The organism is Gorillibacterium terrae (genome assembly GCF_051594785.1).
Taxonomy (GTDB): Bacteria; Bacillota; Bacilli; order Paenibacillales; family NBRC-103111; genus Gorillibacterium.
Genome location: NZ_JBPPGI010000001.1, coordinates 1,544,179 through 1,600,235 on the forward strand (window position 1 = coordinate 1,544,179; position 56,057 = coordinate 1,600,235).

Annotated in this window: 55 protein-coding genes (2 of these 55 only partly in view); 45 read left to right on the forward strand and 10 right to left on the reverse strand. The window is 60.8% G+C overall.

Annotated elements, in window-relative coordinates; translation table 11 throughout:
* The 5 genes in view from mgsA to ACSEXS_RS06665 are tightly spaced (at most 42 nt apart) and all read left to right on the forward strand, a layout consistent with a single transcriptional unit that may run on beyond the window.
* On the forward strand, positions 1-222 hold the 3' portion of the coding sequence (mgsA, locus tag ACSEXS_RS06645; RefSeq protein ID WP_438432375.1) for a methylglyoxal synthase. 213 nt of this gene lie to the left of the window's left edge; the window shows 222 of its 435 coding nt (coding positions 214-435); the start codon falls outside the window, past its left edge; it ends in the stop codon at positions 220-222.
* Entirely contained in the window at positions 219-920 is a 702-nt protein-coding gene (gene bshB1 / locus ACSEXS_RS06650; protein WP_438432376.1) for a bacillithiol biosynthesis deacetylase BshB1, read from the forward strand. Before mgsA ends, bshB1 begins: the two co-directional genes overlap by 4 nt.
* Before the next feature lie 27 nt (positions 921-947).
* A complete protein-coding gene (gene bshA / locus ACSEXS_RS06655; RefSeq protein WP_438432377.1) occupies positions 948-2,126 on the forward strand; it encodes an N-acetyl-alpha-D-glucosaminyl L-malate synthase BshA in 1,179 nt (392 codons plus the stop codon).
* A complete protein-coding gene (locus ACSEXS_RS06660; RefSeq protein WP_438432378.1) occupies positions 2,123-3,424 on the forward strand; it encodes a CCA tRNA nucleotidyltransferase in 1,302 nt (433 codons plus the stop codon). The genes bshA and ACSEXS_RS06660 overlap by 4 nt, the downstream gene beginning before the upstream one ends.
* A gap of 42 nt (positions 3,425-3,466) precedes the next feature.
* Positions 3,467-4,321 carry a biotin--[acetyl-CoA-carboxylase] ligase gene (locus ACSEXS_RS06665; RefSeq protein WP_438432379.1) on the forward strand — a complete coding sequence of 285 codons (855 nt, stop codon included), beginning with the start codon at positions 3,467-3,469 and terminating at the stop codon, positions 4,319-4,321.
* A gap of 5 nt (positions 4,322-4,326) precedes the next feature.
* On the opposite strand, the gene ACSEXS_RS06670 is transcribed toward ACSEXS_RS06665, so the two are convergent.
* Complete coding sequence (locus ACSEXS_RS06670) at positions 4,327-5,475, reverse strand: MGDG synthase family glycosyltransferase (RefSeq protein ID WP_438432380.1); 1,149 nt, start codon at positions 5,473-5,475, stop codon at positions 4,327-4,329.
* A 330-nt stretch (positions 5,476-5,805) separates the two neighbouring features.
* Between ACSEXS_RS06670 and ACSEXS_RS06675 the strand changes: the two genes are divergently transcribed.
* From ACSEXS_RS06675 to coaD, 3 genes are all read left to right on the forward strand, one after another.
* A complete protein-coding gene (locus ACSEXS_RS06675) occupies positions 5,806-6,141 on the forward strand; it encodes a hypothetical protein (RefSeq protein WP_438432381.1) in 336 nt (111 codons plus the stop codon).
* A 300-nt stretch (positions 6,142-6,441) separates the two neighbouring features.
* The gene (rsmD, locus tag ACSEXS_RS06680) at positions 6,442-7,059 is read left to right on the forward strand and encodes a 16S rRNA (guanine(966)-N(2))-methyltransferase RsmD (protein ID WP_438432382.1); all 618 of its coding nucleotides are present in this window, start codon (positions 6,442-6,444) and stop codon (positions 7,057-7,059) included.
* Positions 7,040-7,549: a pantetheine-phosphate adenylyltransferase gene (gene coaD / locus ACSEXS_RS06685; protein WP_438432383.1), complete on the forward strand. Its 510-nt coding sequence runs from the start codon at positions 7,040-7,042 to the stop codon at positions 7,547-7,549. The genes rsmD and coaD overlap by 20 nt, the downstream gene beginning before the upstream one ends.
* Positions 7,550-7,589: 40 nt before the next feature.
* Here the strand turns inward: coaD and ACSEXS_RS06690 are convergent, their stop codons facing one another.
* A complete protein-coding gene (locus ACSEXS_RS06690) occupies positions 7,590-8,813 on the reverse strand; it encodes a nucleoside recognition domain-containing protein (protein WP_438432384.1) in 1,224 nt (407 codons plus the stop codon).
* A 211-nt stretch (positions 8,814-9,024) separates the two neighbouring features.
* Here ACSEXS_RS06690 and ACSEXS_RS06695 point away from each other — a divergent pair, with 211 nt between their 5' ends.
* Positions 9,025-10,152 (forward strand): SepM family pheromone-processing serine protease, encoded by a 1,128-nt coding sequence (locus ACSEXS_RS06695; RefSeq protein WP_438432385.1) that lies wholly within the window; start codon positions 9,025-9,027, stop codon positions 10,150-10,152.
* Positions 10,153-10,331: 179 nt separating this feature from the next.
* Here ACSEXS_RS06695 and ACSEXS_RS06700 read toward each other — a convergent pair whose 3' ends face one another.
* Positions 10,332-11,621, reverse strand: coding sequence for a nucleotidyltransferase (locus ACSEXS_RS06700; protein WP_438432386.1), 1,290 nt, complete (start codon positions 11,619-11,621; stop codon positions 10,332-10,334).
* A gap of 177 nt (positions 11,622-11,798) precedes the next feature.
* Here ACSEXS_RS06700 and ACSEXS_RS06705 point away from each other — a divergent pair, with 177 nt between their 5' ends.
* From ACSEXS_RS06705 to rnc, 10 genes are all read left to right on the forward strand, one after another.
* Positions 11,799-12,323 carry a YceD family protein gene (locus tag ACSEXS_RS06705; RefSeq protein ID WP_438432387.1) on the forward strand — a complete coding sequence of 175 codons (525 nt, stop codon included), beginning with the start codon at positions 11,799-11,801 and terminating at the stop codon, positions 12,321-12,323.
* A gap of 33 nt (positions 12,324-12,356) precedes the next feature.
* Entirely contained in the window at positions 12,357-12,530 is a 174-nt protein-coding gene (gene rpmF, locus ACSEXS_RS06710) for a 50S ribosomal protein L32 (RefSeq protein ID WP_058303876.1), read from the forward strand.
* A 332-nt stretch (positions 12,531-12,862) separates the two neighbouring features.
* Positions 12,863-13,459 (forward strand): transcription factor FapR, encoded by a 597-nt coding sequence (gene fapR, locus ACSEXS_RS06715; protein ID WP_438432388.1) that lies wholly within the window; start codon positions 12,863-12,865, stop codon positions 13,457-13,459.
* Positions 13,443-14,456 (forward strand): phosphate acyltransferase PlsX, encoded by a 1,014-nt coding sequence (gene plsX, locus ACSEXS_RS06720; protein WP_438432389.1) that lies wholly within the window; start codon positions 13,443-13,445, stop codon positions 14,454-14,456. The genes fapR and plsX overlap by 17 nt, the downstream gene beginning before the upstream one ends.
* Positions 14,453-15,439 carry a beta-ketoacyl-ACP synthase III gene (locus ACSEXS_RS06725; RefSeq protein ID WP_438432390.1) on the forward strand — a complete coding sequence of 329 codons (987 nt, stop codon included), beginning with the start codon at positions 14,453-14,455 and terminating at the stop codon, positions 15,437-15,439. Before plsX ends, ACSEXS_RS06725 begins: the two co-directional genes overlap by 4 nt.
* 30 nt (positions 15,440-15,469) lie before the next feature.
* Positions 15,470-16,396 carry an ACP S-malonyltransferase gene (gene fabD, locus ACSEXS_RS06730; RefSeq protein ID WP_438432391.1) on the forward strand — a complete coding sequence of 309 codons (927 nt, stop codon included), beginning with the start codon at positions 15,470-15,472 and terminating at the stop codon, positions 16,394-16,396.
* A 28-nt stretch (positions 16,397-16,424) separates the two neighbouring features.
* Positions 16,425-17,165, forward strand: coding sequence for a 3-oxoacyl-[acyl-carrier-protein] reductase (fabG, locus tag ACSEXS_RS06735; protein WP_438432392.1), 741 nt, complete (start codon positions 16,425-16,427; stop codon positions 17,163-17,165).
* A 217-nt stretch (positions 17,166-17,382) separates the two neighbouring features.
* Positions 17,383-17,616, forward strand: coding sequence for an acyl carrier protein (acpP, locus tag ACSEXS_RS06740; protein WP_058303882.1), 234 nt, complete (start codon positions 17,383-17,385; stop codon positions 17,614-17,616).
* A 101-nt stretch (positions 17,617-17,717) separates the two neighbouring features.
* Positions 17,718-18,962, forward strand: coding sequence for a beta-ketoacyl-ACP synthase II (gene fabF / locus ACSEXS_RS06745; protein ID WP_438432393.1), 1,245 nt, complete (start codon positions 17,718-17,720; stop codon positions 18,960-18,962).
* A 4-nt stretch (positions 18,963-18,966) separates the two neighbouring features.
* The gene (rnc, locus tag ACSEXS_RS06750) at positions 18,967-19,665 is read left to right on the forward strand and encodes a ribonuclease III (RefSeq protein WP_438432394.1); all 699 of its coding nucleotides are present in this window, start codon (positions 18,967-18,969) and stop codon (positions 19,663-19,665) included.
* Between the two features lie 65 nt (positions 19,666-19,730).
* Here the strand turns inward: rnc and ACSEXS_RS06755 are convergent, their stop codons facing one another.
* On the reverse strand, positions 19,731-20,087 hold the full coding sequence (locus ACSEXS_RS06755; RefSeq protein ID WP_438432395.1) for a hypothetical protein: 357 nt from the start codon (positions 20,085-20,087) through the stop codon (positions 19,731-19,733).
* Positions 20,088-20,543: 456 nt separating this feature from the next.
* Between ACSEXS_RS06755 and ACSEXS_RS06760 the strand changes: the two genes are divergently transcribed.
* From ACSEXS_RS06760 to ftsY, 11 genes are all read left to right on the forward strand, one after another.
* Positions 20,544-21,881 (forward strand): extracellular solute-binding protein, encoded by a 1,338-nt coding sequence (locus ACSEXS_RS06760; protein ID WP_438432396.1) that lies wholly within the window; start codon positions 20,544-20,546, stop codon positions 21,879-21,881.
* A gap of 102 nt (positions 21,882-21,983) precedes the next feature.
* Positions 21,984-22,940: a carbohydrate ABC transporter permease gene (locus tag ACSEXS_RS06765; RefSeq protein ID WP_438432397.1), complete on the forward strand. Its 957-nt coding sequence runs from the start codon at positions 21,984-21,986 to the stop codon at positions 22,938-22,940.
* A gap of 13 nt (positions 22,941-22,953) precedes the next feature.
* A complete protein-coding gene (locus ACSEXS_RS06770; RefSeq protein ID WP_438432398.1) occupies positions 22,954-23,787 on the forward strand; it encodes a carbohydrate ABC transporter permease in 834 nt (277 codons plus the stop codon).
* A 92-nt stretch (positions 23,788-23,879) separates the two neighbouring features.
* Positions 23,880-25,700 carry a glycoside hydrolase family 66 protein gene (locus ACSEXS_RS06775; protein ID WP_438432399.1) on the forward strand — a complete coding sequence of 607 codons (1,821 nt, stop codon included), beginning with the start codon at positions 23,880-23,882 and terminating at the stop codon, positions 25,698-25,700.
* Complete coding sequence (locus tag ACSEXS_RS06780) at positions 25,697-27,412, forward strand: glycoside hydrolase family 66 protein (RefSeq protein ID WP_438432400.1); 1,716 nt, start codon at positions 25,697-25,699, stop codon at positions 27,410-27,412. The genes ACSEXS_RS06775 and ACSEXS_RS06780 overlap by 4 nt, the downstream gene beginning before the upstream one ends.
* A 195-nt stretch (positions 27,413-27,607) precedes the next feature.
* Positions 27,608-29,404: a cache domain-containing sensor histidine kinase gene (locus ACSEXS_RS06785; RefSeq protein WP_438432401.1), complete on the forward strand. Its 1,797-nt coding sequence runs from the start codon at positions 27,608-27,610 to the stop codon at positions 29,402-29,404.
* Complete coding sequence (locus ACSEXS_RS06790; RefSeq protein ID WP_438432402.1) at positions 29,401-30,678, forward strand: extracellular solute-binding protein; 1,278 nt, start codon at positions 29,401-29,403, stop codon at positions 30,676-30,678. The genes ACSEXS_RS06785 and ACSEXS_RS06790 overlap by 4 nt, the downstream gene beginning before the upstream one ends.
* A gap of 205 nt (positions 30,679-30,883) precedes the next feature.
* Positions 30,884-32,419: a response regulator gene (locus ACSEXS_RS06795; protein WP_438432403.1), complete on the forward strand. Its 1,536-nt coding sequence runs from the start codon at positions 30,884-30,886 to the stop codon at positions 32,417-32,419.
* 277 nt (positions 32,420-32,696) lie between these two features.
* Entirely contained in the window at positions 32,697-33,212 is a 516-nt protein-coding gene (locus ACSEXS_RS06800) for a hypothetical protein (protein WP_438432404.1), read from the forward strand.
* Positions 33,213-33,468: 256 nt separating this feature from the next.
* A complete protein-coding gene (smc, locus tag ACSEXS_RS06805; RefSeq protein WP_438432405.1) occupies positions 33,469-37,044 on the forward strand; it encodes a chromosome segregation protein SMC in 3,576 nt (1,191 codons plus the stop codon).
* Positions 37,045-37,102: 58 nt separating this feature from the next.
* Positions 37,103-38,083 (forward strand): signal recognition particle-docking protein FtsY, encoded by a 981-nt coding sequence (gene ftsY, locus ACSEXS_RS06810; RefSeq protein ID WP_438432406.1) that lies wholly within the window; start codon positions 37,103-37,105, stop codon positions 38,081-38,083.
* A 220-nt stretch (positions 38,084-38,303) separates the two neighbouring features.
* Here ftsY and ACSEXS_RS06815 read toward each other — a convergent pair whose 3' ends face one another.
* Positions 38,304-39,458, reverse strand: a complete 1,155-nt coding sequence (locus tag ACSEXS_RS06815) for an S-layer homology domain-containing protein (RefSeq protein ID WP_438432407.1) — start codon at positions 39,456-39,458, stop codon at positions 38,304-38,306.
* 99 nt (positions 39,459-39,557) lie between these two features.
* Positions 39,558-39,911, reverse strand: coding sequence for a winged helix-turn-helix transcriptional regulator (locus ACSEXS_RS06820; RefSeq protein ID WP_438432408.1), 354 nt, complete (start codon positions 39,909-39,911; stop codon positions 39,558-39,560).
* Positions 39,912-40,015: 104 nt separating this feature from the next.
* Between ACSEXS_RS06820 and ACSEXS_RS06825 the strand changes: the two genes are divergently transcribed.
* Positions 40,016-40,804, forward strand: a complete 789-nt coding sequence (locus ACSEXS_RS06825) for an amidohydrolase family protein (protein WP_438432409.1) — start codon at positions 40,016-40,018, stop codon at positions 40,802-40,804.
* A gap of 18 nt (positions 40,805-40,822) precedes the next feature.
* Here the strand turns inward: ACSEXS_RS06825 and ilvA are convergent, their stop codons facing one another.
* Both ilvA and nudC read right to left on the reverse strand, forming a co-directional pair.
* On the reverse strand, positions 40,823-42,088 hold the full coding sequence (ilvA, locus tag ACSEXS_RS06830) for a threonine ammonia-lyase IlvA (protein ID WP_438432410.1): 1,266 nt from the start codon (positions 42,086-42,088) through the stop codon (positions 40,823-40,825).
* Positions 42,089-42,518: 430 nt separating this feature from the next.
* Positions 42,519-43,370 (reverse strand): NAD(+) diphosphatase, encoded by an 852-nt coding sequence (gene nudC / locus ACSEXS_RS06835; protein WP_438432411.1) that lies wholly within the window; start codon positions 43,368-43,370, stop codon positions 42,519-42,521.
* Between the two features lie 358 nt (positions 43,371-43,728).
* Between nudC and ACSEXS_RS06840 the strand changes: the two genes are divergently transcribed.
* The 13 genes from ACSEXS_RS06840 to ACSEXS_RS06900 all read left to right on the forward strand — a co-directional run bounded on the left by ACSEXS_RS06840 (position 43,729) and on the right by ACSEXS_RS06900 (position 53,172).
* Complete coding sequence (locus ACSEXS_RS06840) at positions 43,729-44,097, forward strand: putative DNA-binding protein (RefSeq protein WP_438432412.1); 369 nt, start codon at positions 43,729-43,731, stop codon at positions 44,095-44,097.
* 51 nt (positions 44,098-44,148) lie between these two features.
* A complete protein-coding gene (gene ffh, locus ACSEXS_RS06845; RefSeq protein ID WP_438432413.1) occupies positions 44,149-45,531 on the forward strand; it encodes a signal recognition particle protein in 1,383 nt (460 codons plus the stop codon).
* A 37-nt stretch (positions 45,532-45,568) separates the two neighbouring features.
* Positions 45,569-45,841 carry a 30S ribosomal protein S16 gene (gene rpsP / locus ACSEXS_RS06850; RefSeq protein ID WP_058303902.1) on the forward strand — a complete coding sequence of 91 codons (273 nt, stop codon included), beginning with the start codon at positions 45,569-45,571 and terminating at the stop codon, positions 45,839-45,841.
* Positions 45,842-45,865: 24 nt separating this feature from the next.
* Entirely contained in the window at positions 45,866-46,096 is a 231-nt protein-coding gene (locus ACSEXS_RS06855; RefSeq protein WP_438432414.1) for a KH domain-containing protein, read from the forward strand.
* 130 nt (positions 46,097-46,226) lie between these two features.
* The gene (rimM, locus tag ACSEXS_RS06860) at positions 46,227-46,742 is read left to right on the forward strand and encodes a ribosome maturation factor RimM (RefSeq protein WP_438432415.1); all 516 of its coding nucleotides are present in this window, start codon (positions 46,227-46,229) and stop codon (positions 46,740-46,742) included.
* Between the two features lies 1 nt (position 46,743).
* Positions 46,744-47,619: a tRNA (guanosine(37)-N1)-methyltransferase TrmD gene (gene trmD / locus ACSEXS_RS06865; protein WP_438432416.1), complete on the forward strand. Its 876-nt coding sequence runs from the start codon at positions 46,744-46,746 to the stop codon at positions 47,617-47,619.
* Positions 47,620-47,766: 147 nt separating this feature from the next.
* The gene (rplS, locus tag ACSEXS_RS06870; RefSeq protein WP_438433104.1) at positions 47,767-48,138 is read left to right on the forward strand and encodes a 50S ribosomal protein L19; all 372 of its coding nucleotides are present in this window, start codon (positions 47,767-47,769) and stop codon (positions 48,136-48,138) included.
* Positions 48,139-48,288: 150 nt separating this feature from the next.
* Complete coding sequence (gene lepB / locus ACSEXS_RS06875; protein WP_438432417.1) at positions 48,289-48,876, forward strand: signal peptidase I; 588 nt, start codon at positions 48,289-48,291, stop codon at positions 48,874-48,876.
* Between the two features lie 46 nt (positions 48,877-48,922).
* Positions 48,923-49,801 (forward strand): ribosome biogenesis GTPase YlqF, encoded by an 879-nt coding sequence (gene ylqF / locus ACSEXS_RS06880; RefSeq protein ID WP_438432418.1) that lies wholly within the window; start codon positions 48,923-48,925, stop codon positions 49,799-49,801.
* A gap of 244 nt (positions 49,802-50,045) precedes the next feature.
* Entirely contained in the window at positions 50,046-50,693 is a 648-nt protein-coding gene (gene rnhB, locus ACSEXS_RS06885; RefSeq protein WP_438432419.1) for a ribonuclease HII, read from the forward strand.
* 60 nt (positions 50,694-50,753) lie between these two features.
* Positions 50,754-52,487 carry a TP0910 N-terminal domain-containing protein gene (locus ACSEXS_RS06890; RefSeq protein ID WP_438432420.1) on the forward strand — a complete coding sequence of 578 codons (1,734 nt, stop codon included), beginning with the start codon at positions 50,754-50,756 and terminating at the stop codon, positions 52,485-52,487.
* Positions 52,484-52,771, forward strand: coding sequence for an EscU/YscU/HrcU family type III secretion system export apparatus switch protein (locus ACSEXS_RS06895; RefSeq protein WP_438432421.1), 288 nt, complete (start codon positions 52,484-52,486; stop codon positions 52,769-52,771). The genes ACSEXS_RS06890 and ACSEXS_RS06895 overlap by 4 nt, the downstream gene beginning before the upstream one ends.
* A complete protein-coding gene (locus ACSEXS_RS06900; RefSeq protein ID WP_438432422.1) occupies positions 52,768-53,172 on the forward strand; it encodes a YraN family protein in 405 nt (134 codons plus the stop codon). The genes ACSEXS_RS06895 and ACSEXS_RS06900 overlap by 4 nt, the downstream gene beginning before the upstream one ends.
* A gap of 271 nt (positions 53,173-53,443) precedes the next feature.
* Here ACSEXS_RS06900 and ACSEXS_RS06905 read toward each other — a convergent pair whose 3' ends face one another.
* Both ACSEXS_RS06905 and ACSEXS_RS06910 read right to left on the reverse strand, forming a co-directional pair.
* Entirely contained in the window at positions 53,444-53,725 is a 282-nt protein-coding gene (locus tag ACSEXS_RS06905; protein WP_438432423.1) for a hypothetical protein, read from the reverse strand.
* A 104-nt stretch (positions 53,726-53,829) separates the two neighbouring features.
* Positions 53,830-55,404, reverse strand: a complete 1,575-nt coding sequence (locus ACSEXS_RS06910; RefSeq protein WP_438432424.1) for a YifB family Mg chelatase-like AAA ATPase — start codon at positions 55,402-55,404, stop codon at positions 53,830-53,832.
* 311 nt (positions 55,405-55,715) lie between these two features.
* On the opposite strand from ACSEXS_RS06910, the gene ACSEXS_RS06915 reads away from it, so the two are divergent.
* Positions 55,716-56,057, forward strand: the 5' portion of a protein-coding gene (locus tag ACSEXS_RS06915; protein ID WP_438432425.1) for a hypothetical protein. The gene runs 87 nt beyond the window's last position; the window shows 342 of its 429 coding nt (coding positions 1-342); the start codon lies at positions 55,716-55,718; the stop codon falls past the right edge of the window.

Genomic DNA, 56,057 nt, shown 5'->3' on the forward strand with positions numbered 1-56,057 from the left:
GAGAATGTCATGGACCTGGTCATCTTCCTGCGCGACCCGCTGACGGCCCAGCCGCACGAGCCGGACATCAGCGCACTGCTGCGTCTGTGCGACGTGCAGGGCATCCCGCTTGCGACCAATGTCGCAACGGCCGAGCTGTTGGTCCGCGCCTTGGAGCGCGGCGAGTTCGGCTGGCGCGAGGTGGTTCACAAGTACAAGCCGGAGGCGGGAAGCGGATCATGACGGACGGAATCGACCTGTTGGTCTTCGGCGCCCATGCGGATGACGCGGAGATCGGAATGGGCGGGACGATCGCCAAGCATGTCCAAGCCGGCTATCGGGTAGCGGTCTGCGACCTGACCCGTTCGGAGATGTCGTCGAACGGAACCGTCGAACGCCGCCAAGGCGAGGCCGAAGCGGCTTCCCGGGTGCTCGGGCTGACCGAACGCAGCAACCTCGGGTTGCCCGACAGGGGCCTGTTCGTCTCGGCGGAGCAGATCGAGGCGGTCGCCATGGAAATCCGCCGTCTGCGGCCGCGCGCCGTGTTCGCCCCGTATCACATCGACCGCCATCCGGATCATGTGCGGTGCGGTCAGATTGTGACGGAGGCCGTCTTCAATGCCAAGCTGCGCCGGTATCGTCCGGACCGCGAAGCGGTGAACGTGGAATCGGTTTATTACTATTACATCAACGATGTGGCAGAGCCGGATTTGATGGTGGATGTCAGCGAATGCTACGACATCAAGCGGAAGGCCCTGCTCGCTTACGAAAGCCAATTCGAAAGCCCGGTCGGGCGGGAGGACGCCGTGTGGACCCCGCTCAATCAAGGGTATCTGGAGCGCGTCGAGGCGCGGGATCGAGTGCTCGGCATGCGGCGTCAGGTGGCCTTTGCCGAGGGCTTCGCCGCCAAGCTCCCCCCGATGCCGGCCCTCTTGCTCTAGCCTATCGCTTTATAAGGAGGAACCCGCATGCAAAAACGCCTGAAAATCGGCATCACCTGCTACCCGACCCTCGGCGGGTCCGGGGTCGTGGCCACCGAGCTCGGCAAGCTGCTCGCCGAACGCGGCCATGAGATTCATTTTATCACCCACAGCATCCCGTTTCGGCTCGGCCGCTTTCACCGGAATATCTATTTCCACGAGGTGGAAGTCAGCGACTATTATGTCTTCAAGTATCCGCCCTATGATCTGGCGCTCGCCAACAAGCTGGCCCAGGTCGCCCGAATCGAACAGCTCGATCTCCTGCATGTCCACTATGCCATTCCGCATGCCGTCTGCGCCCTCTTGGCCAAGCAGATGGTCGGCGACCAGCTCAAGGTGGTGACCACCCTGCATGGAACGGACATCACCGTTCTCGGCGAAGATCCGTCCATCCGCGGGCTGATTCAATATGCCATCAACCAGAGCGATGCGGTCACGGCCGTATCCGATGATCTGATTCAAGAGACGCGGCGGCTGCTGGACATCACGCGCCCGATCGAGCTGGTCTACAATTTTGTGGACAAGCGGGTCTTCTATCCCCGCGACATGAGCAAGCTGCGGAGCGAATTCGCTTCTCCGGAGGAGAAGCTCCTGCTGCACATGTCCAATTTCCGGCCCGTCAAGCGCGTCATGGACGTAGTCGATATCTTCGCCAAGGTGAATGAGCGGGTTCCCTCGCGTCTGCTGATGGTCGGGGACGGACCGGACATCTCCGGCGTGATGAACCGGGTCGAGAGTCTCGGCCTGAAGGACCGCGTGATCTTCTGCGGCAAGCAGGACGCCGTGGCGGAAATCCTCTCGCTGTCGGACTTGATGCTGCTCCCCTCGGAGAAGGAGAGCTTCGGGCTCGTGGCGCTCGAAGCGATGGCCTGCGGCGTGCCTACGGTAGGAAGTCTTGCCGGCGGTATTCCCGAGCTGGTGGAGGACGGCGTGTCGGGCTTTCTGTCCCCCATCGGGGACACGGCCTCCATGGCGGAGAACGCCATCCGGCTCTTGACCGATCAAGAGCTCTATGAACGCGTCTCCGCCGCCTGTCTGCAGCGGGCCCGGCATACCTTTTGCAACGACCGGATCTCCATGGAATACGAGGACATCTACTATCAAGTGCTGAGCGAGCGGGAGCCCCGTCGGGCCGAAAACTCGGCGGGAGCGACGTGCCGGGAATGACACGCGAATCGGATATGATGGAAGAGGCGGCACGGGTGCTGGAGCGTCTGGAAAAAGCGGGCTATGCCGCATTTTTTGTCGGCGGCTTCGTCCGTGACCGCGTGGGCGGCCGGGAGGTCCATGACATCGATCTCGCCTCGTCGGCTCCGCCGGAGGAAGCGCTCGCGCTGTTCCCCGGCGCCCTGCCGACCGGGCTGAAGCACGGGACCATCACCGTCCGTCAGGGCGGGCACTCGTTCGAGCTGACGACCTTTCGCAAGGAAAGCGAGTACGAGGATTACCGCCGTCCGTCCGGCGTGGAATACGTCTCCGAGGTGGAAGAGGATTTGCGGCGGCGGGATTTCACAATCAACGCGATGGCGATGACCCGGCAAGGGGAGCTGATCGACCCGTTCGACGGGGCGGGCGACCTGCGCCGGGGCATCCTGCGTGCGGTCGGCGACCCCGACCTGCGCTTTCGCGAAGACGCGCTGCGCATGATGCGCTGCGTCCGTTTTGCCGCCAACTACGGGCTGAGCATCGACCGGGACACTTGGCTGGCCTTGCTCGCCAACGCCCGCTTGCTGCGGCATATCGCCATGGAGCGCGTGCGCTCGGAGCTGGAGCGCATCGTCGAGGGACCGCATCCCGCGGAGGGCTTGCGGCTGCTTGCGGACAGCCGGCTGCTCCGGTACACCAAGGAGCGGCTCGGCTCGCCGTTTGCGGACTGGACAGCGGCCGATCTGGCCGAGCCGCTCGGGCGGCTCGGCTCCCTGCAGCCGGCCATCCGTTGGACCGTGCTGGCGCTGGCTCTTCGCCTGTCGCCGCAGGAGACGGAGCGGCTGTGGCGCGTGCTGACCTTTCCGGTGAAAGAAGGAAAGCGGGTCTCTTCCGTATTGGCCCTGGACGCGTACCTGCTTCGCGAATGGGAGGGCGGACTTGCGTCCGATGCGGAGGAACAAGCCTGCGCTTTCCGCAAAGGGGCGCTGCTCTTCGGAACGGACGCCGCGTCGGAATGGCTGGCGGCCGCCCGGCATTGGACAGCCGGAGGACTTCGCCTCTGGCAGGAGCCGGAGCTTGCCTCGGCGGAGAGGCGATTGATCGAGGAAGGGGAGCGGCTTCTCCGCGAAATGCCGGTTAAACGGATCGACGAGCTGGCCGTCGGCGGCGAAGACCTGCTTGCGGCGCTCGACCAAAAGGGAGGGCCCTGGCTCGGAAGGACAATGCGGCGGCTGGCGGAGGAAGCGGCCTGCGGCCGGTTACCGAACGAACGGACCGCTCTCATTGCCCGCGCTGTGGAACTGGCGGCTCGGGATTAAGAGAAATCGGAATACGAGGTAGAGAAACGGAGGAGAACCGGGATGGACGAAGAAGGAAACCGCCGGCCCGACGAGGACCGGCTGGACGAAACAAGACTGAGGGCCGCTTTTGCCGGACGCGCCCTCGGACGATCGCTTCGGCTGTACGAATCCGTAGGCTCCACTCAGAATGAGGCCCGGTCCTGGGCCGTGGCCGGGGCGCCTCACGGCGCCCTCGTCATCGCGGAGGAACAGCGGTCCGGCCGCGGCCGGATGGGCCGGGCTTGGCATTCGCCAAAAGGCAAAGGGCTCTGGCTCAGCATGGTCTTGCGTACCGGGCTGACGCTGGAGCAAGCCCCGCATCTGACCTTCGTGACCGCGGTGGCGGTCTGCCGGGCGATCCGGCAGGCCACCGGAACGGATGCGCGGCTGAAATGGCCGAACGACGTGCTCATCGGGGGCCGGAAGGTCGCCGGGATCCTGGTCGAGCTACAGACGGACGGGCCCCGGGTCCAGTCCATGATCGTCGGAATCGGCATCAGCGTCAACCTGGAGGCGTCGGACTTCCCCGAAGAGCTGAATCCGAAAGCGACCTCTCTCCTGGAAGCGGCCGGCGAACGGTTCGACCGCACCGAGCTTGCCGCCAAGGTCGTGCAGAGTGTAGAGGAGATGGTCGGTTTTTACTTGAAAGAAGGCTTCCCGCCCGTCGCCAGCCTCTGGGAAGCACTCAGCGATACGCTTGGGAACCCGGTGAGCGTGGCGACCGCCCTCGGCAATGTTGCGGGTACAGCCCTGCGGTTGGATGAATCCGGAGCGCTTGTGGTCCGGACAGACGACGGTCAGGAACGGCGGCTCTACAGCGGGGATCTGTCGACACTCCCGAAGGACGAAGCGGAAGGGCTGCTTCCCCGTTCGTAAGCCCGTCAGGTTTGAGCCAGCAGCGGAGAGGAAGCTTCTACCGCTTTACCCGTCCAGCGGCCGCTGGCCAGATGCTCGGCGATATCGGCGGCGACCGTCTCCGCAGACCGCGGCTGGCGAAGCCGGGCGATGGAATCTCGCATGTGCCGCTGAAGGGGCTCGTCGCGGAGCAGCCGCAGGATGTGGTGACTGAGCTCGCTTCCGTTCATGGCGATCATCGCCGCCCCTTTGGAAGCCAGGTAATGGGCATTGGCCCGCTCCTGTCCCGGGACCGGCCGAAACAAGATGGCGGGCAGATTAGCCGTCAGCGCTTCGGACAAGGTGACGCCGCCCGCTTTGGTGACGAGGGCGAAGGAGACTGCCATGAGCATGGAGATGTCCTCTACATAGCCGAACACCCGAACCTGGGCTGCATGGCGGTAGGCGGCTTCCAGCTTGAGGCGCAGCGGGCGATTGTGCCCGCAGACGAAGACCGTTTGCAGCTCCGGCGAGGCCAGCACCCCGTCGCTCATCTGCTCCCATTCCGCCGGGATTCCGGCAGCTCCCGCCATGACCAGCAGCGTTTTTTTGCGGGCGGAGAGGCCGAAGCGGGCATGGATGCGATCGCACCCGACCGGCCGCCGAAACCGCTCCAGCGTCGGAATGCCGCTCACCCTCGTCCGCTCTGCCGGGACGCCCTTGCTATGAAGCTCCTTGGCCAAATCTTCCGTTGCCACGTAATAAACGTCCGCTTGTTTGGACAGCCATCGGGAATGGGCGGTAAAATCCGTCAGGACTGTGCATACCGGAATTCCGGCGTTTACGGGCAGAGCGGGCATCGGGAATGTGTTGACTATGAGGTCGGGCTTTTCCCGGTCGACGAGAGCGCGCAAGGCGGAACGGCCGAGGCTGTTGAGCCGGTTCAGGAGGGCATGTTCCGGGCTGAGCCGGTTGGTCGCTCCGTACATCCAGCCGTAGACATGGGGAAACCACGTGTAGCTGCTGCGGTAAAAACGCCGGCAGAACGCGTCCAGACAAGGATGCGAAAGCGCGATCAAATCAACCAGCACCGAATCGATTCCGCGGTCGCGGAGCCCTTCCCGGAGCGCGCGGGATACCTGGAGATGCCCGTCGCCGTATCCGGCATAGAGCAGGAGCACCTTGCGGTTCGCCATATGCTTTCACCTGCTTTGGATTAAAATTCGCGAGAAGCGGGAATTCCGGTTGAAGATGATTACCCGCTGAGGGTCAAGCGGAAGCAGCCGACCGCCGTCGCAAGCGGGAGATTTGCCAAAAAAATACCGAGGTTAGTTTTCGATTTTCAGCGGATTCTTATCCTGGCTTAAGGTTCCTTTAAGCTTGAGCCGGTATCCTTTAGATACTCTCTTTTTCACGATAGATGATTCATCCTTGGCCCCGGATGGCTCCGGGGTCTTTTTTTTGGTTTCGGGGATTTCCTAAACGTGGTATACTTGTGAAAAATCAGGTAAACGGAGTGAACAGGCATGGATATCAAGCTGCTCAAAGGGTGGACGGGCAAACGCGGTACGATTCGGGCGATCTGGTTTGCGGCAGCTGCGGGCCTCTATCTGCTCGGCGAGGCGTTCGGACTGCAGTTGACCCGGCCCTATGCCTATACCGGTCTTTTGCTGATCCTGCTTGCTATGATCGCGGAGAGGACGCTCGTCGGAGGAACCCGAACCCGGAGCGAATTTTTCCTCGACCGGAGCTTATTCGGCGATAAGCCGAGGCAGGACCGGATGCGCTTCGCATCCGCTGCTTTGTTCTATGCGCTTCCGCTGCTCGCTATGCCGCTCCTTGATTATTTCCTCATCCGATAAAATGCCTGCTTCTTCCGACATGCCAAAAAGCCCGCCGTTCTCCTGGAGACGGCGGGCTGTCATTTGTGTACCGGTGTCCGCCGGGTAAGCGGACACCTACATGGGAGAGGAGAAACCGGACGAAGCCTTATGGGGAATTAAGTCTTCTCCGCGGTTGTCTTCGGCATCTCGGATGCCGATATTGACAGTTTGTACACCGCGTGGGAAATTTATACACGCAGGCGGCAAAACATTTTGGAGCCCGGCGCCGAATGTGATACGATAGCGGGGAATCAGCGAAGCATTGGGGGTAACCGATTCGTGAGAGTGATATCCGGAACGGCAAAAGGAAGAAGCCTGAAGGCGGTACCCGGCATGGGAACGAGGCCGACGACGGATAAAGTGAAGGAAGCGCTGTTCAGCATCATCGGACCGTATTTTGACGGCGGAGAGGTGCTCGACCTGTTCGCCGGAACCGGCGGGCTGGGCATCGAGGCTCTGAGCCGGGGAATGGAACGGGCCGTGTTTATCGACGCCGACCGGACCAGCCTCGAGGTGGTCCGGCACAATCTGCAGGCGACACGGCTGGAGGACAGGGCGGAGGTATACCGCAACGACGCAGAGCGGGCGCTGAAGGCCCTGTCCAAGCGGGAGCGGCAGTTTCGGCTGGTGTTCCTGGACCCGCCTTATCGGATGAAGAGCATCGGCCGGTTGATGCTCACCATGGACGAGCTCGGGCTGCTGGAGCCGGACGCGACCGTCGTGGCGGAATATGAATCCGGCTATGCCTATGAAGCGGAGATCGGACCTTTCCGGGAAATCCGCAAAGCCGTCTACGGCGAAACGGCGGTTTCGGTTTACCGCAGGCAAGGCAATGAGCCGGATCAACGGCTAGGGAATGAACGGACGGAGGAGTCTCATGAAGCGGATCAAGCATGAGCCGTCGGTGGCGGTTTGCCCCGGCAGCTTCGACCCGGTGACTTACGGGCACCTGGATATTTTAACGAGAGCGGCGGAGGTGTTCGACAAGGTCATCGTGGCCGTGCTGAACAACACCAGCAAGCAGCCGCTGTTTACGGTGCAGGAGCGGGTGGAGCTGCTGCGCGAGGTGACGAAGGACATCCCCAACGTCGAGGTCGATCATTTCGACGACCTTCTGATTAATTATATGACGGAAAAAAGAGCCCACGTGATCGTCAAGGGGCTCCGCGCCGTCTCCGACTTTGAGTACGAGCTGCAGATGGCCTCGGTCAACCGCAAGCTGAACGAGGAGATCGAGACCTTCTTTATGATGTCGAGCAACCAATACTCGTACCTGAGCTCCAGCGTCGTTAAACAGATCGCCCGTTTCGGCGGACCGGTGAACGACCTGGTGCCGGATACCGTGGAGCGGGCTCTGCGGATGAAGTTCGCCGAAATGCAGCAGTAAAGGAGCTCGCAGAGAGCGCCGTTGGCAAGACAGACCCGCTTTACCGCTGCGCCGCCTTTTTGCGAAATAGGCAACAGAAGGCGACGATTCCGAGCGGCAGCGCGGCTGCGGCTAGCGAGAGCCGAAGCGACTGGTATAGGGTAGCCCAGCCCCCGGCGAACAGCGCTCCGAGCGCCGTGACGGGCCCGGACGCGGCGCTGTCGGCAAGCGTAGGCGTGAAACCGGGCGCTCCCGGCGAAAGAAGCAGACTTCCCGCAAGCGGAGCGACGGCGAACGTCATCCCGAAGGCGAGGAGCGCGTGAAGGAACCGACCCGTCAAAATCGTCCGGTAGCCCGGCGACGAGGAGCCGGCCACCGCCTTCAGTTGAAGCATTTGGGAGAATCCGCCCCAAGCGAGCGCGGCGGCGATGATTCCAAGCTGCAGGGTCGACGGCTCCATTCGGGTTGCCGCGGCATAGGCTCCGAGGTGCGGCTCCAGCAGGCCCGGAATCAGGAGGAACCAACGGCCGACGCCTCCCTCCGGAAGCTGCAGCGAAATCATCCGCGCCAGCACGGAGAACAGAATGAGGAACCCGCTCAGGGAGAAGAGGGCTTGAATCGACGCCGTTACGGCGTCGCCGAGCAGTTGGCCGAAGCTGCGGCCATCCTCGCGGCGGCCCGCTTGCAGCGCAGCGAGGAAGGTTTCCGCCGGCTTCTCGCGGCCGGGGGAGACCTCCGCCTGAGGTGCATCGTCCGTTTGCACGAGCCGGCTCAGCCAGACGGCCGCTCCGGCGGACAGATAATGCACCGCCGCGAGAAAGACGCCGGCGCGGACGCTGTGCAGGAAGCCCGCCCCAACGACGGTGATGAGCAGGGCGGGGCTGCAGAGCTGGGACAGTTGGAACAACCTGTCCCGGGATTGCCGCGTCGACGTTTCGCCGACCAGCCGCCGGGCGGCGGCGGCTCCTTGCGGGAAGCCGCCGAGCAGCCCGGCCACGACGGCGCGGCCGCCGCCGGGCGGAAGGCGGAACAGGGTCCGCAGCAGCGGCTCTGCCAGAGCACCGAAGGCGCGGACGAGGCCGAATCCGGCGAAGAGCTCGACGACGGCCAGATAAGGCAGGAGCGCGGGAACCAAGACCGTCCACCACAGCCGAAGGGCTCCAAGCGAGGCTTGGAAGGCGTCGTCCGGATAGGCAAGGATCAAGACGACCAGCATCAGCGCCAAGCCGCCGAGAAGCGCGGTCGCCGCCCGGCTGCGGGCCAGGTTGATGGGTTGCCGCTGCATAGGATCACCTCACGATCGTAAGGGTCGCTGCCGTTGCAGCGTCCCAAGGGATTCGCCATACTGTAATGTACGTGCGGGGTTGTCCTTGTAGACCAGTTCCGCGGCGAAGCGAAGCCGGACGGGCGCGCATCCGCGTGCCGATCGGCGCATGATCGGCCGCCGTTTGACGGGACGGCTCCGCAGCCGATCGAATGGAAAGAGGGGATTTGCCATGGAAGACCGCATAGACGAGAGAGACGAGAGCGGGCGGGCCGGAATCGAAGAAGGAGCTCCGCGCAGGAAGCGCCCCTGGACCCGCTTCTTGGCGGCTGCCCTTGCGGGCGTGATCGCCGCCTATTTCCTTGTTTTCTATCCGCTGCCCTACTACATTTACCAGCCGGGCTCCGCGGAGGACATCAGTCCGATGATTACCACCGCGCCCGGCCATCCCGGCGATCCGGGGGTATTCATGCTGACGACGGTCGGCGTGCTCGATGCGAACGTCGTCGCCTACCTGTGGGCGAAGGCCACCCACCAGGAAATCCGGCCGAAGAGCAAGGTGCTGCAGGGCCAATCGGAAGAGGAATACAACCAGACTCAGGTCTACTACATGTCTTCCTCGCAGACCAATGCAATCCTGGCGGCCTATCACCATCTGGGCATCGCTTTCGATTACCGGGTAGACAGCATCCTTGTCCTCCATCTCATTCCCGGTATGCCGGCGGCGAAGGTGCTGCAGGTCGGCGATCAGCTGCTGAAGGTGGACGGCCATGAGCTGATCAAGCAGGATCAGTTGGTCCAATACCTGAGCGGCAAAAAAGCCGGCGACCGCGTAAAGCTGACCTTTAAGCGGGGCGGCAAGACGATGGAAGGGGAAGTGGCGCTGGATTACCTGCCCGCAGAAGCGGCGGCGAGCGGCAAGACGGAGCCCCGTCGGGTCGGCATGGGCATCTCGCAGGCGATCATGATGACGGTACACTCCGAGAACGAGGACGACCAGATCAGCATCAAGGCCGGAGATATCGGAGGGCCCTCCGCCGGCTTGATGTTCACCCTGGGGATCATCAATCGGCTCGTGCCGGAGGATATCGCCAAGGGCCACCGGATCGCGGGCACCGGGACCATCGAAGAGAGCGGAAAAGTCGGCTCGATCGGCGGCATCCAGCACAAAATCGTCGCCGCCGACCGCGAGCATGCCGAAATCTTCTTTGCGCCGAAGGACGAAGACGGGTATACGAATTATAGCGATGCGGTAAAGGAAGCGAAGAAGATCGGTACCTCGATGAAGGTGGTGCCGGTCGGCACCTTGGAGGAAGCGTTGGCGTACCTGCAGCAGCTTCCGGAGAAAGCGACGCCCTGACGGACGTGGTTCTCGGTCCGGCCGTCCCTGGTGCCGCGGATAACCCTAGATGCGGGTTCGCGATATAACAGGCCGCCTTCCGCCGGGAATTCCCGGAAAAAGGCGGCCTGCCGCGTAAAGGGCTAGCGGAAGAAAGAGACCCCGGCCTGGACACAAGGGGCCGCTGCGGCCGGAGCCGGTTAGCGGGGACGGGCAACCCCTGCGGACTCCGTTTGAAGCGGGGCTTGATAGTAGTCGCGGAAAATCTCTCGGGCGTCCGGAACGGGCATGGCGGACGCATAGGCGGCTGCGGCGCGCAGGTCCAAGCCGAACAGCGGCAGCTCGTCCTGCTCCGCCTTCGCCGCTTTGGTGACGATCGGCACGGAGGCCTTTCGTTTCATGTCCTTCAACAGCTCGCGGCCCCGGCCGGAGAAGCCGAGCACGCGGAGGTAAGGAACTCCGCGCGAAAGCGATTCCTGCGTCAGTTCGTCCTTGCGGCGGTCGAGCAAAAGAGAGGTGAGCGCCCGCTGCAGCTTGGTGCGCGTGTAGCGGCGGGTCCGAGCGGCTTCGACCAGCTGTTCGATCCGGCCGCCCCGGCTGTAATCCAGTCGAGGCAACAGCTGCCGGAAGCGGTGCTCCAGCCCCTCGCCGATCTCGGCGATCCCCCGCATGGCTTCCGGCGGGCGGCTGAGCAGCAGATGGAACAGGGGAGCGGCGTAGCGCTCCCAATCCATCGGCCCGCGCCCCGCTTCCCACTCCCGCCGCAGAATAGCCGCGGCGTAGGGGGGCAGGTACGGCGCGGCGGCCGCAAGGCCCTCCGCGCCGGAAGCCTGAAGCAGCAGCCGGCGCACGGCGGTGGCGCTGGCGATCGCCTCGGCGGCGGGCGAAGGCGCCTGTGCCGCCGTGTCATGGAAGCCCGCGCCGCGGCGGGGAATGGTCAGCGGGACGATCCCGCTGCCGAGCCGCGCCAGCGCCAGGCAATACTGCAGCCCCAGAATGTTGTTGGGCTGCGCCAGCTCCGACCCGTCCGGCCCGCCGGCAAGCGCGGCGGCCGCAGAGGCATAGGCCGCCGGATAGCTGGCCCCGGCGGCGAGCCGTTCCCGGAGCCGCGCCTTCAGGGCGGGCGGCTCCTCCGCGAGCAGAGCGGCGAGTCGCCGGAACCAGGCGATGTCGCCGCTCTCGCTGCCGAAGACGAGCGCGTCGACGACGCCCGTCGCATGAAGGGCGGACACGCCGCCGAAGGCGAACCATTCGGCCGGCTGGACGGCGAACGCGCTCGGCAGCTCGAGCACGACATCCGCACCCATGGCGAGGGCCATCTCCGCGCGCGCCCACTTGCTGCAGACGGCGGGCTCGCCCCGCTGCAGGAAGGGGCCGCTCATGACGGCCACGAGCGCTTCCGCGCCGGCCGCCCGCTTGGCTTCCCGGGCGTGATGCACGTGGCCGTTGTGAAGAGGATTGTATTCGACGACGATTCCGACGGTTTTCATAGCCTGCCTCCGATGCGCGCCGTATGATTCCGGCTTCTATCAGCCATTATACCGAAGAGGAACCGTCGCAGGAAGCGGCACCCGGCGGCAAGGAAATTCCGGTCTGTCAGTGAGAATATGTTGACAAGGGGCCGCCGCAATGGATATAATTATTTTTGTTTGTTTGGAGTGATTAACATGCGTATCAATGTGAAAGAACTGATCGCGAAAGGCAAGCCGGTGCACCTTCAGGAGAGCATGGATTTGTCCGGGCTTCTCGGCGGCCGCCAGGACCTCCTTTCGTTCGGGGAGCTGAAGGCGGACCTGTCCGCCCGCGCCGACGGCGAAGTGGCGGTTGTGGAAGGAACGCTGACCCTGCACGTGACCATGGAATGCTCCCGTTGTCTGGGCCCGGCCGAGGAACGGTTAACCGTTCCGTTTCGCGAATCGTTCACGATGGAGCCCGCTTCTGCGGATTCCGGAGGAGAGCAGGACGAGCTTCACCAGATCACGGAGGACTTCGCCGAGCTGACTCCCTATGTGGAGGAAGCGGTGTGGATGGCCCTTCCGTTCGTTCCGCTCTGCAAGGAAGATTGCAAGGGCTTGTGCCCGGAGTGCGGAACGAACCGGAACGAGCGGGAATGCGGATGCTCGACAGAGAGAATCGACCCGCGGCTTGCCGGTCTGGCCGATCTGTTCAAAGACACGACAGAAGACCCGTGAGGGTTTTGAACTAAGGCAAGGAGGTGGGAAACAATGGCAGTACCTCAAAGGAGAACGTCCAAAACGCGCCGTGACAAACGCCGCACTCACTTTAAACTGGCTGTGCCGGGTATGGTGAAATGCGAGCAATGCGGCGAACTGAAGCTGGCTCACCGCGTATGCAAAGTGTGCGGTTCCTACAAAGGCAGAGAGATCATCAAGCAATAATATTGCGGAAGTAGTACTTCATCTTCGGTGGGGTGCTATTTTTTTTAAGCGGGACGGCTCGGCCCGTACCCTCAGAGGAGCGGCGCAGACCGCTCCTTTTTTTTGCCGCAAGGGCCTTCGGCGCAGGAGCCGCCGCCGGGGCATGCGGCTCTCCGGCTGCCGGGATAACGGCAATGAACGCCCGCTCGGAGCCCTCGATTCCGGACGGTCCGGCCCGGTCCCCAGGCCTCTTCGCGCTTTTCTGGCTTTCCTGCTTTCTTTTTCGGTCTAATTTTTATATACTACCCTTTAGTACCTGGTAATAAAGTAAGGTGAGGATGAAGGAGGTCCCTATGGAACGGTTGCCGAAGCGTGAGCGGTTAAAACAGCTGGCCAACCATATCCAGGACAATCCCTTTGTGACGGACGAAGACCTGGCCCGTCACTTTCGCGTCAGCATTCAGACGGTGCGGCTCGACCGGATGGAGCTCGGCATTCCGGAGCTCCGGGAGCGGCTGAAGGCGATGGCGGAGCGTTCGCTGGATGAAGTCCGGTCCCTGCCCCTCGACGAAGTGATCGGGGATGTGATCGATCTGCAATTGGATAAGGCCGGCATCTCCCTGTTCGAGGTTCGAAACGAGCATGTCTTTTCGCGGACGGGCATCGCCCGCGGTCATCATATTTTCGCCCAAGCCAATTCGCTTGCCGTCGCCGTGATCGACGATGAGATTGCGCTGACGGCTTCGGCCGACATCCGGTACCTCCGGCCCGTCAAGCTGGGTGAAAAGTGTATCGCGAAGGCGTCGGTCCGGCGCAATTCCCGGGGCAACGCCAGGGTTGAGGTTCTCACGACGGTCGGCTCCGAGCTGGTTTTTGAAGGGCAATTCCTGATACATCATTCCAAAGAACCCAGAGGAACGGAGCTGAACTCGGATGAGAATCGCCATTGACGCCATGGGCGGAGACAATGCCCCTTGGGCCATTGCCGAAGGAGCGCTGCGGGCTGCGAGAGAATGGCCCGATCTAACCATCCAATTGGTCGGGGACAAGGCCAAGCTGGAACCGATCACCCGCGAGAAGCCGGACAACGTGACGCTGTACCATGCCGCCGAAGTCATCGCCTTCGACGACGAGCCGGTCAAAGCGGTGCGCCGCAAAAAGGACTCCTCGCTCGTGGTGGCTGCGCGTCTCGTGCACGACGGAGAAGCGGACGCCATGATCTCCGCCGGCAATACCGGCGCGCTGATGGCCGCCGGGCTGCTGGTAGTCGGCCGCATTCCCGGTATCGAGCGGCCGGCGCTTGCGCCGATGATTCCTTCGCTCGACGGAAGCGGGACGCTTGCCCTCGACATCGGCGCCAATATGGATGCGACCCCGGAGCAGCTGAGGCAGTACGCGGTCATGGGCAGCATCTACCGCTCGAAGGTGGACGGGATCGTCAAGCCCCGGGTCGGCCTGCTGAACGTCGGGACGGAGGATACCAAGGGAAACGAGCTGACCAAGGCCGCTTTTCCGCTGCTGAAGGAAGCTCCGATTCACTTCGTCGGCAATATCGAAGCGCGCGATGTCCTTCAAGGGGAATGCGACGTATTGGTCTGCGACGGCTTCGCGGGCAACATTCTGCTGAAATCTCTGGAAGGCACGGCAAGCGCCATCTTCAAGGTGCTGAAGGAGGAATTTACCCGCAGCTTGGTGACGAAAGCGGCGGCGGCCGTTCTGCAGCCGGGCCTGAAGAGCTTCAAGAAGCGGCTCGATTACTCCGAAACCGGAGGCGCGCCGATGCTCGGCCTGAACGGCCTCTTGCTGAAAGCCCATGGCTCATCCGACGCCAATGCCATCCTGAACGCCGTCCGGCAGGCGAGGATCGCCGTGGAGGGCAAGCTGGTCGCGACCATATCGGCGGAAATCGGCAGAGCCCAAAAGGAGAAGGAGAGAGAAAACGAATGAATTTGTTACCGGTTGGAGTGCTGGGCACGGGCAGCTATGTTCCCGAACGCGTACTGACGAATCAGGATCTGGAGAAGATGGTAGACACAAACGACGAATGGATCCGCACCCGCACCGGCATGCGCGAACGGAGAATTGCCCGGCCTGACGAAGCGGCCTCCGACCTGTCCTTTCCGGCGGCACAGCAGGCATTGAAGAACGCGGGCATCGAGGCGGATCAGTTGGACCTCATCATCGTGGCCACGGTCACGCCCGACATGTCCTTCCCCTCGACGGCCTGTATTCTGCAGGAGAAGCTGGGCGCGAAGAAAGCGGCCGCGTACGACCTGTCCGCCGCCTGCACCGGCTTTATTTACGGGCTGGCCAACGCGGCCAATTTTATCGCCCTCGGCACTTATAAATACGCCCTTATCGTCGGAACCGAGGTTCTGTCGAAAATCACGGATTATACCGACCGCAACACCTGCGTGCTGTTCGGGGACGGCGCCGGAGCGGTCGTGATCGGCGCGGTTCCGGAGGGGCGCGGCTTCCAGTCCTTCGAACTGGGCGCGGATGGCGCCGGCGGCGAGCTGCTCAAGCTGGAAGCGGGCGGCTCCCGTTGCCCGTCTTCGGCGGCAAGCGTCGAGCAGAAGCTGCATTACCTGTACATGGCCGGCGCGGAGGTGTTCAAGTTCGCGGTCCGGATCATGGGCAGCGCAGCGGAGGAAGCGCTCCGCAAGGCCGGACTCGGCAAGGAGGACATCGACCTCCTGATCCCCCATCAAGCCAACATCCGGATCATCCAATCGGCGCTCAACCGGCTGAATGTGCCGCAGGACAAATGCATGGTCAACCTCGACCGGTACGGCAACGTCGGCGCGGCGTCCATCCCGATGGCACTCGCGGAGGCCGCCCAAACGGGCCGGTTAAAGGAAGGCGACCGGATCGTCATGGTCGGCTTCGGAGCCGGCCTCACGTGGGGCGCAAGCGTGCTGGTCTGGTAACTCAATCGCTTTAACAGGAGGTTTGGCATTTTGGGTAAACTCGCCTATATCTTTCCCGGACAGGGAGCCCAGACCGTCGGCATGGGACGCGACGCCTGGGAAGCGTCCGACCAAGCCCGCCGGGTGTTCGCGGAGGCCGACCAGGCGCTCGGCTTCGGGCTTTCCGAGCTGATCTTCTCCGGTCCGGAGGACGTGCTCAAGCAAACGGTTCACACCCAGCCGGCGCTCGTCACCGTGAGCACGGCTTATCTCGAGGTTCTTCGGGCCAAGGGCTTTCCCGAGCCCGACTTTGTCGCAGGCCACAGCCTCGGCGAATACAGCGCGCTCGTCGCATCCGGCGTGTTCTCCTTCTCCGATGCGGTGCGTACGGTTCGCCGCCGCGGCGAGCTGATGGAGGAAGCGGTGCCGAACGGGCTCGGCGCGATGGCGGCCGTCCTGGGCGCCGAGCGGGAAGCGCTGGCCGCGCTGTGCCGCGAGATCACGGACGGCGGTCGGACGGTGGAGCTGGCCAACGTCAACTGCCCCGGCCAGATCGTGGTTTCGGGCACTAAGGAGGGCGTCGAAGCCGTCCAGGAGCGGGGCAAGGAGATCGGCGCGAAGCGGGTGCTGCCTCTGGAGGTCAGCGGCCCGTTCCACTCGTCGCTGATGCGTCCGGCGGCCGAGAAGCTGGCGGCCGTGCTGGCCGAGCTGACGTTAAGCCCGGCCTCGGCTCCCGTGATTGCCAATGTCACGGCGGAGCCGGTGACCGAAGCGGCAGCCATCCGCTCCCTGCTGGAGCGGCAGGTCTATTCGCCGGTTCTGTGGGAGGATACCGTCAAGCGGCTTATCGCGGAAGGCGTCGACACCTTCGTCGAGATCGGATCGGGTTCGGTTCTGTCCGGACTGGTGAAGAAAACCGACCGGAGCGTGCGCATTCTGACGGTGAACAGCATGGAGGCCGCGGAGGCCGGCTTGTAAAGCGTTCGAATTGGAGGAGGAATCCGATATGCTGAGTGGCAAGACTGCGCTGGTAACCGGCGCGTCCCGCGGCATCGGCCGCGCTATCGCTGCGGCTCTCGCCGAAGCGGGCGCCGATGTGATCGTCAATTACGCGGGCAGCGAGGACGCGGCCCGCAAGACCGCAACGCTGGTGGAGGGCTTCGGCCGCAAGGCGCTCTTGATCCGTGCCGATGTATCCGACGCCGCCCAAGTGGAAACGATGGTGAAACAGGGGCTGGAGGAGTTCGGCCGCATCGACATCCTGGTCAACAACGCCGGCATCACCCGCGACAACCTGCTCATGCGGATGAAGGAAGAGGAATTCGACGAGGTCATCGCCACGAACCTGAAGGGCGTGTTCAACTGCATGAAGGCCGTGACCCGGCCGATGCTCAAGCAGAAGAGCGGCCGCATCGTCAACATCTCCTCCGTCGTGGCGGCAATGGGCAATGCGGGTCAAGCCAACTACGTCGCCGCCAAGGCCGGCGTCATCGGCATGACCAAATCGGCGGCCCGGGAGCTCGCCAGCCGGAGCATCACGGTCAATGCCGTCGCTCCCGGCTTCATTGTTACCGATATGACCGACAAGCTCGGCTCGGAAACGAAGGAAGCGCTGGTGGCGCAGATCCCTCTGTCCCGGCTCGGCCAACCGGAGGATGTGGCGAAGACGGTCTGCTTCCTCGCATCGGATGCCGCTTCGTACATCACCGGGCAGACGATCCACGTCGACGGCGGCATGTACATGTAGGCCGTCTCGGCGAACGTACCGAATGGGCTAGGAATAATCCGTATCGGCGGACCGAAGGCGGCCAAGGCGGTCTTCCCGCGCAAGCGCAGGCTGAACGGCTTGTGCGCATGCAATTTGTCAAGCGATGAAGCGATTTTGGTGCCAAGGAGTTCCCTCGGGGGACCCTATGGTAATTTGTCCGCAATTTTCGTATAATACCATGGAGGAGGTGAACCGGATGTCCGACGTTCTTGAACGCGTGAAGCGCATCGTGATCGACCGCCTCGGGGTGGAAGAAGCAGAAGTTACCCTGGAAGCGTCTTTTAAAGACGACTTGGGTGCTGATTCCCTAGATGTTGTGGAATTGGTCATGGAATTGGAAGACGAGTTCGACATGGAGATTTCCGATGAGGATGCAGAGAAGATTACGACGGTGGGAGAAGTAGTGAATTACATACAATCTCATACGTAATAGATCTCTCCAAAGTCCCGTTGCAGCTTGACGGGACTTCTTCTCCATGCCCGCCTCCGAGGGGCGGAAGTAACGCCAATACGCCGAAGTGAGGTGGCTCTATGGCAAGACGTGTTGTGGTTACCGGAATGGGAGTGGTCACCGCTCTCGGGCATGACGTACAAACCTTTTGGTCCAATCTATTAGCAGGTAAATCCGGTGTTTCGTTGATCGACTGCTTCGATGTGAGCGACTACCCGACGAAAATCGCCGCTTCCATAAAAGATTTCAATCCCGAAGATTACTTCGAACGCCGCGATGTAAAGCGAATGGACCGATTCGTCCAATTTGCCGGCGCGGCGAGCCTGATGGCGCTGAAGGATGCCGATCTGCGCATCGGCGAGAACGTGGACGCCGATCTTACCGGCGTCTACATCGGTTCGGGCATCGGCGGCCTCTCCACTTGGGAAGAGCAGCATACCATCCTGATGGAAAAAGGCCCGAAGCGCATCAGTCCGTTCTTCATTCCGATGATGATCGCCAACATGGGAAGCGGGCAGGTCTCGATTCTGACGGGCGCCAAGGGTCCGAACAGCACGGCCGTCACGGCCTGCGCGACGGGCACAAACGCCATCGGCGATTCCTTCCGGCTCATCCAGCGCGGCGACGCCGAGGTGATGATCTGCGGCGGGGCCGAAGCGACCGTGACGCCGATGGGCGTGGGCGGCTTCTGCGCGCTGCGCGCCATGTCCACGCGCAACGATGAACCGGAACGGGCCAGCCGCCCGTTCGACAAGGACCGCGACGGCTTCGTCATGGGCGAAGGCGCCGGCATCTTGATTCTCGAGGAGCTGGAGCATGCCATCGCCCGCGGCGCCCATATCTATGCGGAGGTCGCCGGTTATGGCATGTCCAGCGACGCGCATCACATGACCGATCCGTCTCCGGGCGGCGAAGGGGCGGCCCGCTGCATGAAGAAGGCGGTCAAGGACGCGGGGATCGCTCCCGAGGAAGTGGGCTACATCAACGCCCACGGCACGTCGACGGGCGTGGGCGACATCGCCGAAACCCAAGGGATCAAAGCGGCGTTCGGCGAGGCGGCCTACCGGATTCCGGTCAGCTCGACGAAGTCGATGACCGGGCATATGCTCGGGGCGGCAGGCGGTGTCGAAGCCGTTATCTGCGCCCTGGCCGTGCGGGACGGCAAGCTGCCGCCCACGATCAACCTGGAGAATCCCGATCCCGAATGCGATCTGGATTACGTTCCGAACGAGTACCGCGAAGCCGATATCCGCTACGCGCTGTCCAACTCGTTTGGCTTCGGCGGCCACAATGCCACCATCATTATGAAGAAGTACGAGGCGTAAAATCATGAACCGTGATTTGAAGCAGCTACAGGAACAGCTTGGCATCGTCTTTACCGATCAGGCGATCCTCCGGCAGGCCTTTACCCACTCCTCCTATGTCAACGAGAACCGGGCGGCGGGAGCCCGGGACAACGAGCGTCTGGAATTTCTCGGCGACGCGGTCCTGGAACTGACGGTATCCGAATATCTCTTCGGGGCTTACCCGAATCGCTCGGAAGGGGAGCTTACCAAGCTCCGGGCTTCCATCGTCTGTGAACCGTCACTCGTCGTCTTCGCCGAAAACCTGGGCTTCGGGCATTACGTCCTGCTCGGCAAAGGAGAGGAACAGACCGGCGGAAGAACCCGGCCGGCGCTGTTGGCCGACGTGTTCGAATCCTTCATCGGCGCCTTGTACCTGGATCAGGGACTGTCCGCCGTGAAGGCCTTTCTGAATAGCTGCCTCTTCCCCAAAATCACGGGAGACGGCAAACCTCAAATCATCGATTACAAAACCCGCTTGCAGGAGCATGTCCAACAACATGGGCTCGGTCTCCTCGAGTACCGCATCGCCGGCGAGCGCGGCCCCGCCCACGAGAAGGAGTTCCTGTCCGAGGTTCACATGGACGGCAACCTGCTCGGAGCCGGTTCCGGCCGCTCCAAGAAGGAAGCGGAGCAGCAGGCCGCCCGCGAAGCGCTCGGCAAGATGAATGTGACGGTGGAGTAAAAATTCGGCGCTAACACAAGAAACCATGGCGAGGAAGAGGAAATTCTCTTCCTCGCCATGGTTTTTTAGTTGCCTAAGAAGGCAAACGGATCGGTTTCATGAAACGAAGCGATATATTGATAATAGGTGGATTCGTCTTTTTTGACATAGACGGAGGGTGGAATTTGTTCAGGCGGAAAATAAGGCGCTTTATAGAGTCGAATTCCGGTGTCGCTCGTTTTATAGGGGACATAGGGTCCATCATGAACTTGAACTTTTCCGGAATAAATATAGGGCCACCCTCTTAGTTGAACCACCGGTGCTCCATGGATTATGCGATTGATTTTGCTGTACATTGTCGGGTAATGGAGGAAAAACAAGGCCGCGTCCAAGCATCCGTAGAGGATGAGGATGCATGCCACCGAAATGATCCACTTTTTCATGGTTCCACACCGCCTGTAGAAGTTCAGTTGACACATTTAACCTAGATGGCCCTCTTCTCATTCCCCAATGCGATGATTACAGTTAATCCTATTTCCATAAAACATATCCATGATATGGAAAATCCATAAAATCATTTACCCCGTACCATTTTGATGAAACCCGTATTCTGGAAAAGGTATAAACATGGGAAAAGCCCCCCTGGGGAAGTCCAATAAAGATCTAGGGGGTGCATTTTTCCCCAATCACCCTCAGGAGGCTTGACCAAAGCGAGTGGGGGTCTTTTTTTATGATTGGGGTGTTCGATGTTCTCCGATTTATCCGGTTCTCTCGGACAAGCTCCCCACTCGGGGCGAAAACCGAATAAACGACACCACAACGCGTAATGAAAACGGTTACCGTTCGTCTCCGTTCCCGGCATAATGAGAACGCAAGCACAAGAGAAGGGGGAATAGCACATGAAACCAATCAAACGGGTTTCGCTGGGGGTCATGGCCACGATTCTCGCCGTAGGCATGACGGCATGCGGAGGAAAGGACTCGGGCGGCTCATCTTCGGGCGGTACGGCGGAGCCGTCGTCTTCCGCTGCGGCTCCGGCGGACGGCAAACGGGTTGCGATTGAATATTGGCATACGTACAGCGACGCCGAGGAAAAGGTGCTCGTCGAGCAGATCAAGCCGCTGTTCGAGAAGGAAAATCCGGGCATCGAGCTCAAGCTGACGCGGATGCCCTATGAGAACCTGAAGCAGCAGGTCATCACCGGAATCGCCGGCGACGCCGCTCCGGATCTGATGCGGATGGATATCGTCTGGGTGCCCGAATTCGCCAGCATGGGAGCGCTTGCGGACGTCGGCGGCATGGACGGCTTCGCGGATCTGAAGACGAAGCTGTTCGAGGCGCCGCTGGCGACAACTTACCTGAAGAATGACCGCGGCGAAGGGTATTACGGCGTACCGCTCAACACCAACACGAAGGTCGCCATCTACAACAAGGCGATCCTCGAGCTGATCGGCAAGAGTGAGCCGCCGAAGACGATGACCGAGCTGGAGGAATACGCAAAGCTGGCGAAGGCCAAGGGCAAAGCGACCGGCGGCATCACCATCGGCGGCAACAACCCGTGGTCGACGATCCCCTATTTCTACAGCCTGGGCGGAACCTTCACCAATGACGACTACACGAAGGCGACCGGCTTCCTGAACAGCCCGGAGAGCGTCAAGGCGCTGGAGACCTTCGTCCGCTGGAACAAGGAAGGGCTGATCTCGCCGCCGATTCTCGGCGGAGAGCCGGGCTCCTGGGACGGCTTGAAGAACAACGATTACTTGATGATCGACGACGGACCCTGGTTCTACAGCCTGCTCATGGCCGACGACAGCGGCTATAAGCCGCTGGAGCAGACGGTACAGGCACCCATCCCGGAAGGCGACGGAGGCTCCCGCTCGGTCGTAGGAGGCGAGGATCTGGTGATCTTCTCCGCCTCGAAGCACCAGAAGGAAGCCTGGACGTTCGCAAAGTGGATGCTGCAGCCCGAGCCGCAGAAGATCATGGCTTCCGTGGGCCTGATTCCCACCAACAAGGATGCCGCCAATGACCCGAAGGTGATGGAGACGCCGTACATCAAGGAATTCGTCGAGCAGATGAAGACGGCCGTTGCCCGCACTCCGGTTCCGCAATTCGGCGAGATGGACAGCATCCTGGGCCTCGCCTTCGAGAAGACGATGCGCGGCGAGCTGGAGCCGAAGGCGGCGCTCGACGCAGCCGCCAAACAGATCGACGAGCTGCTGGCCAAGAAGCCCTAAGCGCTGAAGATTCCGGCGCTCCGCCGATCCGGCTATCCGGGCGGACGGAGCGCCTCTTCATCCGGGGAAGGGCAAGTCGTTATAGAGAGGAAGGTGTGCCGTATGGCAACCGAAGCGCCGGCAGTCAAGCCGGGCAAGATCAAGCCAGGCTGGAGCAACCGGCTGAAGAAAGGCGGCCGGGAATGGCTGGCCGTTCTGCCTTTTATCATTCTTGGGGTCGCGGGAACCCTGGTGTTTGTCGTCTACCCGATGATCAAGAACATTCTGATCAGCTTTCAGGATTACAGCATCATGCCGAACGCGAAGAATCCCTTCATCGGCCTCGACAATTACAAGTTCGCGTTCAACGATCCGAATCACCGGTTCTACATGGCGGTCAAGAATACCGTTCTGAACGTCGTGCTGACCGTGCCCCTCAATTGGTTCCTGGCGATCTTCTTCGCCGTGCTCATCAACATGAAATTCGTCAAGCACAAGCTGGCCTGGCGGACGATTTATTACCTGCCGATCATCACCTCCTGGATCGTGGTCGCCTTCCTGTTCCGATTTCTGTTCGCGAGCGGGGAGAACGGTCTGGTGAATTTCTTGCTCCTCAAGCTGCATCTGATCGACAAGCCGATCGCTTTTCTCGCCAATTACTGGTCGGCGATGGTGGTCATCTGGCTGTTCCATATCTGGAAGACCGTCGGCTGGGGCATCGTCATCTACCTGGCGGCGCTTCAAGGCGTCTCCAAGGACTATTATGAGGCGGCGGAGCTGGACGGAGCGAACGGCGTACAGCAGTTCTGGAAAATCACCGTTCCGATGCTCGCGCCGATCACCGCGTTCGTCCTGATCAACCTCATCAACGGGGCGTTCAATATTTTTCCGCAGGTCTACTTCATCACGAAGGGCGGCCCGATGGACCAGACCCAGACCTTGCCCAGCTTGATGTTCATCCAGGCTTTTACCAATTTCAAATTCGGCTACGCGGCCGCGCTCAGCGTCATGATGGGGATCACCATCTTCCTCTTGACCTTCACCCAGATGAAAAAATTCGGCAACCAGCGGTTCTTGTAAAGGAGGCGTTCCCATGCATATCAAGTGGCTTTCCAAGCTGGTTATCTATGCGATCATCATCGCCGGGGCGCTTACCTTCCTGTTCCCGTTTGTCTATATGATCATGACCAGCTTCATCAAAGGCGCGTATTCGCTGCCCCGGCCGAAGGAAATTTTCTCGGTCACGCCCAATCTGTACAATTTCAAGCTCGTGCTCGGCAAAAACCATTTCATCGACTATTTCAAAAACAGCATCATCGTCACGGCGGTGGCAATGTCGGGGAGCTTGTTCCTCGGCTGCCTGACCGCATACGGCTTTGCCCGGTTCCGGTTCCCCGGTAAGGAGCTGTTGTTCCGGATGTTCCTGCTCACCACGATGATTCCGGGCGCGATCAACATCATTCCGCAGTTCCTCATCATCAAGAATCTCGGCCTGGTCAATACCTATGCCGGACTTTGGCTGCTGTACATTGGCGGCGGTGTGGTCGGCAGCACCTTCTTCCTGCGCGGTTTCTTCGAGAGCATCCCGAAGGAGTTGGAGGAATCGGTGTTGATCGACGGCGGGGGCAACTGGCGCATCTTCTTCAACATTTACTTGCCGCAGTCCCTGCCCGCCATCGGCACCCTCGCCATCTTCTCCTTCCAGGGAACGTGGGAGGAGTATTTCACCGCCCTGGTCATCCTCAAGACCGAGGCCCTGCGGACGCTGCCGATCGCCTTGCAGGCCTTCAACGACAAGTACGCCACCAATTATTCGCAGGTGTTCGCGGCGTCGCTTATCGCGCTGCTGCCGGTCATTCTCGTCTACCTCGTCTTCCAAAAGCGCTTTGTGCAGGGCGGCTTCAACGAAGGGGCCGTGAAGGGCTGAGGCTACCGGGCAAAGAAAGGTCCGGATCAGCAACCTTTCTACAATCCGCACTGTAAGACCGAAATCTATTCTGCGAAAGGATACCCCACCGCATGAAGTTACCCATGGGTCAAAAAAGGGCCATCTCTCCGGCCCTAACCGGCGCCGTATGCCTCGGTGCGCTTGCTCTCCTGCTCGGAATCTCCGGCTGCGACAAGGCGGAGGTGCGCATCCAGACAGTGCCGGATGGTGACGGGCTCACCCGGCTTGAGACGGACAAGGCGGCATACCGGCCGGGAGAGCCGGTGCGGTTTGCCGCCGAGCTGAACGGCGTTCCGGCTTCCGCGAAGCTCATCGTCCGCTACAAACACCTGAACGACACCTTGACTGAACAAACCGTAGCCGCGTCAGGCGGCAAGGCCGAGTGGGAATGGACGCCGCCTGCCGACGATTTCCGCGGCTATCTGGCGGAGGTTCTCCTGAAGCAAGACGGCAAATGGACGGACCGCGCCTCCATCGCGGTGGACGTCTCAAGCGACTGGTCCAAATACCCGCGCTATGGGTACCTGGCCGATTTTCCCGAGATGGACGCCGCCGACATGAAGAAGACGGTCGATCGTCTGAACCGCTTCCACCTGAACGGCGTCCAGTTCTATGACTGGCAGTACCGGCATGAGCAGCCGATCCGCCTGGAGGACGGGAAGCCCGCCTCCGGCTGGACGGATATCGCAAAGCGCCCGGTCTCCTATGAGACGGTGAGCGGCTATATCGATCTCCTGCACGGGCGGGGCATGAAGGCGATGAACTACAATCTGCTGTTCGGCGCCTACCAAGATGCGGAGAAGAACGGCGTCAAGCGGGAGTGGGGGCTGTTCAAGGACCCGCTGCTGGAGAACCAGGACCGCCATCCGCTGCCGAGCTCCTGGGCGAGCGACATCTACCTCTACAATCCGGCCGATCCGGGTTGGCGGGACTATCTCTTCGCGGCGGAGCGGAGCACCTTCGAGACGCTTCCCTTCGACGGCTGGCACGTCGATCAGCTCGGCGATCGCGGAGCGCTCTGGAACGGCGCGGGCCAAAGCGTCAACCTGGCGCTGACGTACAAGGATTTCCTTGCGGCGGCCAAGGAGCGGCTGGGCAAAGAGCTGGTGATGAACGCCGTCGGCCAATACGGCCAACCCTTGATCGCCAAGGCCCCGGTGCAGTTTCTCTATTCCGAGGTGTGGGAGAGCTATCCGGAGTACAAGAGCCTGAAGCAGGTGGTCGACGAGAACATCAAGTACGGCGGAGGCAAGCTCGCCTCGGTGCTCGCCGCCTATATGAACTACGACCGCGCCGATTCTCCGGGCGAGTTCAACGCGCCGGGCGTGCTTCTGACGGACGCCACCATCTTCGCTTCCGGGGCTTCCCATTTGGAGCTCGGCGAGAACCTGCTGGCGAAGGAGTATTTTCCGAACCGCAATCTGTCGATTCCGGCGGCGCTGGAGGAGCAGCTGGTGGCCTATTACGACTTCCTGACCGCTTACGAGAACCTGCTGCGGGACCCGGCGGAGGAGCAGGCAATCGTGGTCGATGCCGGACCGTCGCTGTCTGTCAGCGCCGCGCCGAAGAAGGGCAGCGTCTGGGCGCTGGCCAAGGAGCAGGCGGGAAGAACCGTGCTGCACTTGGTCAATTACAGCGACGCCGTCACGATGAACTGGAACGATGCGGCCGCCACCCAGGCGGAGCCGAAGCTGCGGGAGCAGCTGCCGCTGTCGGTGACCCTTCCGGCCGGCCGGAAGATCAAGGCGGTGTGGACCGCTTCTCCCGACGCCTGGGGAGGCTCGCCGGTGGAACTTGATTTTAAACAGGAGAACGGCAAATTGACCTTTACCCTGCCGAGCTTAAAATACTGGGACATGATTGTCCTGGATGACGAAGGAGACAAACGATGACGACACCCATCTCGCTTACGCTCGATCTGTATCCCGACAAAGCGCAATATCGGCCCCACGAGCCCGGATTTCTCCTGGTGGAGCTGACAGCCTCCGCATCGGCGGATCTCGTGATCCGCACGGAAATCCGCAAGCTGCATGAAGCGCCGCTGTCCGTGCAAACCGCCGCAGCCGCCTGCGAGGCGGGCAAGCCCCTGCTGGTTCGCGTGCCGCTGGTAACGGCCGGAACCGATTGGGAATGCTACGGCGTGGAAATCACCGTCCTCCGGGACGGTGAGACGCTCGCCCGCGCCTGGAGCGCCTACGACGTCGCCGACCACTGGCGGCGGGCTCCCCGTTACGGCTTCCTGAGTGATTTCCGCTCGGAGGAAGAAGGGGACCTGCGCGACGCGGACAGCCTGCGCCGGTTCCACTTGAACGTCGTGCAGTTCTACGACTGGATGTACCGGCACGATCAATTGATTCCGCCCGCCGACGAATTCGTCGATCCGATGGGCCGTCCGCTCTCTTACAAGGTCGTGCGGGAAAAGCTGGACGCCCTGCACGAGCGGGGCATCGCCGGCATGGCTTACGGCGCCGTCTATGCGGCACTCAAGGACTACCGCGAGGCGCATCCCGAGCTCGGGCTGTACAAGCGGACGGGCGAGCCGTTCGAGCTGATCGACCTGTTCTTCCTGATGGACATCAGCCCGGATTCGCCCTGGAGCGCCCACATCGTCGAGCAGTTCCGTCAGGTGGTCGCCTCCGGCTTCGACGGCATCCACATGGACCAATACGGCTTTCCCAAGAAGGCGGTACGCCGCTTGCACGGCCGTGAGGAGACCGTCGACCTGGCGGCCTGCTATCCCGCACTGATCGACCGCGCGAAGGAAGCGGTGCTCACGGCTAACCCGGATGCGGGCCTCATCTTCAACAACGTCAGCGGCTACCCGCTGCGGGCGACGGCCGGGGCCGACCAAGAGGCGGTCTACATTGAGGTCTGGCCGCCGGTCGTCCACCTGCGGGAGCTGAAGGGCCTGATCGACGAGGCCAAGCTTGCCGGCGGCGGCAAGCCGGTGATCCTGTCCGCCTACCTGCCCGCGTTTTATCCGAAGGCGGGAAACGATGCCGAATGGTCGGAGAACGGCGCGGTCCTGACGATGGCGGCGATCTTCGCCAGCGGCGGGTATCATCTGCTGCTCGGCGAGGACGAGAAGCTGCTCACCATGGCTTATTATCCCGACTATGCGGCAATGCGTCCTTCCTTCGTTGCCGAAACCCGCCGGTATTACGACTTTATCGTCCAGTACGGCAAGCTGCTGTTCGATTCTGCCCTGGAAGATCTCACGTATACGTATACGGGCGGCGTCAACACGGAGATCCGGTTCGAGGGAGCGGCGGTCTTTGCGCCGAACGGCGATCCGGACAAGGTTTGGACGATCGTCAAGCGGCTTCCCGGCTACTTGGTCGTCCATCTGCTCAACCTGGTCGGTCTCGAGGACGACCTTTGGGAACACGGCAAAACGACCCGGCCCGAGCCGCAGTTCGGCTTCACCGGCACGATCCTGCTGGAGCAGGCGCCGGCCGGGCTCTACTGGGCCAGTCCGGATGTGGAAGACGGGTCGCCGCAAGCGCTGCCCTTTGACATCGTACCGCATGAACAAGGCGAGGCGGCCCGGTTTACGGTGCCGAGCCTCTCCGTTTGGACGATGCTGTACGTGGAATGGGCTTGATGGCTTGAGCGCTTGACCCTTGCGGCGGGAAGCTCCTTTGAGCGAAAAGCCCCGGGCGACTTTGTCGTTCCGGGGTTATTTGCTTAAGAAGAGGGCGGAGTATGGGCAAAGTCGCCATTGGCGGCGGAAGCGGTTTCCGCTACACTGAAAGAAACGACATAAACCGACAAAATCTTCACTGAGGGGGAAGCGCGAGTGAGGTTATCGAGACGAATCAGCCACCGCTTTGCGGGCAGAATGATCGCGGCTTTTCTGCTGGCTGTGCTGATTCCGCTCGTCTTTACGAGCGTTTCCTTTTACCGCGAATCGGCAGCCATCGTCAAAGCCAACGTCAGGCAGACCTCGGTCCAGTTGGCCAAGCAGACGGCGGACGCCATTTCCAGCATGATGAACGCAGGCTTCGACGCATCCGACTTTCTCTACAGCGACGTGAAGGTGCAGGCGGTCGTCGGCGGCTCGCAGGGGCAGACGGCCGAGGCGAAGACCGAATTAAACGATTATGTCGTCTCTACGTTGAACAACCTGGCGTATTCCAGCTCCTTCATCAAGCACATCTATGTGTTAAGCGCGGATACCCAAAGCGGCTGGGGCAGCGGAACCTTCAACATTGTCAAGCTGCTGCAGGCCCAGCTTGCGGAGACGGACTGGATTCGGGAGGTTCTCCGCCTGGACGGGAGCCCGCTCTGGCTCGATCTGCAGTACGACCGCCTGAACGGGGCCGGGACTAACTACGAGCTGGTGCTTCCGGTCGCGCGGGCGCTGAAGAGCTTTTCCACCATGGAGCAGGTCGGCTTCGTTCAAGTCAACCTGGACGGCCGGGCGATTCTCGACACTCTGGAGAGGCCGAAGCTGGGAACGACCGGCCGGTTCTTTATCGCGGACGCGGAGGGAAAGGTGCGGATTTCCTCCGATCTCGGACTCATCGGCAAGCCGATCGACAATCCCGAGCTGTTCGACGAAGCGGTCGGCCACGATAAGGTCGAGTTTCAATTCGCCCAGGACGGTGTCGGTTATTACGGAGTCAAGCAGCGTCTCGAGAACGGCTGGCTGCTGCTGGGAGTCGTGCCGGTGAAGGAGATCACGGGTCCCCTCGACCGCCTGCAATCGCGGATTCTGTCCTCGGCGGGCCTGTTTGCGCTCGTCGGCATCGCGATCGGCACGATCATCGCCGGGTATGTCACCAACCCGATCAACCGCCTGATCCGCGTCATGAGAAAGGTGCAGCAGGGCGATCTGGAGGTCCGGGCGGAGATTCGTTCGGTCGACGAGATCGGCCAGCTCAGCCGCCAATTCAACAAGATGCTGCAGGAAATCCAGACGCTGATGCTGCAGGTCGAGGAAGAGCAGACGCGCAAGCAGGAGGCCGAGCTCCGGGCGGTCATGCACCGGATTCAGCCGCATTTCCTCTACAACACCCTGAGCACGCTTCGCTGGCTCATCCGCGCCGGCCAGCAGGAGAGGGCCGATCAAGGACTCGCGGCGCTGACCCGGCTGTTGGAAGCGAATATGGGCAAGAGCGGCGGAAGGATCACCGTGGAAGAAGAGCTCGACATCATCCGCAAGTACCTGGTGATTATGGAAATTCGCTATCAGCAGCCATTTCGGCTGAAGGAGACGGTGGACCCGGGACTGGGCGAGGAGCTCATCCCCCGGATGCTGCTGCAGCCGCTGGTGGAAAATGCGGTGTTTCACGGTATGGTGCCGCTGGGAACCGGCGGCGAGATTGAGGTCACGGTGCTGCGATCGGGAGCGGACATCGAGTTCGAGATCCGCGACGAGGGCCAGGGCATCGAGCCTGACCGGCTGGCGCTTCTCCGCAACCCCGATTCGGCGCCGCCCGGAACGTTCGGCATCGGCCTGCTGCACGTTCACGATACGCTGCGGCTGTATTATCCGGGGCGCTCGAAGTGGTCGATCGAGAGCATCCCGGGTCGGGGCACCTCGGTCCGCCTCACCGTTCGGAGCCAGAGTGGGAAGGAGAGAGAGCGATGAACAAGCGAATCGCCGGAAGAAGAGCCCTCGGCGGAATCCTGGCGCTCTTGCTGCTTGCGGGCTGCGGCACCGGGGGCTTCATCTCCGACCCATCCCGGGTGGATTCTCTGCCCGATCCGTCCGGGCATACGGTAGAATATTGGCACACCTACAGCGATGAAGAGACGCGAATCCTGGAGCGCGAGCTGATCCCTCTCTTCGAACGGAACCATCCCGGCATTCGCATCAAGTCGGTGCGCCAGACGAACAATACCGAGCTGAAGAATACGCTCTTTGCCCGCTCCGCATCGAATCGGGGGCCGGATGTGGTGCGGATGGATATCGCTTGGATTCCCGAATTTGTCCAGCTGAATCTCTTGGTCCCGCTGGAGACGAATTCGGGATTCTCCGAGCTTCGCAATGAGCTCCGTCCCGATGTGATGAGCCTTGGAGAGAAAGGGGGGCATGTCTACTCACTGCCCCTCAACGTAAACACCAAAATTGCCATCTACAACCGCAAGCTGTTGACCGAAGCGGGGTATTCCACGCCGCCCGCCTCCATGCGGGAGGTGCTGAAGGCAGCCGAAAAGACCGGCGGCAGGATCGGCATCGGCGGACTCGACGCTTGGCGGTTCCTGCCCTACTTGTACGCCATGGGCGGGTCCTTCTTGAATGCCGCCAACACCCGGGCGACCGGCTCGCTCAACAGCCCGGAATCGGTGCGCGCGGTCGAGGAACTGGTGGCGTACTACCGCAAGGGCGTGCTGGATGCCGTCCTGCTCCAGGGCGGCGGCAATCTGTGGGAGGAAGTCCGGGGCGGCGATGTCTTCATGACCGACGAAGGCCCGTGGTTTTACAGCGTGCTGGACGAAGCGGAGCAGGCGAAGGCGATGGAGGATACGGTGAGAGCGTCCATGCCGAGCGCCTCACCCGACCGGCCGGCCTCGATCGTCGGCGGCGAGAGCCTTGTGGTGCTGAAGAGCAGCCGGGTGCAGGCGGACGCCTGGACGTTCATGGAATGGCTGGCCGGCCGGGATGCTCAGCTTACCATGGCGAAGACCGGCCTCATTCCGACTCATCTGGATGCGGTCCAGCGGCTGTCTTATGGAGAGGCGAGTTATTCCGCTTCCTATCTGCAGGCGCTCCAACACAGCTTCATCCGGCCGCCGGTGCGAAATTGGTCGAAGCTGGACACGGCTTTTCGGCTCGGCCTCAAACGGATCTTTGAGGGATCGGTGCCGGTTCGTCAGGGCTTGGACGAACTGGCCGCGGAACTCGACGCGCTGCTGGAGTAGCGGCGGGTGTCTTATTTTACGCACGAGAATCGGAATAATCTGCCCCTGTCCGGATCCCGGGGAGTGCTACAATAAAAGGGCAGCGCTGCAACCAAACGGGGCGTATGGCGTAACCTGCCCAGCCTGTCTCCCGCTCGCCGGACCGGCGGATGGGCAAAGGATGAACGAACACGCACAGAGCCTTTCTTCAGCAGGAGGAACTTCCATGTACAAGGTTATGATCGTGGACGACGAGCCGATTATTCGGACGGGCATCCGCGCCTCGGTGAATTGGGAGGCCGCGGGGCTGACCATGATCGGCGATTACTCGAACGGGGCGGAGGCGATGGAAGCGCTCCGCCGGGAACGGGCGGACATTCTCATCACCGATATCAAAATGCCGCTGATGGATGGCTTGGAGCTTACCCGCCGGGCCATGGAACTGCATCCGGGCCTCAAGGTGATTCTGATGTCTAATTACAACGACTTCCATTACGTCCGGCAAGGGATCGTGCTGGGGGCGATGGACTATATTCTCAAGCTGACCCTGGAGCCGGAGGAATTGGTCGCCGTCCTCGAGCGCTGCGCCGAGGCGATCGAGCGCGAGCGGCAGGGCGCGAGCGGCTCCGCCGGCTGGCACCGGCAGCTGCTGTTGGCCGACCGCAAGAACGCCGAGCGGGAGCTTGCCGAGCGGCTGCGCAGCGGGAGCTTGGACGGAGGCACTTCCTTCCTGCCGGATGCTTTTCAGAACGGTTGCACGCTTGCGGCGCTCGTCATCGACCACAGCGATGAGTTGAAGCAGGGCAACGGCTACCTCTACCTGAGCTTGATGGCGGAGGACATCAAGCAGCGGTTCTATCAGCGCTACGAGACGGGCGTGGCCGTCGCTACCCGCGAAAACGAACTGCTGCTGCTCATTCCCGTGGCCTATGCCCTCCCGAACGAATGGAAGGAATCATTGGAGAAGGCGACCGGCCTCCGGCTCACGATCGGCTATCGGGGTGGGGCGGATGCGGAGTGGTTGGGAAGCGCGATCCGCGAATTGGAGGAATTTCGCGTCTGCCGGTTCTACGAAGGCACCGGCGCGATTTACCGCATCGGAGAAAAGCGGCCCCCTCGCCCCGCCGTATCGCTGCCCGCGGAGCTTCTGGACGATGGGCCTGCGGAGCTGCGGCAGATCCTTGAACGGAAGGTGGCGGAATGGAGCAGCGGACAGATGGAACCGGAACGGGTGAAGCAGGCGGCCTGCGAGGTCTTCAGCCAGCTGTTCCTGAAGGAGCTCGAGCCGAAGCTGGTCTTGGAGTATTACCGCGATCTGACGAACGCCGAGACACTTCAGGAGCTTGTGGCTCGTCTGGCGGCGGCCATCCGCGAGTGCGCCGCCGGGAGAAGCGAAGACGGCAAGCCGGGGTCGGCCCGGCAGATCATCGAGAAGGCCGAGGAGTACCTGGCCCGGCATTATACGGAAGAGATCACGCTCCAGCGGATCGCCGATCACGTGCATGTGAGCAAGAACTACTTCAGCTTCTTGTACAAGAAGCACACGAACCACAACTTCATTGACCGGCTGATCCATCTGCGGATCGAACGGGCCAAGGAGCTGCTGCGCGCAAGCGAGCTCAAGGTCTACGAGGTCGCCGAGCAGTCCGGCTTCAATGACGTGAAATACTTCAGCAAGCTGTTCAAAAAGCTGACCGGCTTCTCGCCGGTCGAATACCGTAATGAGCCGGGGCAAGCGGACGAGGGCCTGCCGCGTACTTAACCGACCGTCTTCGGAGTGATCCGAACGAACCCCATAGCGTGAGACCAATCAAAACACCTTCAAGCAAAGGCGTCCATGTCGTGAGATGTGGAGGACAAACTTGGGGGTGTTTTGCGTTCCATGAGTTAGATCCGGTGGAAACCATGAGGAAAGCCATCGTAATGAGAGGAGCGGGAGGGGAAAACCGGGTTGAACCGGAATCGAAAAAGCGTAAAATGAAGATGGAAAGAGTGAAGAATAAAATCCATCCAAAGGAAAATATGGCGGTGAGAAATAGATGAAGCTTTACAGATCGGTGATCATTTTCATCCTATTCTTCTTCCTATTAGCCGCATGCTCTATCAAACCGAATAATATAAACGATGCAATGGATGAAGCCGGAATTAAGTATGATCAGATTTATCGGTATGAAGATGTAGACGCGGAGAAATTAAGCCTTGTTTTTTATGGGATCAATAGCCAGATTGGGGTGGGTTTAGTTCAGAAAGATCATAATACTTGGAAATGGGTAATAGGGTCAACGATTCACAAAAAAAAGGAGGACGTAACATTAAGTTATCTTAATTTGGATAAACGTGTTCCTTTCCTTTGCGGAATAGTAACGAATTCAACTATTCATCAACTGATCGCTGAGTACTCGGTAGATTCTGAAACGGTAAAAAAACAAGCTGAGTTTATCGAACTGTCCGATAAGGAAAGAATATGGTTTATAAAGTTGGATAAGCCACAGCGACCTCCTATTAAATTGACCGGATATAAAGAGAACGGGGACATGGAGTGGACGTCCAACTGAAGGGCTGACCCTCCTGTCCGGGAAGAATACAGAGAGAAGTAAGGCAAAATTGTTCAGCCATCGAGGTCATTGGTCGGTACGGGTATATGCATCGTTATTACGAGATGACTTCTCAGAAAAATCGGGGTCATCCTTTTTGACGTTTCATTTAAAAAATCGACAAATGGGGCGGATCGTGGCGCGGAATGTTTTTGTACGTGGGAATGCCCGGTTATGGTACAATATACGTTGTATTTCCACACCCTGAGGTGAGAGCATGTTCTTGAAACGACTGGAGCTCGCGGGCTTCAAATCCTTTGCCGACCGGACGGAGCTGGAGTTCGTTCCCGGCATTACGGCGGTGGTCGGACCGAATGGCAGCGGCAAAAGTAACATTTCCGACGGCATCCGCTGGGTGCTCGGCGAGCAGAGCGCCAAGTCCCTGCGCGGCGGCAAAATGGAAGACGTCATCTTCGCCGGAAGCGACGCGCGCAAAGCCGTCGGCGTCGGCGAGGTTTCGCTTACGCTGGACAACAGCGACGAATCGCTGCCGCTCGGCTTCAGCGAGGTTACCGTCACCCGCCGCGTTCACCGCAGCGGCGACAGCGAGTACCTGATCAACAAACAGCCGTGCCGGCTGAAGGACATCACCGAGCTGTTCATGGACACCGGCATCGGCAAGGAAGCGTATTCCATTATCGGCCAAGGCCGGATCGAGGAAATCCTCAGCACCAAGTCGGAAGACCGCCGGGGAATCTTTGAGGAGGCCTCCGGAATCGTCAAATATAAGTCACGCAAAAAAGAAGCGGAAAAGCGGCTCGCCGAGACCGAGCAGAACCTGCTGCGCATTCACGATCTGGTGACGGAGCTGGAGGATCAAGTCGAGCCCTTGCGCGAGCAGGCCGACAAGGCGAAGCGCTTCAAGGAACTGAAGCAGGAGCTCAAGCTCAACGAGATTTCCATGTACATCTATCAGATCGAGCAGTTGCACCGGCAGTGGACGGAGACCGGCGAGCGGCTCGCGGCGCTCAAGAGCCGGCAGTTGGAGCTGTCCGCCGAGGTCGGCAAGCATGATGCCCAGCTGGAGAAGCATCGCTGGGAAACCCGTCGGCTCGACGAGGAGCTGGAGCGGCTGCACGCCCTCCTGCTCCAGGTGAGCGAAGAGACCGAGAAATGCGAGGGCCAGGGCGAGGTGCTCAAGGAGCGCCGGAAGAACCTGGCCGCGAACCGCGAGCAGATGCTCCAGACGCTCGCCACCCGGGACAGCCGCCTCGCCGAGCAAAAGGACGAGATGGCGAACCAGGAAGCGAAGATCGCCGAGCTCTCGCAGGCGCTGAAGGAGCTGCAGAGCGTCGTTCAGGCCGAGGAAGCGAAGATGGTCGGCGTGACCGGTGGCCTGAGCGGCGACAAAGAAGAGCAGCTCAAGGGCGAGCTGCTCACGGTGCTGAACGAGCTGGCGCAAGCGAAGAATGAGATCCGCTACGCGGAGCAGCAGACCGAGACCCTGAAGCGGCGCGGCGAGCGCCTCGGCGAGGATACGGCCAAGTGGCAGAGCCAGCGCGAGAAGCTGGCCGGCCGCCGAGCCGAACTGACAGAGCGCCGCGACAAAGCGGCTGCCGACGTGGAGCGGATGCGGGCGGAGTACGAGACGCTCACCGCGAATAGGCAGAACCGCCAAGCGCTTGAGGCGGAAGCCGCCGCGGCGGAGCGCAAGTGGGAGCAGCGGCTCGACGCTCTGGTCTCGCGGCGTGACACCATGCGCGAGCTCCTGAACGATTACGACGGCTTCCAGCACGGCGTCAAGGAAGTGCTGAGAGCGAAGGACCGGCCCGGCGGCCTGTCCGGCATTCACGGCGCGGTCGCCGAGCTGGTCAAGGTGCCGGCGGACGTCGAGCTCGCCGTGGAAACGGCGCTCGGCGCGGCCCTTCAGAACGTCGTCGTCGACAGCGAAGCGGAGGGACGGGCGGCCATCGCCTTCCTGAAGCAGCGGCAGTTCGGCCGCGCCACCTTCCTGCCGCTCGACGTCATCCGCGGCCGGTGGGTCGGCGACGCAGAGCTGCGCGGCATCAAGGATCACCCCGGCTTTGTCGGGGTAGCTGCCGATCTCGTCGAATACGAAGAGGTGTACAAGCAGGTGGTGTACTCCTTGCTCGGCACCGTGATTCTGGCGAGGTCGCTGGAGGATGCGAACAAGATCGCAGCCCGCTGCCAGTACCGCTACCGCGTCGTCACCTTGGACGGCGACGTCGTGAATCCCGGCGGTTCGATGACCGGCGGCAGCCAGCATAAGAAGTCGGCGAGCCTGCTCGGCCGGCAGCGGCAGATCGACGAGCTGGAGGACGAGATTCGCTCCACCCGCCGGCAGTTGAACGACCTTCAGGCGCGAAGCCGGAAGCTGAAGGAGGACCTGGCCACGGCCGGCACCCGCCTGGAAGAACTCCGCAGCGAGGGCGAACGAAAGCGGATCGAGCTGGAGCAGGCGAACGCGGAGCTGAGTCCCCTGGAGAACGAGTCGAGGAACGCCGAGGACAGCCTGCTGATCCAGCTTCAGGAGAAGGACGAGGTCGAGAAGGAGCTCGCCGCTCTGTCCCAGAGGCGGGGAGCCGCCATTCTCGCCGTGGAAGAATTCCTCGAGCGGGAGCAGGAGCTGCGCCGATCCATCGAGAAGGCCGAGCATTCGCGCAAGGCAAACGAGTCGGCCAAGGAAGAGATGCAGACCCAGCTTACCGATCTGAAGATTCGCGCCGCTTCGCTGGCACAGGAGAAGCAGTCGCTCTCCGATCAGCTGCGGCGCATGCAGGCCGCTTACAGCACGGAGGAAGCGGAACGGGAATCCGGCCGCCGCGCTCTGACCCAGCTGGAGCAGGACATCGCGCTCGCCGAGCAGGAGACGCTGCTCCAGACCGAGCAGCTCAACGGCATGCGAATCAAGAAGCAGGACTATACGCAGGAAACCGAGTTCAAGCGCTCCGAGCGGGCCCGCTGGACCGCCGAGCTGGAAGAGAAGGAGAACGAGACGCGGGAGCAGCGGAACAGCCTGAAACAGGTCGAGGAGGATTTGCACCGCTCGGAGGTGCAGGCGAATCGGCTCGACGTTGAACTGGACAACCTGCTTAAGAAGCTGGCCGAAGATTACGAGCTCAGCTACGAGCTGGCCAAGGAACGCTACCCGCTGCCCGAGGATATAGCCGCCACGCAGCTCAAGGTACGTGACCTGCGCCGCGCCATCTCCGCGCTCGGCGAGGTGAATCTGGGCGCGATCGAGGAATTCGCCCGCGTCAGCGAGCGCTTCGACTTCCTGAGCGGCCAAAAGGCCGACCTGATGGAAGCGAAGGCCACGTTGTACCAGGTTATCCGTGAGATGGACGACGAGATGTCCAAGCGGTTCCATACCACCTTCGAGGCGATCCGCCTGCAGTTTGTCGTCGTGTTCGCGAAGCTGTTCGGCGGCGGCCGGGCGGACCTGATCCTGTCCGATCCCGAGCACGCGCTCGATACCGGTATCGAGATCGTCGCCCAACCGCCCGGCAAGAAACTGCAAAACCTGCAGCTGCTCTCCGGCGGCGAACGTGCACTCACCGCGATCGCGCTGCTGTTCGCCATTCTGCGGATCAAGCCGGTGCCCTTCTGCGTGCTGGACGAAGTAGAGGCCGCTCTCGACGAAGCCAACGTAAGCCGGTTCGCGGAATACCTGCGCGAGTTTTCCGGGACGACGCAGTTCATCGTCGTCACACACCGCAAGGGGACGATGGAAGAGGCCGATGTGCTGTACGGCGTGACCATGGAAGAGGGCGGCGTGTCCAAGCTGGTCTCGGTTCGTCTCGAAGAAGACGAGGCGGTCGTCTCGGCTTAAAGCGCTAATCCGGCAGGCTTTCCGGAGCCGCGGTTCACTACCCCAAGGAGGATGAAGCATGAGCTTCTTCAAAAAGCTGAAGGAAAGCATCTCCGGCAAGACGGAGGCGGTTACCACCAAATTCAAGGAAGGACTCTCCAAGACCCGCGATATGTTCGTCGAGCGGGTCGAGGATCTGATGTTCCGCCATAAAAAGATCGACGAGGAGTTCTACGAGGAGCTGGAGGAAATTCTCATCGGCGCCGATGTCGGCGTGAATACGGTGATGAAGCTGATCGACGAACTCCGGACCGAAGTGAAAAAACGCAAGATCGAAGACGCCGCGGAGCTGAAGCCGGTTCTCTCCGAGAAGCTGGTCGGGCTGCTGAAAAGCGATGCCGACAACTCGCTGAAGATGGCCGAAGAGGGCGTTACGGTCATCCTCTTCGTCGGCGTCAACGGCGTCGGCAAGACGACGAGCATCGGCAAGCTGGCCCACCGCTACAAGCAGGAGGGCAAGAAGGTCATGCTGGCGGCGGGAGATACCTTCCGCGCCGGAGCCATCGAACAGCTGGAGGTGTGGGGCCAGCGGGTCGGAGTGGACGTCATCCGACAGCAGGCCGGTTCCGACCCTGCGGCGGTCATGTTCGACGCGATCCAGGCGGCGAAGACCCGGGGCGTCGATGTGCTGCTCTGCGACACGGCAGGCCGTCTGCAGAACAAGGTCAACCTGATGGAGGAGCTGAACAAGATCTACCGCGTGATCAAGCGGGAGATTCCCGACGCTCCCCACGAGGTGCTCTTGGTGCTGGACGCGACCACGGGCCAGAACGCGCTCAGCCAAGCCAAGCTGTTCGGAGAGAAGACCGGCGTGACCGGACTGATCCTGACCAAGCTCGACGGCACCGCCAAGGGCGGAATCGTCATCGCGATCCGTCAGGAACTGGACATTCCCGTCAAATTCGTCGGCCTCGGCGAGAAGATGGACGACATGCAGGTATTTGACTCCGAGCAATTCGTGAACGCCCTGTTCAGCGGCATGAAGGTAGAAGAAGAATAAGTGCATTCGGGATCTTTGGACCGCCGACCGCAAGCCCAGCTTGCAGTTGGCGGTCTGTTTTATGAAGAAAGCGCGAAGGATCAAATAGACTGATAAAAACCCACGCAACGATCTCGCCGATAAGTTGGCGGCAGGACCAAAGCCAAAACAGCCTGACCGAAAATGGCTCGGTCAGGCTGTTTCCTGCGCGGTAGGCCGGATTAGCTGGCCTAACGGTTAATTACTTCGAATGCGCGTCGGCATAGGCGATCGCCCGGTCGAGCATCTGAGCGGCGTCCTTCTGCGTGATGCGTTCCTTCGGCAGGAACTTGCCGTCCGCATTCAACTGGGCGATGCCCATCTTCAGCGAACGTTGTACGGCCCCTTGATAGCTCGCGGTCAGATCGCTGTCATCGGCAAATTCCGCCGGCTTGATGTTGATGAGCGGGTACTGGCGGGATTTTTCCAATGCTTGCTGCAGATAGAAGGTGAACTCCTCGCGGGTGAGCGCCTTGGCCGGATCGAGATCGGACGGCAGCTCGACGCCGTTGAAATGGGCGATGACGAGCGCATCCGCATACCAGGCGTCGTCGGCTACCTTGGAGAATAAGCCGCTTGCGGCCGGCACCTTGTTGGAACTGAAGAAGTCCAAGTTCAGCTTTAAGCCGGTCACGATCCGCGAGACGGCCTGAGCCCCGGTCAATTCGGCTTCCGCTTGGTAGGCGTCTTCGCTTTCGGAGGATACGGGCGGGACCGGTTGGTGCGATTCCACAAAGGAAACCGCGTTGAAGGCATAAGCGGCGGCCTCGCCGCGGCTCAGTACGGCCTTCGGGTGGAACTTGCCGTCCTCGTCGAGCTGGCTGATCTTCATGATCAGCGAGCGTTGGATAGCGCCCTGGTAGATCGTCGTCAGGTCGGCCTCGTCGGCGATCTGGATATAAATCTTGATCAGCGGGTAGCCGCCCGTCGCTTCAATGCCCTGCTGCAGGTAATACACGAACTCTTCCTTGGTAAGCGGCCGGTTCGGGTCGATGTCCTTCGGCAGATCGATGCCCTTGTAATGGGCAACCGAGAAGGCGTAGGCGTACCAGGCGTTATCCGAGACCTTGGTGTAATAGGAGCTCGGTCCCGCCAGCTTGACGGTCTCCAGACCCAGCTTGTCTCTCAGCGCATTGACGATGAGCGTAAGGCCCTCCGCCGCCGTGATTTGCTCCTTCGGAGCGAAGATGCCGTCTTTCACGCCTTGCACCACTCCTCGGTCGCGGAGCTTCTCGATTTGCGCCGCATGCGCATCGCCTTTTACATCCTTGAAGCCTTCCGCGGCAAAAGCTTGACCGGCGCTGCCGGCCAGAATGACGGCCAGTGCGGCCGCCGCCGTTTTCTTCGCCTTAAGCATGATGTTCACCCCATCTGATTGGTGTTTGTTTCCTGTGCACCCTCTCAGACGGGGAAACTCGCAAAAGGTTGCAGGCTGCGGAAATCTCTACGTCTTGCTTTACTGTCCCGCCTCCTCGGCATATCGGTGCTCCAATCCCCAATCGCGCATCTGCTGAAGGAGCGGCAACAAGCTTTTGCCCTTGGCGGTCAGCGAATATTCGACTTTGGGCGGTACTTGGGGATATTCGCGTCGGGCGACGATCGATTCGTTCTCCAGTTCCTTCAAGGTAGCCGTCAGCATTTTATGGGTGACGCCTTCGATACTGCGCTTCATCTCGCCGTAGCGTGCCGTTTCCCGGCAGGCCAACATATAGAGGACTTTCAGTCTCCATTTGCCGCTGACGATGGAAAGGGTGTATTCGAACGGTTCTCGGTCTGCCACATAGCAGAGAAGGGGAGCGGGACTTGGCATGCGGATACTCTCCTTTTTGTAAGATAGGCACTTATAAGTGCATACTGGCTGCCGTCGTTCGCTCCCGTTACAATGAATCCAATTCAGAAGAAGGGGAGATTGCCATGATGATAGACGGTCATTCGCATGTAACCTTGCCGGTGGAGGAATCGATCGAAGCCATGAACCGGGCGGGAGTGGACAAGACGGTGCTGTTCTCGACCTTGGTTCACCCGGAACTGGCTCTTTCGGCGAATGAGTTGAAGCAGGAGATGGGCAAGCTGGGCGCAATCCTAGCAGGTTCGATCCGTTCCGAAGCAGCTCGACTTCGCGCCTTGCAGGAACTGAAGGAAGCCGTGGACCGTTATCCGGACCGCACCCTCGGTTTCGGCTACGTTCCCCTGGGGTTGAGTCCGGAAGGGACGGTACGATCCTTCGAGAATCACGTAATCGGGAATGGCTTTGTCGGGTTAGGCGAATACACGTTGCCGAGTGGGGCCGTTCCGAGGCTGGAGCCTCTATTTCAAACGGTCTCGGTCATCCAGCCTATGCCGATATGGATTCATGCCTTCCACCCGCTGGTTCTCTCGGATCTTCAAGACATCGCAGCGCTAGCCGAACGGTATCCGTCCGTACCGGTCATCATGGGGCACTTGGGCGGAGTCCATTGGTTGGAGGCTCTTGAGCTTGTGAAGAGGATTCCCAATCTCTATCTGGACACGTCGGCTGCCTATTCCACGTTCGTTCTGAAGCTTGTTCTTCGAGAGCTTCCCGACAAGTGCATTTTTGGGGTCGACCGCCCCTATGGCGATTTGCAGCAATCACTCGATACGATACGGGGGTGCGGCGTGCCGGCCGCCAGTCTGGATCAGGTGCTGGGCGGAACGTTGCAAAGGCTTTTGAAGCTGTCCTAATTGCGCCAAACGGTAAAGTCAGATCAATTGCTGGAACAGAATCGGGTCCTCGTTCAGCTCAATGAAGGAGAAATGCTTGCTTTTCATCCGTTCGAGCAGCGGTTCATAATCCTCGCGGTTCTTGAGCTCGATGCCGACCAGGGCAGGCCCGTTGTCCTTGTTGTTCTTCTTCGTATACTCGAACAGGACGATATCGTCGTTCGGGCCGAGCACGTCGGTTAAGAATTCGCGCAGGGCGCCGGCCCGCTGGGGGAACTGGACGGTGAAGTAATGCTTGAGCCCTTCGTAGATCAGCGACCGCTCCTTGATCTCCTGCATCCGGTCGATGTCGTTGTTGCCGCCGCTGACCACGCAGACGACGTTCTTGCCTTTGATTTCCTCGCGGTAAAAGTCCAGCGCCGCGATGGGCAAGGCCCCAGCCGGCTCGGCGACGATGGCGTTCTGGTTGTACAGCTCCAGAATCGTCGTGCACACCTTGCCCTCCGGCACCAGGACGATGTCATCGACGACCTGGCGGGCGATGGCGTAGTTCAGGCTGCCGACCCGCTTGACCGCCGCGCCGTCGACGAACTTTTCGATATGGTCGAGGGTGACCACCTCGCCTTGGCGGAACGCTTCCTTAAGCGAAGCCGCGCCTTCCGGCTCGACCGCGATGATCTTGGTGCGCGGGCTGATCGCCTTGACGTACGAGCCGATTCCCGAGATGAGCCCGCCGCCGCCGACCGTGACGAACAAATAATCGATGGGAGCCTGCATGTCTTCCAGGATTTCCATGGCGACCGTTCCGTTCCCCGCAACGATCCGGCGGTCGTCGAACGGATGGACGAAGGTCATGCCGGTCGCTTCACAGGTTCTCATCGCTTCCGCAAACGCGTCGTCGAACGTATCGCCGGTGAGGATGACGTCCACATTCGTCCCGCCGAAGAAATTCACCTGCGTCACCTTCTGCCGGGGAGTGGTACTCGGCATGAAGATTTTGCCGTGAATGCCGAGCGCTTGGCAGGAGTACGCCACGCCCTGGGCGTGATTGCCGGCGCTGGCGCAGACGATGCCCTTCTCCCGCTCCTCGGCCGTAAGCGAACGGATCATATGGTAGGCGCCGCGAATCTTGAACGACCGGACCACCTGCAAATCCTCGCGCTTTAAATAAAGCTGACAGCCGTATTTTCCCGACAGAAACGAATCCCGGGCGAGCGGCGTCCGTTTGATGATATCTCTCAGCATGTGATGAGCGTAAACGATCTCCTGCATGCCCACTGGATCGTTCGGCTGTGTTCCGACCATGGTATCCCATCCTTCTCCCATAATAAAAAAAGCCCGTCCATCAAAGGGACGAGGCGTGACTCGCGGTACCACCCTTGTTCCGGGCGCGAGGGGATTTTCCGGCAGGAAAGCGTCCCGTGCGCACGGCACTTGGTTCGCGCTGGCTTACGAGCGCGGGCCCCGGTAACGGAGGGCCAGCCGTCAAGGCTTACTGCCGCAGCTCCGATTACCCGGATATGTCCGGTCGGGAGCCCGATTCAGCCTTGCTTCTCCGAGAGGATATCCGGCGGGTCCGGCCGTTGGCTCGCAGCATGCGCCAACTCTCTGAAGGCGGGGGTCCGGCGGCGTTGCTCTCTTCGCGGAAATGTCGTATCGGCGTGTATTCTACTCAGTTATACCTTGTGCCCCGCACGCTTGTCAAACCTCAGGGTTCGTCGGTGCGATCCCACGGTTATTTCCCCGAATACTCCTCCCGAAACCAGTCGATCATCTTGCGGGCGATACTGGCAGGAGGCGGAATATCGGGCAGGCCGTCCGCTTCGAACCAGTCCGCTTCCAGGATTTCCTCGTTGTCCACGGCAATCTCGCCGCTCTGCCAAACGGCCAGAAAACCGATCATCAGCGAATGGGGGAACGGCCACGGCTGGCTGCCGAAGTAGCGGAGGCCGGATACCTCGATGCCGATCTCCTCCCGGACTTCCCGCCTGACACAGTCCTCCAGCGTCTCGCCAGGCTCGGCAAAGCCGGATATGAGACCGAACCGGCCTGCGGGAAAACGCTTGTGATGGGCGAGCAGGATTTTGTTGCCCTTCAGGATCGCCACAATCATGGCCGGAGCGAGGCGCGGGTAGCTGGACGAACCGCAAGCCGGACAGGTCATCGCGTAGTCCTTGCCGGACGGAACCGTCGGCGATCCGCAGGTTCCGCAGAAGCGATGGGTACGGGCCCAGGCGACGATCTGTACGGCTCTGCCGGCGAGAAAGAAGAAATTCTCGGACATGCCGTCATACAAGCGGAGCAGACGGTGGTACGCATAGCCGGAGGCGGCAAGCGGAAGCGAAGCGGGGGCTTCCGCCGCCCAGCAGGGGATTCCCCGCCAGGTGCCGAGGTAATGGGCATTATTGGATATGCCCCATTCTTCGGCTTGAGGGTCGGACAGCATAGGCAGCCGCGCCGAAGTCTCTTCGACCAGGAGCTTGTCTCCGTCGGCGACAAACCAATAAGCTGCGCTCTCCGGATCGAGTTCCGGGCCGGGGAGGAAGGCGGGATGATAGTGGGTATAGAGGCTTTCTATGAGCTTCAAGAGGAGGGCATCCTTTCATTATAATAGATTGAAATCAGCTTACGCCTGTTCCTGCTCGGCTGCAAGCAAGCGGAGCCGCTTTTTTAAGTCCCTGCTGCGTCGGCGACGTTTAGCCGGGAAGCGATTTAAGCCATGCAATCCTTTAAAATGAACAAATGAACCGTCTGCGAGCCAGGCGGGTTCACGCATTCGGCAGGACTAAGCGACCCGTCGGCGGACATCCTGCCGAGTGGTGGTTTCGTTTGTCCTTGCGTGGAAGGATGACAATGCTTTTTGGTTGACATTCCCCGCGTATTCGGGTAAACTGTTCAAGGTTGAGAATGTGTAAAGGTTTTTTTCTTTACGGGGAGGCGGAACGATGTCCTCGGACGACGTGCTGGAGAAGACGACGCGGGTCAATCTGCTGTTCGACTTTTACGGGCCGCTGCTCACCGAAAAGCAGCAAACCTTCCTTGGCTGCTATTTCCGGGACGATCTGTCCCTGGGGGAGATTGCCGGGGAATTCGACATCAGCCGCCAGGCGGTGTACGAGCACATCCGGCGGGCCGAAGCGACCTTGGAATCCTATGAAGAGAAGCTGGGCCTTGCCGCCCGTTACGAACGGCGGACGGAGCTCATGGCCGGCTTGAGGGAAGCCCTCGGCGCCTGGAATCCGGCTTCGGACACGCGGCAAGCCAAAGAGCGGGCAATTCGGTCGCTCGACGAGCTGGAACGATTGGAAGACTAACGCGTACTACGTTTAGATAGAAGCAACAAAACCGGATAAGGAGGTGCGGCTATGGCGTTTGAGAGTCTTTCGAGCCGGCTGCAGAATGTGTTCGGCAAGCTGCGCGGCAAAGGAAAGCTGAGCGAAGACGACGTGAACGAGGCGCTTCGCGAAGTGCGTCTGGCCCTCCTGGAAGCGGACGTCAATTTCAAGGTGGTCAAGGAATTGGTCGCCAAGATCAAGGAACAGGCCATCGGGCAGGAAGTCATGAAGAGCTTTACGCCCGGCATGGTGGTTGTCGACATCGTCAACAAAGAGCTTACCGCTCTGATGGGCGGCACTCAGGCCAAGCTGGCCCGCTCCAATCGGCCCCCGACGGTCATTATGATGGTCGGCCTGCAAGGTGCGGGCAAGACCACGACCTCCGGCAAGCTGGCGAAGCTGCTGAAGAAGCAGAACCACCGTCCGCTGCTCGCGGCCTGCGACATTTACCGGCCTGCGGCCATCAAGCAGCTTCAGGTGCTCGGCGAACAGCTCGGCGTGCCGGTGTTCTCGATGGGCGATCAGACAAGCCCGGTCGAGATCGCGAAACAAGCGCTGGAGCATGCGAAGGAACACGGCAGCGATTATCTGATCATCGATACCGCCGGCCGCCTGCATATCGACGAAGCGCTCATGGAAGAACTGAAGAATATCCGCGAGACAGTCGCCCCCGACGAAGTGCTGCTCGTGGTCGATGCGATGACCGGGCAAGACGCGGTCAATGTTGCAGACAGCTTCAACAAGCAGATGGAGCTGACCGGCGTCGTGCTGACGAAGCTGGACGGCGATACCCGCGGCGGCGCTGCGCTCTCGGTTAAGGCGGTCACCGGCTGTCCGATCAAATTCGCCGCCATGGGCGAGAAATCGGACGCCCTGGAGCCGTTCTATCCCGACCGGATGGCTTCCCGCATCCTCGGCATGGGCGATATGCTCACCCTGATCGAGAAGGCCCAGGCCGGCATCGACGCGGAGAAGGCGAAGGAGATGGAACGCAAGATGCGTTCCAATGAATTTACCTTCGACGATCTGATCGAGCAGATGGAGCAGGTCAAGAAGATGGGGCCGCTCGACGAGCTGATGAACATGATCCCCGGCATGAGCAAGATGAAGGGCATGCAGGACATGAAGGTGGACGACAAGCAGATCGGCCGCGTCGCCGCCATCGTTCACTCCATGACCAAGGACGAGAAGCAGAAGCCCGAGCTGCTCAACGCCAGCCGCCGCAAGCGGATCGCGAACGGCAGCGGCACTTCCATTCAAGAGGTCAACAAGCTGATCAAGCAGTTTGAAGATATGCGCAAGATGATGAAGCAGTTCTCGGGCATGATGGGTCCCGGGGGCAAAGGCCTCAAGAACAAAGGCAAAGGCCCGCTCGGCAAGATGGGCAAGAACTTCAAGTTTCCTTTCGGGTGATTCGCCCGGTTATTCTAGTAAGGAGGTGAATGAAATCATGGCAGTTCGCATTCGACTGAAACGCATGGGTGCCCATAAGGCTCCTTTCTACCGCGTCGTTGTCGCCGAATCCCGTTCGCCCCGCGACGGCCGCTTTATCGAAGAAATCGGCACCTACAACCCGCTCACGAAGCCGGCTACGGTAACCCTTGACGAAGAGAAGGCGCTGAAGTGGCTCCAAACCGGAGCTCAAGCTTCCGATACCGTCCGCAGCCTGTTCAGCAAGGCTGGCATCATGACCAAATTCCACGAATCCAAACTCCAGAAGTAACCGTTCCCGGTTGGAGGAATGCCCATGAAGGATTTAGTGACCGTGATCGCGAAAGCGCTGGTTGACCATCCGGAAGATGTGCGTGTGAATGAAGTGGAAGACAAATACGGCGTCGTCTATGAATTGACGGTCCATCCTTCCGATATCGGGAAGGTGATCGGCAAGCAGGGACGCATCGCCAAAGCCCTCCGAACGGTCGTAACTTCTGCGGCGGTGAAGGAGAACAAGCGCGTGACTGTGGAGATCGTGTCCTGACGGACGCTTTCTGCGTAGCCGCATCAGGGGAGTCTGTTACCGGCCGCGGCCGGGCAGGCTCTCTTGTGTCTTTAAGCACGGCGATCCGGACGGCAGGTCCGCCGGCTGTCCGCCATTACAGGGAGGTCTCATGGAAGGCAAACTGTTCAATGTAGCCAAAATCGTCAATACCCACGGTATCCGGGGAGAACTCAAGCTCGTGTCGCAAACCGATTTCCCCGATCTGCGGTTCAGCCGCGGCAGCGAGCTCCTGCTGCTCGGGCCGGCCGGGGAAGAGCTTCCGGTTACCGTCGAAACCGGGCGTCCGCAAAAGAATGTCTGGCTGGTCAAATTCCGCGAGTTTTCCGACATCAACGCCGCCGAGAAGGTGAAGGGCTGGGAGGTCAAGGTAAGCGAGGAGAACTTGGCCGAGCTGGAGCAGGGGGATTTTTATTACCACGAGATCATCGGCTGCCGCGTCTTCACGGAAGAGGGCGAGGAGCTCGGCACCGTCAAGGAAATTCTCTCGCCGGGAGCCAACGATGTCTGGACGGTCGAGCTGCCGAACGGCAAAGAGCTGCTGCTTCCTTACATCGACGAGGTCGTGTTGAAGGTCGATGTAACGGACAAGAGGATTACGGTGCGGCTGATGGAAGGGTTGCTCTGACATGAGAATGGACGTGCTGACGCTCTTCCCGGAAATGTTCGACGGCGTGTTCGGCTCGAGCATCCTGGGCAAGGCCCGCGAAAAGGGACTGGTGCGGCTGAATGCGGTCAATTTCCGCCGCTATTCGACGAACAAGCATAACACCGTAGACGATTACCCCTTCGGCGGCGGCGGCGGCATGGTGCTGAAGCCGGAGCCGATCTTCGCGGCTGTCGAGGACTTGCTCGCTGATGCAGCGGCTGAGCGGACGGTTGGAGCGGGCAGCGGGGAAGCTTCCGGCGGTATAGTCGATATCGGGTTGGAAGGAGCTCCGGATAACGAATCGGCTGCGGCTGTTCCTTCATCGACGGGCAAACCGCCGCGTGTCATTCTTCTCTGCCCGCAAGGCGAACCTTATACGCAGAAGAAAGCGGAGGAATTTGCCGCCGAGGATCACCTGATCTTCATCTGCGGGCATTACGAAGGGTACGATGAACGCATTCGCGAGCATCTGGTGACGGACGAGCTGTCGATCGGCGATTATGTCCTCACCGGAGGCGAGCTGCCGGCGATGGTCGTGATCGACAGCGTCGTGCGGCTTCTGCCCGGCGCACTCGGCAACGAGAGCTCGGCGGTGACAGATTCGTTCAGCACGGGGCTTCTTGAGTATCCCCACTACACCCGGCCCGCCAGCTTCCGCGACTGGAGCGTGCCGGAGGTGCTGATTTCCGGCCACCACGGCAACATCGAGGCGTGGCGGCGGGAACAATCGCTGCGACGAACCTGGGAACGCCGCCCCGACCTGCTGGCCGACGCCGGTCTCACCGCGAAGGAGAAGCGGCTGATCGAGGAGTGGGAGCGACACGCTCGGGAAGCGGAACCCGGCGCGGGCGAATAATGGAGACGAGGGTTCGAGGAATAGCTTTCCAAGCGCAGGCATTGTCTTTTGCGGTTGGATATGCTATCATGAATTCTGTTGTGGTTTTTTAATCCGGTGGTCCTCTGCGCCAGCTACCTTATGTGCTTCTTCATCCAAGAGAGCGCCATGAACACCTGTGGGGAAGGAGGGAATCCTGTGAATTTGATTCAAGAGATTACGAAGGAACAACTTCGTAAAGATCTTCCGAATTTTCGCCCCGGCGATACGCTGAAGGTCTATGTGAAGGTTATCGAGGGTTCTCGCGAGCGGGTTCAGCTTTTCGAAGGCGTTGTAATTAAGCGCCGCGGCGGCGGAATCAGCGAAACGTTTACCGTCCGCAAAATCTCCTACGGAGTCGGCGTCGAAAGAACGCTGCCGCTGCACTCCCCGAAGATCGACAAAATTGAAGTGGCTCGCCGCGGTAAAGTCCGCCGTGCGAAACTGTACTACCTGCGCGGCTTGCGCGGTAAGGCAGCCCGCATTCAAGAAATCCGCTAAAACGACCGAGGGGCTTGTTACCAACAAGCCCCTTTTCGTTCTTTTCAGACCGCGTTTTCCGGAGCCGGTCGCGTTGTTAGAAGGGACGAGCCGTTAGGGTTCGCGCGTCCTACGCGACTGCATTCGATGCGAAGAAAGAGAGGCCCCGCCATGGATTTTGACGAAAATACCCAAGAGGCCAAGCCCGTTCCCGCTCCCAAGAGCGAGGTTTGGGAATGGACGAAAGCCATTCTCATCGCTGTGGTTTTGGTTATCATCATCCGGGTTTTCATATTCAAGCCTTTTATCGTCGACGGACCTTCGATGCAGCCGAACTTTTACACCGGCGAGCGCCTGATCGTGAGCGAATGGGTGTACCATCTTCGCAAGCCCCACCGGGGGGAAGTGGTGGTCTTTCATGCCACCGAGGAGAAGGACTATATCAAGCGCGTCATCGCCTTGCCCGGAGAAACCATCGCCATTGCCGACGGAAAGGTGCTTGTGAACGGCAAAGCGCTGGATGAACCGTACATAGCGGATGCAGTGAAACGGTACAAGGAAGAGACTGGCGGAGAGTACAACGCCACTTTCCAGGAGCAAAAGGTTCCGGACGGTATGGTTTTCGTACTTGGCGACAATCGCGTAGACAGCACGGATAGCCGGGTCATCGGTCCCGTGGCTTACGATAAAATTATCGGCCGGGCGGATATTGTGTTCTGGCCGCTGAACAAACTAACCATAGTCAATCACAAAGAATGACCCGGAAGCGGCGATACGCCTTTCCGGCCTGGGAGAGGTGAATCGCATGGCTATACAATGGTTTCCCGGTCATATGACGCGCGCCCGCCGTCAGATCGAAGAGAAGCTGAAGCTGATCGATGTGGCGATTGAGCTGCTGGATGCCCGGCTACCGCTGTCGAGCCGCAACCCCATGATCGATCAGATCCTGCAAGGAAAGCCCCGGATCGTGCTGCTGAACAAGCAGGACCTGGCCGACCCGAAGGCGACGGCGGAGTGGGTCGAGTATTTCAAGGACCGCGGCCTGGACGCGCTGCCCATCGACGCGAACAGCGGAGCGGGAGTCCGGGAGCTGGCGCCGAGGTGCCGCGCCCTGCTCGCCGACAAGATCGAAGCGCAGCGGGCGCGGGGAGTCAACCCGCGTGCGATCCGGGCGCTGATCGTCGGCATTCCCAATGTGGGCAAATCGACGCTCATCAACCGGCTTGCCGGACGCAAGGTTGCGATTACCGGCGACAAGCCGGGCGTGACCAAGGGCCAGCAGTGGATCAAAACAGCGGAAGGCCTCGACCTCCTGGACACGCCGGGTATCTTGTGGCCCAAGTTCGAGGATCAGGACGTAGGCGTGCGGCTTGCCGCCACCGGCGCGATCCGCGACGAGGTTCTGCATGCGCAGGATATCGTGTATCATTCGCTGCGGTATATGGCTCCGCGGTATGCGGCCGAATTAAACGACCGCTACCAATTGGCCATCGAGCCGGATAAGCTGGACCTGGACAATCCCGACGAGATTGTCGCCTTGATGGAAGGCATCGGCCGCAAGCGCGGCTGCCTTGTCAGCGGCGGCCGCGTCGATCTGGAGAAGGCGTCCCAGCTCTTCCTCCGCGATCTGCGGGACGGGAAGCTCGGCCGCATCACCTTGGAGCAGCCCGACCTTCGCGGCTGACGAAATCCGGTGTAAATGAACAACAAGCCCGCCTGAACCTGCAATCCGCCAATGCGTTTGGCCGAATGCAAGTCGGGCGGGCTTTGCTGTATGTTTTCCGCTGCGAAGAGAGCGGCGGTATACCGTCTTCGCCAGTGGGGTTATCTTTTCCATTGGTGAATTCTTGGATTAGGAACGAACCGGCTATCCGTCTACCCGGTTTTTTTAGTATAATACGAGCAACGAAGGGACGGGACAAGCGCAAATGAAACAACAAACGGACTTGCTGGAATTCGAGAATCAGCTCTGGGCGCAAGATGTGCAGCATATTGCCGGAATCGACGAGGTCGGGCGGGGCTGCCTGTTTGGCGACGTGGTGGCAGCGGCGGTCATTCTACCGGCCGGGTTGACGCTGGAGGGCGTTGACGACTCCAAGAAGCTGAGTGCGGCTCGGCGCGAGGAACTGTACGAGCGAATCCTGGAGCATGCCGTGTCATACGGCATCGCCGCGGTGCCGAGCGAGACGGTAGACAAGATCAACATCAAGCAGGCGGCCCGGTTGGCGATGAAGCAGGCTTTGCAGCAGCTTCAGCCTCAGCCCGACTATCTGCTCGTCGATGCGGAAAAGGTAGATTCGCCGCTGCCTCAGCTTGCGATCATCCACGGGGATGCCCGAAGCCAATCGATCGCGGCAGCGTCGATCCTGGCCAAGGTGACGCGCGACCGGATGTGCCTGGAATGGGACCGGCGCTTTCCCGAATACGGAATTGCCATACATAAAGGCTATGCGACGCGGGAGCATCGTGAACGGCTGAAGGCTTTGGGGCCGACTCCGCTGCATCGGACGACCTTCCTGAAGAAGCTGTTCGCCGAGATGGAAGCGGAGCAGCAGGAATTTCAATTGGACCTCTGAAAAAGGAGCGGCGGCGCCGATAACGGGTATATCGGCGTTTTTGCGGGAGGTGACGGACGGATGAATATCGGACATACCCTGCGTACCCTCATGGGCGAGCTGCGGACAGGGGAGGCCCGAACCCTGGAGCTTCGGCTGGGACAGGTCGTGCGGGGAGTAGTTACTCGGATCGGCGAAGACCGGCAAGCGACCGTTACGATCAACGGCGTATCCGTCCAGGCGTTGATGGAAGCCGGATTGAAGGTCGGCGACGCGGCCTGGCTGCAGGTTCTGCCACCCGGAGCGGACGGGGCGATTCGGCTGAAGCTGGCGCAAGCGGGAACGGAGCTTCCGCTTCCCGCCGAAGCGGCGCCACTGCCGGAGCTGGCCGACCAGCTCGGCGGGCTGGGACTCGCGGCCACAAAGGGAAACCGGCAGGCCGCCGCTCTGCTGGCTGAAGCGAACCTGCCGCTGTCCGCAGAAGATGTGCGGGCGGTCGCCGACGCCCTTCGTGCGGCTCCCGCGGGAACCCCGAAGGAGGCTTGGACCGCGACGGTTAGGCTGGCGCTTGCCAAGGGATTGCCCCTGTCGGCCGGGGTCCTGGAGGCGCTCCACGCTGTGACACAGGGAGAAGGGCCGGACGGGGCGTTTGCCGCTCTGGCCGAGCGTGTGCAGACGGCCTTGCAGGCGGAAACTGGCGCCGCCCTGGGCCAGGGCGGAGCGTTGCTGCGCGAGCTGTCCCGGCTGCTCGGAGAGGCGGCCGACGCCGTTGAGCGAGGTGTCGGAGACGTGAGGTCGCAGCCGGCGAGAGCAGAGCTGTTTGGGCTGACGGACCAAGCGGAGTCGTCCGGACCGGCGGTCCGTGGCGTTAGCCCCGGCACCGACATGGTCGGCGGAACGACCGCACCGGCTCCGGGCCGGGAGGGCTCTGCCGCGGTGGGCCAGGCACGGTCAAGCGTTCCGCAGGCTCCGGCGGCACCCGGAGCGTCTGCTGCAGCCGGGGCGGAGCCGGGCGATGCGGCTGTCGCTTCAGCCCGCGCGGCTGATGAATCCGCGGTCGGCGCGGAGGCGGGTTCCCGACCGGAGCGCAGCGAATCGCAGCGGGCGGCAGGAAACTGGCTCGTCCGGATGCTGGAGGACCTCGGGCTGGAGCACGAGAGCCGGGCAGCGCGGCTTCCGGCCGGAGGAAGCTCACCGGCGGGTCCCGCAGCGGGCGATGCCGGAAGCCTCCCCTCCGGTCCGGCGGCGACGCTTAAGGAAGCGCTGCTGCTGGCCGTGGGTCACGGCGATCTGCCAGATACGGTGAAGGAGGCGGCCCGGCAGGCGCTTTTGCAGCTCACCGGACAGCAGCTGCTCCTGTCGGGCAACAGGGAACAGCTGCTCGGTCACACGACGGTACTGATTCCCTTTTACAACGAAGAGGGCCGCCGGACGGCGGCGGTTCATGTGGAAGCCCGCCGCAAAGGGCGGGGGGAGCTCGACGCCGACAATTGCCGGCTGGTGTTCGATTTGTCGATGCGCAGCCTTGGAGCTCTGTTGGTGGATGTTCAGGTGACGGACCGCTCCGTCGGTATCCGGGTTCTTAACGATCATGAGCGGTCCGAAGCCCTGTTCGCAGGCGGCAAACAGGCGCTTAGCGCAATCCTGGAGGCATCGGGGTACCGGCTCGCCTATTTGCAGACCGGACCTTATCCGGAATGGAATCCGGCGTCGGGCGGCGGATCGGACCGTTTCAGCGGCAAGGCGGATTCCGGCTTGCAGGAACCGCTCGGCTTTCAACAGAAGCCCTATAAGGGGATGGATGTGCGCATATGAAGAAGCCGAAGACGACCGTGCGGCAAGCGGTGGCGTTGAAGTACAGTCCGCAGGACATGCAGGCTCCGTCTGTAGTAGCCAAAGGCAAAGGAGCCGTCGCCGACGAAATCCTGAGAAAGGCCAAAGAACACGGAGTGCCGGTACAAGAGGATGCTTCGCTCGTGGGCATTCTCGGCCAGTTGGAGCTGAATCAGGAAATACCGGCGGAGCTCTATCAGCTCGTCGCCGAGATCCTCAGCTTTGTCTACCGGACGGACAACCGGGTTAGAGGAGGCCGATCATGACGGAAAACAAGCCGGAAGGAAGTCTGCCGGAGCGAGCCGCGGACGGACGGCGCAAGACCGGGCAAGCGGGCGAGAACGCCGCGGTCGTATATCTCACCGGATGCGGCTTTCGCATTCGTGAACGCAACTGGCGCTGCCGCTCGGGCGAGCTGGACCTGATCGCCGAGGACAACGGCTGCCTGGTCTTCGTCGAAGTCCGCACCCGCAAGCCCTCGCCGCGCTTCGGCACTCCTCAGGAATCCGTGGATGCCCGCAAGCAGCTGCAAGTTCGCCGGACGGCCGAGGTTTATCTTCACCGGACGAAGCAATGGGAACGCCAGGTTCGGTTCGATCTCGTCTCGGTTCGGTTAGACGCCGATGGTACGGTGCTCACGCTGGACCATCTTCGGCATGCGTTTTGAGGGTAAGGCCAGTGCCTATAACCTAAGCGGCATGACACCTTCGATAATCGGGAAAAGAGAGGGCCGCATCTAAAAAGTATCTTTTAGACACGGCCTTTTTATAAGTTTATTGGAATTGCAGGATGCCCCAAACTCCCCCAAGAGAGTCTCCCCTCAGCGGCTCGTTCACCCTCAACCTCTTCAGACCAGCCGCCTCCGGCCAACAACTTCGCTGGATGCCGAGGGTAGCCAGCAGATTGCACACACCGCTCCTAACTCGCACCCTCCAGTTTTATCTCCTTTTGCCGTCTTCGTATAGATAGCCGAGCAGCGAGAAAACCATCAAAAGATAGAGTAGGTACTGCAATCGCAAGAGACTTCCTCGGGTCGGCTGAAAAAAGGTGAGGAAGGGAACCGTCTCGGAATCGGACCATTGCAAGGTCTGGCCGCTCATCAGGGCCAAGATCGTGCAAAGAACCAGGATCGACAAGAAGGTGTTCTTGAGTCGGTTTTCGTCGTTAATGCCGATAAAAATGATAACAAAAATACAGACGATGCCAAACAGCATGAACATGTATAGCCTCCTTCTCCCCGTTAATCCTATTCAGTCATTTTGGAGCTTTTATCTATTAATACCCATGATCGGTTGTGTTTCCCATTCATTACAAAAGAACTTCCCTACGGCTTAGTTTGCTTATCCAGGGTGCGATATTGGACGGCTTCCGCCAGATGGCGGACGGCGATGGCGGGCTCCCCGTCCAGATCGGCGATGGTCCGCGCGATCTTGAGAATGCGGTCGTGCGAACGGATGCTGAGACCGAGCGCGTCGAAGGTGCGGCGCAGCAGGTTCTCGGCGTCCGGCTCCAACCGGCAATGCAAACGCAAGAGCCGCCCCGAGAGTTCGCTGTTGCTGCGGATGCCTTCGTCCCGGTACCGGCGGAGCTGGAGTTCGCGGGCGGCCAAGACCTGCTCGCGCATCTCCCGGGAGGATAGGTTATCGCTTGTCCGGCTAAGCTCCTGGAAATCCAGCCGGGGAACCTCGACCTGGAGGTCGATGCGGTCCAGCAGCGGACCGGATATCCGCGAACGGTACTGCAGCAGCTTGACCGGCGAGCAGGTGCAGGGCTGTGTCGGCGAATCGGCTCCATGAAAACCGCACGGACACGGATTCATCGAGCATATCAGCATGAAACCGGCCGGGAACGAAAAGACAGCCCTGGCGCGGCCGATCGTCACCTGGCGGTCCTCCAGAGGCTGGCGCAGCACCTCCAGGGTCGCACGGGAGAATTCCGGCAGCTCGTCGAGAAACAAAACGCCATTATGGGCGAGGCTAACCTCGCCGGGACGGGGGATAGCGCCGCCGCCGATGAGCCCGGCGGACGAAACCGTATGATGCGGCGAGCGAAAAGGACGCAGCCGCATCAATTCGCTGCGGCTCGACAGCTTGCCCGCGATGCTGTAAATCTTGGTCGTCTCCATCGCCTCGGCATCGTCCATCTCTGGCAGGATGGTGGGCAGGCGGCGGGCGAGCATCGTTTTGCCGGTGCCGGGCGGGCCAATCAGCAGCACGTTATGGAAACCGGCAGCGGCGATCATCAGCGCCCGCTTGGCATGGAGCTGGCCGCAGATGTCGGCGTAATCGAGCTCAGCTGCAGCATCTTCTGCGGGAGCTTGGCGGGAAGAGCCTTCCGGAGTGCCCCCAGTCGGAGTCGGGAGGCTTGTGCCGGAAGAATGCCATTCGGCATTCCCATCGGCAAGGAACCGAATGTCCTTCAGGTTCAGCAGGGGCAGCGCCTGAATGCCGTCGATCATCAGCGCTTCCCGGCAATTGCCGGCAGGCAGGATGACGCGGCGGCAGCCCTTGCCCCTGGCGTGGTGGACCATCGCCAGCACGCCGGGGACGGGGCGCAGCTCGCCGTTCAGGGCCAATTCGCCGATCAAGAGCGTGCCGTCCAGGCTGCTCGCCGGAAGCTGGCCGCTTGCGAGCAGCAGGCTGAGCGCGATGGCAAGGTCATAGGAGGTGCCTTCCTTGCGCACATCCGCAGGCGCGAGGTTGACCGTAACGCGCTCCTGGGGGAATTGAAAGCCGCAATTGCGGATGGCGGAACGAACGCGTTCAACCGATTCCCGAACGGCGGTGTCCGGCAATCCGACGAGATTGACCTGCGGCAGTCCATGCGACAAATCTACTTCAACTTCGATCATCTGGCCGTCAATTCCGACGACGCAGGCGGTTACGCTTTTGGCGAACATCAAAAAAAGCCCCTTTCTCCCTGACGGCAGTCCAAAAGGACGGTCGCGGCAATCGGAAAGGTGCTTCCTTATTCGTTGCTCTTTTGGTTATAGTGGATATAGTAGTATTTTCGGGATTAATCCGCATATTCCTGCTTGTCTCTTAGCGATATTCATCTTTTATAGCCTAGGGATCACGGGTTAGGATAGGCCGAGTTGAGAGGAACCCTCCCGAATAGGATGATGCGGGTAGACTGCGGATTTGCGAGAACCGTTACCGGCTTCGGAAAAACCTTTTATCGGAAAAAAGATATGGCAGAGGAGGTCACACCATGCGCAGATGGGTCAAACGTCATATTGTGCTGGAAGTCGGATTGCTGATAGCCTTCGTTCTGATTTATTGGCTGTTCTTTTATTCGGTATCCTTCGATTCGCTGCTGCCGGTCGCCAAGCAAGAGCAGGTAGTCTCGATCCAAGTCCGAGACGGAGGCAACGGCCAGTATTATCGTACGACGGACCGGCGGCAAATTGAGGGGTTCCTGGACATCCTCCGGGGTCATCGTTATCGCAAAGCGATCTATACGCCAACCGTGGACGGATATGCGTTTGGAGGAGAGTTGCGCCTCTCGGACGGAACTGCCGTGCCGATCAGCTTGTCTCGGACACTTCAAGTG

Coding starts and splice junctions, on each gene's coding strand:
- fapR (WP_438432388.1), top strand. CDS start 12,863: ATGGAACGGTTGCCGAAGCGTGAGCGGTTAAAACAGCTGGCCAACCAT.
- ACSEXS_RS06705 (WP_438432387.1), top strand. CDS start 11,799: ATGCGTATCAATGTGAAAGAACTGATCGCGAAAGGCAAGCCGGTGCAC.
- bshB1 (WP_438432376.1), top strand. CDS start 219: ATGACGGACGGAATCGACCTGTTGGTCTTCGGCGCCCATGCGGATGAC.
- ACSEXS_RS06700 (WP_438432386.1), bottom strand. CDS start 11,621: ATGAAAACCGTCGGAATCGTCGTCGAATACAATCCTCTTCACAACGGC.
- coaD (WP_438432383.1), top strand. CDS start 7,040: ATGAAGCGGATCAAGCATGAGCCGTCGGTGGCGGTTTGCCCCGGCAGC.
- ACSEXS_RS06675 (WP_438432381.1), top strand. CDS start 5,806: ATGGATATCAAGCTGCTCAAAGGGTGGACGGGCAAACGCGGTACGATT.
- lepB (WP_438432417.1), top strand. CDS start 48,289: ATGGATTTTGACGAAAATACCCAAGAGGCCAAGCCCGTTCCCGCTCCC.
- ftsY (WP_438432406.1), top strand. CDS start 37,103: ATGAGCTTCTTCAAAAAGCTGAAGGAAAGCATCTCCGGCAAGACGGAG.
- ACSEXS_RS06855 (WP_438432414.1), top strand. CDS start 45,866: ATGAAGGATTTAGTGACCGTGATCGCGAAAGCGCTGGTTGACCATCCG.
- ACSEXS_RS06820 (WP_438432408.1), bottom strand. CDS start 39,911: ATGCCAAGTCCCGCTCCCCTTCTCTGCTATGTGGCAGACCGAGAACCG.
- ACSEXS_RS06800 (WP_438432404.1), top strand. CDS start 32,697: ATGAAGCTTTACAGATCGGTGATCATTTTCATCCTATTCTTCTTCCTA.
- rimM (WP_438432415.1), top strand. CDS start 46,227: ATGGAAGGCAAACTGTTCAATGTAGCCAAAATCGTCAATACCCACGGT.
- ACSEXS_RS06670 (WP_438432380.1), bottom strand. CDS start 5,475: ATGGCGAACCGCAAGGTGCTCCTGCTCTATGCCGGATACGGCGACGGG.
- ACSEXS_RS06695 (WP_438432385.1), top strand. CDS start 9,025: ATGGAAGACCGCATAGACGAGAGAGACGAGAGCGGGCGGGCCGGAATC.
- rplS (WP_438433104.1), top strand. CDS start 47,767: ATGAACACCTGTGGGGAAGGAGGGAATCCTGTGAATTTGATTCAAGAG.
- ACSEXS_RS06900 (WP_438432422.1), top strand. CDS start 52,768: ATGACGGAAAACAAGCCGGAAGGAAGTCTGCCGGAGCGAGCCGCGGAC.
- ACSEXS_RS06910 (WP_438432424.1), bottom strand. CDS start 55,404: ATGTTCGCCAAAAGCGTAACCGCCTGCGTCGTCGGAATTGACGGCCAG.
- rpsP (WP_058303902.1), top strand. CDS start 45,569: ATGGCAGTTCGCATTCGACTGAAACGCATGGGTGCCCATAAGGCTCCT.
- ACSEXS_RS06890 (WP_438432420.1), top strand. CDS start 50,754: ATGAATATCGGACATACCCTGCGTACCCTCATGGGCGAGCTGCGGACA.
- ylqF (WP_438432418.1), top strand. CDS start 48,923: ATGGCTATACAATGGTTTCCCGGTCATATGACGCGCGCCCGCCGTCAG.
- ACSEXS_RS06660 (WP_438432378.1), top strand. CDS start 2,123: ATGACACGCGAATCGGATATGATGGAAGAGGCGGCACGGGTGCTGGAG.
- fabG (WP_438432392.1), top strand. CDS start 16,425: ATGCTGAGTGGCAAGACTGCGCTGGTAACCGGCGCGTCCCGCGGCATC.
- ACSEXS_RS06765 (WP_438432397.1), top strand. CDS start 21,984: ATGGCAACCGAAGCGCCGGCAGTCAAGCCGGGCAAGATCAAGCCAGGC.
- ACSEXS_RS06755 (WP_438432395.1), bottom strand. CDS start 20,087: ATGAAAAAGTGGATCATTTCGGTGGCATGCATCCTCATCCTCTACGGA.
- plsX (WP_438432389.1), top strand. CDS start 13,443: ATGAGAATCGCCATTGACGCCATGGGCGGAGACAATGCCCCTTGGGCC.
- ACSEXS_RS06895 (WP_438432421.1), top strand. CDS start 52,484: ATGAAGAAGCCGAAGACGACCGTGCGGCAAGCGGTGGCGTTGAAGTAC.
- ACSEXS_RS06815 (WP_438432407.1), bottom strand. CDS start 39,458: ATGCTTAAGGCGAAGAAAACGGCGGCGGCCGCACTGGCCGTCATTCTG.
- ACSEXS_RS06780 (WP_438432400.1), top strand. CDS start 25,697: ATGACGACACCCATCTCGCTTACGCTCGATCTGTATCCCGACAAAGCG.
- rnc (WP_438432394.1), top strand. CDS start 18,967: ATGAACCGTGATTTGAAGCAGCTACAGGAACAGCTTGGCATCGTCTTT.
- ACSEXS_RS06690 (WP_438432384.1), bottom strand. CDS start 8,813: ATGCAGCGGCAACCCATCAACCTGGCCCGCAGCCGGGCGGCGACCGCG.
- smc (WP_438432405.1), top strand. CDS start 33,469: ATGTTCTTGAAACGACTGGAGCTCGCGGGCTTCAAATCCTTTGCCGAC.
- ACSEXS_RS06840 (WP_438432412.1), top strand. CDS start 43,729: ATGTCCTCGGACGACGTGCTGGAGAAGACGACGCGGGTCAATCTGCTG.
- ACSEXS_RS06725 (WP_438432390.1), top strand. CDS start 14,453: ATGAATTTGTTACCGGTTGGAGTGCTGGGCACGGGCAGCTATGTTCCC.
- ACSEXS_RS06790 (WP_438432402.1), top strand. CDS start 29,401: ATGAACAAGCGAATCGCCGGAAGAAGAGCCCTCGGCGGAATCCTGGCG.
- ACSEXS_RS06905 (WP_438432423.1), bottom strand. CDS start 53,725: ATGTTCATGCTGTTTGGCATCGTCTGTATTTTTGTTATCATTTTTATC.
- ACSEXS_RS06665 (WP_438432379.1), top strand. CDS start 3,467: ATGGACGAAGAAGGAAACCGCCGGCCCGACGAGGACCGGCTGGACGAA.
- ACSEXS_RS06795 (WP_438432403.1), top strand. CDS start 30,884: ATGTACAAGGTTATGATCGTGGACGACGAGCCGATTATTCGGACGGGC.
- rnhB (WP_438432419.1), top strand. CDS start 50,046: ATGAAACAACAAACGGACTTGCTGGAATTCGAGAATCAGCTCTGGGCG.
- fabF (WP_438432393.1), top strand. CDS start 17,718: ATGGCAAGACGTGTTGTGGTTACCGGAATGGGAGTGGTCACCGCTCTC.
- ACSEXS_RS06770 (WP_438432398.1), top strand. CDS start 22,954: ATGCATATCAAGTGGCTTTCCAAGCTGGTTATCTATGCGATCATCATC.
- ilvA (WP_438432410.1), bottom strand. CDS start 42,088: ATGGTCGGAACACAGCCGAACGATCCAGTGGGCATGCAGGAGATCGTT.
- bshA (WP_438432377.1), top strand. CDS start 948: ATGCAAAAACGCCTGAAAATCGGCATCACCTGCTACCCGACCCTCGGC.
- ACSEXS_RS06825 (WP_438432409.1), top strand. CDS start 40,016: ATGATGATAGACGGTCATTCGCATGTAACCTTGCCGGTGGAGGAATCG.
- trmD (WP_438432416.1), top strand. CDS start 46,744: ATGAGAATGGACGTGCTGACGCTCTTCCCGGAAATGTTCGACGGCGTG.
- rpmF (WP_058303876.1), top strand. CDS start 12,357: ATGGCAGTACCTCAAAGGAGAACGTCCAAAACGCGCCGTGACAAACGC.
- ACSEXS_RS06760 (WP_438432396.1), top strand. CDS start 20,544: ATGAAACCAATCAAACGGGTTTCGCTGGGGGTCATGGCCACGATTCTC.
- acpP (WP_058303882.1), top strand. CDS start 17,383: ATGTCCGACGTTCTTGAACGCGTGAAGCGCATCGTGATCGACCGCCTC.
- ACSEXS_RS06775 (WP_438432399.1), top strand. CDS start 23,880: ATGAAGTTACCCATGGGTCAAAAAAGGGCCATCTCTCCGGCCCTAACC.
- ffh (WP_438432413.1), top strand. CDS start 44,149: ATGGCGTTTGAGAGTCTTTCGAGCCGGCTGCAGAATGTGTTCGGCAAG.